Origin of the sequence: Ensifer sp. Root954, from assembly GCF_001429005.1 — a bacterium.
Taxonomy (GTDB): domain Bacteria; phylum Pseudomonadota; class Alphaproteobacteria; order Rhizobiales; family Rhizobiaceae; genus Ensifer; species Ensifer adhaerens.
The window spans coordinates 450-57452 of the sequence record NZ_LMJM01000020.1; the positions used below are offsets into that span (position 1 = coordinate 450).

The window sequence follows — 57003 nt, forward strand, 5'->3', positions numbered from 1 at the left end:
CGCCGGCACCCGCCATCTCGAACTCGACCTTGGCCGCAACCATCCGCATGTCGAGATCGAACTCTCGCCCGAACGCGCCGCTGCCGGCGACCACAGCCGCATCGCCTTCCGACCGACAAAGTGGAAGATCTTCAGGGAGGAGCAGCCGAATGCGGCCGCAACGCCGGAGCCGCCGGCCGAAGTGGAGACCGCCGAACCGTTTGAACTGGCACGCACCGGCAGCTGACCGGTCGCGTGCCTAGCGTGCAAGCGCGCCGGCAAACGACAGACTGAGCGTCGCCGTGCGGATATCGGTTTACTTTGGGATGCGCTAAGCAAGGATATCCGCTGCCGACAATGGCTGCGGAACCGGGAGAAGCGCATGACCATCGTCGACGACCTGAAACAAGCCCTCGGCGACATCGTGCTCACCGGCACGCAAATCGGCGAACGCCACCGCAGCGACGCCAGCCTGACCGGCCGGGAGCTGCCCAAAACCGTGATCCGCCCGACAAGCAGTGGCGAGATCGCCACGGCCCTCCGGCTCTGCAACGAGAACGGCCAAACGGTCGTCGTCCAGGGCGGCCTGACCGGGCTTGCTGGCGGCGCCAATGCCGGCAACGACGCGGTGGTGATCTCGCTCGAGCGTTTGAACGGTATCGAAGAGATCGACCCACAGGCAGGCACCATGACCGTGCGGGCCGGAACGCCGCTCGAAGTGGTGCAACGCGCCGCCGAAGACGCCGGTTTCCTGCTGCCGATCGATCTCGGCGCCCGCGGTTCCTGCCAGATCGGCGGCAACCTCGCCACCAATGCCGGCGGCATCCGGGTGCTTCGCTACGGCGTGACCCGCGACAACGTGCTCGGTCTCGAAGCGGTGCTCGCCGACGGCACGATCATCTCGTCGCTCAACAAGATGATCAAGAACAACACCGGCTACGACCTCCGGCAATTCTTCATCGGCTCCGAAGGAACGCTCGGCGTGATCACCCGCGCGGTCCTGCGCCTGCGACCCTTGCCCGCCGGCCGGCTGACGGCGCTCTGCGCTCTCGAAAGCTACGACGACGTGGTCGCCTTCCTCACGCGCTGCCAACGCCGCCTGCCCGGCCTCTCGGCCTTCGAGGCGATGTGGGAAAACTACTTCCGCTTCAACGCCGAGGCGGAGAAGCTGAAGTTCTTTGATGAAATCCCGCCCTTCGCGGTGATCGTTGAGCAGGATCTGCTCGGTGATGCCAGCGAGCGTGATGGCTTCGAGGCCTTTCTCGGTGAGGCGCTTGAAGATGGGATCATTGCCAATGCGCTGATCGCCCAGTCGGAGAAAGAAAGCCGTTCGTTCTGGAGCGTGCGCGAAGGCCACGCGATGGACAGCCAGCTGCCGGCGCTCGTCAACCTCGACGTCAGCCTGCCGATCGGCGATATCGGCCGCTTCGCCACGGAATGTGGTGCCGCCCTTTCCACCCGTTTCCCGGCCGCCCATGTCTCCTTCTTCGGCCACGTCGCCGACAGCAACCTGCATATCGCCTTTTCCGAGCCTGACAGCGACGCGGACACGCCGCATATCGTCGACGGCATCGTCTACGAAATCGTGCGGCGCTACAAAGGCTCGATCTCGGCCGAACATGGCATCGGCACGCTGAAGCGGGATTTCCTCGACCATTCGCGCAGCCCGGCCGAACTCGAACTCATGCACCGGATCAAACGGGCGCTCGACCCGAACGGCATCCTCAATCCGGGCAAGGTGATCTGAGGCAGCCTCATCGCCACGCAAACGGCTCAACTTCAGAGCCAGGACGCCGGCGTTTTCGGCAGGCGCCCTTCGGGATCGATAACCTTCAGTTCGGAACCCTCGCCCGCGTTCCAGTGCCACAGCGCGACGCAGGTGCCGCCGGGCGACATGAAGGACGGATAGATCAGGCCATCGAAGCCTCGGTCGCTCAACGCCAGTTGCAGCTGGTGCGTCTCCGGCACCAGACCACGATCGAGCGCATCGCGCCATTCGCATCGGTGGATTTCTTCGGTGAGACCAAGGTCGGAAAGGATCTCCGGCGCCGTCAGATCGGCAAGACGGGCAAAGCGGAGTTCAAGCTGGGCGATCAGCGCCGGGTGTTGGACGAAACCCTGATTGTATTCGGCCCAGGCGGTCGAGAGCTCGCGGGCGGCGTAAATCGTCGGCGTTCCAACGGGATTCCACCTCCCACCGTACCGCCCTGCCCCTTCGCCCGAGAGCGGCGCATGCGCCCAGCGCGGCACATAAGCGCGCCAGAGGCGCACCGGCTCACCAACCGCCATCAGGCGTAGACACCGGAACGCACGGCTTCGAGATAGGCGAGCACCTTGTCGGCCTTGCCCTCGCCGACGAGATCATAGGCGGTCTTGCCGGCCCAGCCGGGGATCGGCTGGTGCTTGAACCAGATGACGGCGCGGCTATCGTCGCCCGCCATTTCGCCGGCTATGGCAAGGATACGGACGACGCTGCTCAAGGCCGCATCGACCTTTCGGGCACTGGACTTCGCCGTCAGCGTGTTGCGCGCGACACCGATCAGCTTCGCGAGTTCGGCAAGCGTCACGCCAAGGCGTTCGGCGACCAGCCGAGCGGACAGGAAGGACGACTGGCTCTCGCCGTAGTGGGCGGTGGAGATGTTGAGACCGACAGCAGCCATGACAGGATCCGCACTTGTTTTGATCATCGTGTTATCAAAGTAAGATCAAAACATGCCCAAATCAAGGACGCCTATCGCCGCCAGGCGGGCTCGCGCTTGTCGAAGAACGCGCCGACACCCTCACGCGCCTCATCGGATTCCCAGCAATCGGCAAGCTGTTCGATGGTCGCGGCAATGGTCTTTTCGGTGATTGGAGCCCCAAGCGAGCGAGCCAGTCGCTTGGCCCGGCCGGTGGCCTCCGGCGCGACCGCCAGATAGGGCTCGATCTCCGCTTCGATCGCCGCATCCAGCGCGTCGGCGGTGACAACGGTGGTGGCGAGCCCCAAGGCGCGCGCCTCCTCCGCACCAAACAGACGGGCGGACATGAACAGCGGCCGCGCCTTACCCTCGCCGATGCGGGCGACGACATAGGGGCTGATGGTCGCCGGGATCAGGCCGAGACGTGTTTCGGTCAGGCCGAACTTGGCGTCGGTCGAGGCAACCGCCGCGTCACAGATGCTCATGAGGCCAACGCCGCCGCCAAAGGCATTGCCATGCAGGCGGCCGATCATGGGCTTCGAGATCTCGTTCAGCCCCTTGAACATCATCGCCAATCGCGTCGCCTCAGCAATGCGAGTCGCCCTGTCTGCATCGAACTGCTCGCGCATCCAGCCGAGGTCGCCGCCGGCGCAGAAGCTGCGGCCCTCGCCCTCAAGGATAACGACGCGGACAGAACGGTCGGCCGAAAGCTGCTCTGCCGCCTCGGTCAGTTCGCCGATCATCCGCGCCGAAAGCGCGTTGTGCTTCTGCGGCAGTGCCAAGGTCAGCCGCGCGACACCGCGTGCATCGGTTTCGATCCGGATCGTTTCGAAGGTCATGATCCCGTCCTTAAGGTCCGCGCGAAAGCGGCGGCCTGTTCGAGCTTCGCTACGTCGAGCCCCGTCGCAAAACCCTTGGCCGTTACGAAGGCGTTGACGGCGAGCGTGTCGACATTGCCGGCAGCACCCGGCGCATAGGGGCAGCCACCGAGACCACCGGCCGAACCGTCGAAGACCCTGAGGCCGCGGTCGAGCGAAACGGCAATGTTGTCGAGCGCGCGGCCGGAGGTGTCGTGGAAATGCCCGGCGAGCCTGTTGGCCGGAATGCGCTCCAGCACCGCGGCCAGCATCGCGTCCACCGCCTCCGGCGTGCCGCGGCCGATCGTGTCGCCGAGACTGATCTCGTAGCAACCGAGATCGTCGAGCAGGTCGGCGACGCGGGCGGGGCTCGCTGGGGCGATCGCACCCTCATAAGGGCATTCGACAACGCAACTCACATAGCCGCGCAGCAGAATTCCTTTTTCCCGGCACAGTTCGGCAACCGGTAGGAACCGCTCGATGCTCTCGGCGATCGAACAATTGATGTTCTTTTGCGAGAAGGTTTCGGAAGCCGACGCGAAGATCGCCACCTCGTCGGCGCCGGCTTCGAGCGCGGCTTCAAGACCGCGCATGTTGGGCGTCAGCACCGCGTAGCGCGTCCCGGGCCGCCTCCGGATGCCGGCCATCACTTCGGCGGCGTCGGCCATCTGCGGCACCCATTTCGGGCTGACGAAGCTCGTCACCTCGATCCGCTCGTAGCCGCAATCCGAGAGCATATCGACGAGACGTATCTTCTCAGTCGTTGGGACGAGCGCGCTTTCATTCTGCAGCCCGTCGCGCGGCGCCATCTCGACGATCGTCACATGCCCAGGCGCCGCTCCGCTCATTCCGCGCTCTCCGGCTGGAGCATCACCAGCACGGCGCCGGCTGTCACCTGCTCGCCTTCGCTGACCTGCACGCTCTCGACCACGCCGGCGCGCGAGGCCGACAAGGTGAGTTCCATCTTCATCGCTTCCATGACCGCAAGCGCCTGGCCCTTCTCGACCGCATCACCGGGGCGGACCCGGATGAGCTTGACGATGCCGGGCATCGGCGCCGAGACCGCGTCGTCGGCGACCTCGCTTGAGTGACCGGCACCAAGCGCGTCCGGCAAGCGAAGTCCGTAGGTCTCACCGTTCAGGAACAGCGTGATCTGCTCGCCTTCGCGCAGGAAACGGAACTCCTGCTGCGCGCCGGCGATTTCCGCCCGGGCGCCATCGGCAGAGCGATGGAGGATAACGACCGGCAGCGCCGCCGTCCCGGTGTGGACGGCGAACTGATCCCGGCCACGGGCCGCCAGCGCCACGGTCGTCCGTCCACCCAGGTGCTCGATCGCGATGTTGCGGTTTGCGTCACCCCAAATCTGCCAATGGCCGAGCGAAGACCAGGGATCGGCCGATCCGTCCGGCTGCAAGGCTCCGGTCGAAATGATGGCCGCAAGCGCGAGGGCCGCATCGTTCGGCACCGGCGACGCCGATAGCCGATCGATCGAACGATCGATCAGGCCGGTATCGGGGTGCCCGGCGCGAAAATCCGGTTCGGCCGCAAGGCGGGCCAGAAAATCGAGATTGGTGACCGTGCCACCGATGCGGCAGGCCCTGAGCGCGTTCTCGAGCCTGGCCAGCGCCGTCGACCGGTTGGACCCGTGCACGATCAGCTTGGCGATCAGCGGGTCATAGAACGGCGTGATCCTGTCTCCCTGCCGGACACCGGCATCGACACGGACGCCCTCCTCCGGAAAGCTCAAGGTCGTGAGATGCCCGGTCGCCGGCAGGAAGCCGCGCGACGGGTCTTCCGCATAGATGCGGGCCTCGAAGGCCCAGCCGTCGATGGCGATCTCGCTCTGGCGTTTCGGCAGCGCTTCACCGGCTGCAGCCCGCAGCTGCCACTCGACGAGATCGATGCCGGTGATCGCCTCGGTGACCGGATGCTCGACCTGCAGCCGGGTGTTCATTTCCATGAAATAGAACTGATCCGGCCAGAGTCCGTCGGTCACGTCGGCGATGAACTCGACAGTGCCCGCGCCGACATAGCCGATCGCCTGCGCCGCGCGAACGGCGGCTTCGCCCATGGCGCGCCGCACTTCCGCGGTCATGCCCGGCGCCGGCGCTTCCTCGATCACCTTCTGGTGGCGTCGTTGCAGCGAGCAGTCGCGCTCGTAAAGATGCAGGATGTTGCCGTGCCGGTCACCGAAGACCTGCACCTCGATATGCCGCGGCTTCGTCAGATATTTCTCGATCAGGACCGCGCCGTCGCCGAAGGCCGCTTCCGCCTCGCGGCGCGCCGCCTCCAGCGCAGCCGGAAAGTCGGCGGCGCTGTCGACCCGCCGCATGCCCTTGCCGCCGCCGCCGGCGCGCGCCTTGATCAGCACGGGATAGCCGATGTTCACCGCTTCCCCGGCAAGGAAGTCCGGCTCCTGTGTCTCGCCGTGATAGCCCGGAACCACCGGCACGCCGGATTGCTCCATCAGCGCCTTGGCGGCATCCTTCAGCCCCATGGCGCGAATGGCCGACGCCGACGGTCCGACGAAGGTGATGCCGGCCGCCTCGACAGCTTCGGCAAAGTCGGCATTCTCCGACAGGAAGCCGTAGCCGGGATGAATGGCGTCTGCGCCGACGGAGTGCGCCGCCGCGATGATGCGTTCGGCCACAAGGTAGCTGTCGAGCGCCGGCGCCGGGCCGATGCGGATCGCCTCGTCGGCCAGCGCCACATGCAGCGCGCCGACATCGGCATCGGAGTAGACGGCGACCGTGCGGATGCCGAGGCGCTTGGCTGTGCGGATCACCCGGCAGGCGATCTCACCGCGATTGGCAATCAGGAGTTTGGAAAACATCGGCATCTCCTGGCCCTATTGCGCTGCGATCACATCGATTTCGAGCAACCATCCGGCATCGAAGATGCCGGCGATCGCGACCGTCATGGCGGGTGCTAGCGCGCCGAGATATTCGGCGCGGGCCGCGCGGTTGGCCATGGCGTGTTGCCGATCGGCAAGCAGCACCGTCACCTTGACGATATCGACCTTGGTCATGCCCGCCGCGGTCAATTGCGCGTCGATGTTGGCCCAGACCTGGCGCGCCTGCGCCTCGAAACCCTTCGGCAGCGCGTCTTCAGGCGTCAGCGGCACCTGCCCGCTGACGAAGAGCAGACGCTCGAAGTTCTCCAGGCGAACGGCCTGCGAGTAGCCTCCACGCGGCTGCGGTGCGTTCGGGGCATTGATGTTTTCGCGTTTCATGGCGGTGTCCCTACATCCTGAAGAGGCCGAAGCGCGTGTCTTCGATCGGCGCATTGAGCGCCGCCGACAGCGACAGGCCGAGCACGTCGCGCGTCTTGCGCGGATCGACGACGCCGTCGTCCCAAAGTCTGGCCGAGGCATAGAGCGGATGGCTCTGGCGTTCGAAGAGATCAAGGATGGGCTGGCGGAAACGCGCCTCCTCCTCCTCGCTCCAGGGCGTTCCCGCCCGCTTCAGGGCCTCGCTGCGCACGGTCGTCAGGACGCCGGCCGCCTGCTCACCACCCATGACGGAGATGCGGCTGTTCGGCCAGGTCCACAGGAACCGCGGCGAAAACGCCCGACCGCACATGCCGTAGTTGCCAGCGCCGAAGGAACCGCCGACCAGCATCGTCACCTTCGGCACACGTGCCGTCGCCACCGCCGTCACCAGTTTGGCGCCGTGCTTGGCGATGCCTTCCGTCTCATATTTCCGCCCGACCATGAAGCCGGTGATGTTCTGCAGGAAGACGAGCGGGATCTTGCGCTGGGCGCAGAGCTCGACGAAATGCGCGCCCTTCAGGGCGGATTCCGAAAACAGCACGCCGTTGTTGGCGATGATGCCGACCGGGATGCCGTGCACATGGGCAAAGCCGCAGACGAGCGTGGTGCCGTAGCGCGCCTTGAATTCGTCGAAACGGGAACCGTCCACGGTGCGGGCGATGACCTCGCGGATGTCGTAGGGCGTGCGCAGATCCGAGGGCACGATGCCGGCGATCTCGTGCGGGTCGTAGAGCGGCGGCTCAGGCGTCACCAGCTCGACCGTCAACGGCTTCAGCCGATTGAGTGCCGAAACGGCCCGGCGGGCGAGCGCCAGTGCATGAGCGTCATCGCGCGCCAGATGGTCGGCCACGCCGGAGAGCCGCGTGTGCACATCGGCGCCGCCGAGATCCTCCGCCGAGACGACCTCGCCGGTCGCGGCGCGCACGAGCGGGGGGCCGGCGAGAAAGATCGTGCCCTGGCCTTCGACGATGATCGTCTCGTCGGACATGGCCGGCACATAGGCGCCACCCGCGGTGCAGGAACCCATCACCACGGCGATCTGCGGGATGCCGGCGGCCGACATATTGGCCTGGTTATAGAAGATCCGACCGAAGTGATCGCGGTCCGGAAAAACCTCGTCCTGGTTCGGCAGGTTGGCGCCGCCGGAATCGACCAGATAGATGCAGGACAGATTGTTTTCCGCGGCGATCTCCTGCGCGCGCAGGTGCTTCTTGACCGTCAGCGGATAGTAGGTGCCGCCTTTGACCGTCGGGTCGTTGCAAACGATCATGCACTCACGGCCAGACACCCGGCCGATGCCGGTGATCAGCCCGGCCGCCGGCGCATCGCCGTTGTACATGCCGTGCGCCGCCGTCATGCCGACTTCGAGGAAGGGTGTTGCCGGATCGATGAGGCTGGCCACCCGGTCGCGCGGCAAGAGTTTGCCGCGGCTGACATGGCGTTCGCGCGCGGTATCACCGCCGCCGGCGGCCGCCACCTTCACCGCGTCTTCGACAGTCGCGATCGCCTCCGCCATGGCCGCCTGGTTTGCCTTGAACGTATCGGAGGACGGAGAAATGTGAGATTTCAGAACGGTCATCAAGTCCTCTTTCGATCGAGTTCGGCCGTTTCAGTTGGCGGCGGCTACCGCGTCTCGGTGAACAGCTCCCGCCCGATCAGCATGCGGCGGATCTCGCTGGTGCCGGCGCCGATCTCGTAGAGCTTGGCGTCGCGCAGCAGGCGACCCGCCGGGTAGTCGTTGGTGTAGCCGTTACCTCCGAGCGCCTGGATCGCTTCGAGCGCCAGCGCCGTCGCCTTCTCCGCCGCATAGAGGATGCAACCGGCCGCATCCTTGCGCGTGGTCTCGCCGCGATCGCAGGCCGCCGCCACGGCATAGACATAGGCGCGCGCCGCATTCGCCGTTACATACATGTCGGCGAGCTTGCCCTGCATCAGCTGGAACTCGCCGATCGCCTGGCCGAACTGCTTGCGCTCATGCAGATAGGGGACGACCACATCGAGGCAGGCGGCCATGATGCCGAGCGGCCCGGCCGAAAGCACGACACGCTCATAGTCGAGCCCCGACATCAGCACGCGCACGCCACCGCCGATGGTGCCGAGCACGTTTTCTTCCGGCACTTCGCAGTCCTTGAAAATCAGCTCGCAGGTATTGGAGCCGCGCATGCCGAGCTTGTCGAGCTTCTGGCCGGTCGAAAAGCCGGCATAGCCCTTCTCGACGAGGAAGGCGGTGATGCCGCGCGGGCCGGCGGTCGGATCGGTCTTGGCATAGACGACGAGCACGTCGGCGTCCGGACCGTTGGTGATCCACATCTTGTTACCGTTGAGCACATAACGGTCGCCGCGCTTGTCGGCTCTGAGCGTCATCGAAACGACGTCGGAACCGGCGCCGGGCTCCGACATCGCCAGCGCACCGACATTCTCGCCGGAAATCAGCTTCGGCAGGTAACGCGCCTTCTGGTGGTGGTTGCCGTTGCGGTTGATCTGGTTGACGCAGAGATTGGAATGGGCGCCGTAGCTAAGGCCGATCGAGGCCGATGCGCGGCTGATCTCCTCCATCGCCACGCAATGGGCGAGATAGCCCATAGCGGCCCCGCCATGCTCCTCGCCGGCGGTAATCCCAAGCAGACCAAGCTCGCCCATCTCGCGCCAGAGCGGCATCGGAAATGCGTTGCTGCGATCGGTCTCGTCCGCCAAAGGCGCGATACGGTCCGTTGCGAAGCGCCGCACACTCTCGCGCAACGCGTCGATGTCCTCGCCAAGCGCGAAGCTCAATCCGCCCTGAAACATGTCTATCCTCCCATCGTGCCGGCCAGTGCGGTCTCCTCCCACAGCGGCCGGACGATAACGCTCCATCCTCTACGCGGATCGCAGCGAATGCAATGAGATCAACGCCGCGACATGGCCGGACGATAGCACCGCGTTTCGCTAATTTCCTTCCAAAGAGGGGCAAAGCCAAGCACGATATGCAAATCCGGAACCGCCTGCCGATTGCATCCTGTGCGCGAACGAGTTGGCGGGCCCTCGCGCCGAGTCCGGCGGCAGGCGTTCCACTCCTGGTACGGCAGCAGGTGTCGCCGTGACATCGCGGGATCGACGATCAGTTCTTGTTCGGCCAGATTTCCTGGCTGGCCTCGACGGCCGCAAGGCCCTGCATCGCGTCTCTATTGCCGGTGGCGGCAAGCGCCTCGAAGATGCGTCGCGCTTCCGCGTGGTACTTGAGGTTCATGTAGGCGTAGCCGCGCAGCACCATCAGGTCCTGGCGGCGGGTCGAGATCTGCCCGAGCTGATCGAGAAAAAGGATGGCCTCGCGGTAGCGATTGGCATTGAAGGCGGCAATGGCACGGTCGGCGAGGATCGCCGTCTGCAGCTCGTCGACCCGCCCCCGGCTCTGCGTCGACTTGGTCGCCGACACCGCGGCCTTGTTGGTGAGACCAGCGCGCAGGTAGGCCAGGCTCTGGCCATAGGCAGCGTCTTCGCGCATCTGCGACGCAGGCGCCTGCAAGGCCACCTCGAATGCTTCGGCGGCCTCCAGCGGCCGGTTGAGGTCCATCAGGCACCAGCCGCGCGCGAGCGCCGCCTGCGGCGCCATGCCGGCGGGATTGATGGTGGTTCGGCAGCCGGCCCCGCTGCGCACCGATTTCTGCACGACGCCGCCCGTGCGCGGCCTCTGAGCGGCAGGTTGCGCGACCACCTCTGTGACGACGGTGGTACGGGCCGTCGGCTGCGGTTGCGTCCGTTGCACCTCGGCCGTCGGAAGCGGCGCGCGGCTGACTTCGTCGAGCTTCTCCTTGACTTCGCCAAGCCGGGCGATGCGTTCGGAACGGCCCGACCACAAACGCTGGACTTCGACGACGCCATCCTTGTCGTTCAGCTGGTCACGGCTGAGCGCAAGGCCATAGGCCGACGGCTCGTCGTCCGACTTCCAGCGCAGCGCCGTTGCAAACCATTGTGCGGCGGTTGCCGGCTGGTTGAGGGCGCGCGCATACCAGCCGAACTGCTGGGCCGTGGCCGGTTCGCGGGCCTTGGTCGTTTCCTGAGCGATCCGCGCCAGCACGGCGGCATCGAGGGCGACCGGCGGATCGATTGCCAGCAGATTGGCAGTCGCCGCGAAATAGGTCGCAAGGGCATCGGGCGAGCTATCGCGCCACGGGTAGAGTACTGCCTCGGCCTCGAGCGGTGCCTTGCGCGCGATCAGCGTCAGCGCCAGCCCCTGCGCGGCGGAGGCGCTGTCTTCCTTGTCATGGGCACGGCGGAACCATTGCTCGGCGGCGCTCATGTTGTCGCGGCGCAGCTGATACCAGCCGAGCAGCAGAGCGTCGCTTGCCGTGCCACCGGTCTCGGCCAGTTTTTCGACGCGCTGGACGTACTTGGGATCAACCGCAAGCGCTTTGTCTCCGTCACCTTCGGCAACGAAGCGCCGGGCGAGATCGTCACGGATGCTTTCGAACTCCGGCACGCCCTCCGGCGTGGTGCGCTCGAGCGCGAGCAGATCCTGCAGCGTCGCGTAGGACAGCACAGCGGCAGCCTTCTGCACGGTGGCGAGCCGTTCCGGCGCATTGTCGCAGCTCTTCAGCACATAGAGATAGGCATCGCGGGCCCGGTCCGGCCGCTTGGTCTCGGCAAAGGCCTGCGCCACATGCCAGAGCACATCCACTTCCGAGCAGGTCAGAAGGCTCGGCGTGCTCGCAGCAATCGAAATCACGGTTTCATACTGCTTGAGCTCGGAGGCGTTCACCAGCCGGGCGCGAGCCTCGGCGACGTTGAGGCGCTCGAGCAGGTCCGATGGCGGCTGCCAGGCGGCTTCCTTCGCCTGACGCTCGGCGATCGCCTTGCGCACTTCGGCGTAGCGGCCTTCAGAGTAGAGCCGCCACATGGTTTCGAGCGCGACGTCGTTGTTGCGCGGCACAGCCAGCGGATCGGCGGGCGGGACCCAGTCGGGATAAAGCGAGCGCAGGCGCGAGATTTCCGCCTGCAGCCGTGCGGTATCGCCCTTGGCGGCAAAGTAGCGAAGCGCCGATTCGTCGACGACCGACTGCGGCTTGCTTGTGCTTTGTGCTTCCTCCGACGGCCTGTCGGCCTGGGCCACCTCGGTGAATTGCGGCGGCGCGCCGCGCGCGCCCTGGCCGGCGCTGCCGCCGACGGCGGGCGCCTCCTGGCTCTCACCAGTCAAGCTGCCGAGTTTCTTGTTGTCCTGGCGCAAGAAGCCGCCATCGGTCAGTCCGGCAACCCCGATCGCCGTAGTCATCACAGCGGCAATGGCAACGATTGAGGACTTCATAGACACTCCGGACGCTTCTCCCTCACGTAAGACAGCCCTAACAGGTGCAGCGTGGAAGGGTAATATTGCGTCGGGCTGAACACCTTGACGCTGTCGGGTATCGGAACCCTGTCCAAGACACAGGCCAGAATATGGTTAACAAATCGATAACCGGGGTCCGTGAGGCTGGTTTGAACGGCCCCCGTAGAGGCGTCGCTGAGGACCAATGCGTCGTTGTCGCCGGCCATTCCCGCCCGCAGCCGCGCCATCAGATCGCGGCCACCCATGTCCGCCCGGGCGAGGTAGAGCGGGATCCGCAAAGCGTTATAGCCGAACTCGGCGGGAAAGCCCTGGGCTGGCTTCGGCATCGCACGCAGGCTGACCCAGTCGGCCGGCAGTTTTCTCGGGCCTGATTGCAGGGCATTGATAAAGGCCAGGCCGTCATCCGAGAGCGCCTTCCAGCGCGGCGACGGCGCTACCCGATCAAGTGCGGGAAAAGCCTCGAAGATCCAGTAGGACGGATTGACCACCGGGCCATCCGGGCGATCGGTCGTGCCGAAGCCCGTAACGCCGGGCAACAGCAGCGTTCGCCCGCCATGATCGAGCAGGGTGTTGTCGAGGATGGCCTTGGCGATCCTCGATGCGGCCTGCAGGTAATCCTGCCGCTTCCAGCGTTCACCGGCGAGCACCAGCGCATAGGCGATCAGGATGTCGCCGTCGGTGGCATTGTTGATGTCGATAATGTGCGGCGTTTCGGTGGCACTCCACTTCCACGCCGCCAGCCCATCGTCGCGCAGCAGCAGCTCACGGCGCGTGAACGACCAGATCAGCGCGAAGTCGGCCGGGTTGTCGGCCAGCACGGCGAGAAGCAGGCCATAACCCTGTCCCTCGCTATGGCTGACATTGCCATTGGCGTCGTCGATGATCCGGCCACCGGAATCGAGGAACCGCGCCTTGTACTGGTCCCATTCCCCAGCCTTCACCGAGCCCGCCTGTTCGTCGGCTCCGGCCGCCATCGGCAAAAGGAGCGCAAGCAATCCGGCGAGAAGCGCGGTCCGCCACTTCATTGGCGCCGCCCCAGGCGAGTGAGCATCGAGGATGTTGCCAGCCCCAGAAGCACCGACAGCACGATCAGCAGCAGGGCATAGACCATGATGTTGCTGGACAGCCAGTTGGCAAAGATCAGGCGATAGTTGGTGAGCGACGGCGGCTGCGTCTGGACGAAATCGAATCCGGCGACCGGCGTCGCCTCGATCTTGTCTGTCGCCGGCTCATAGGCCGAGACCCGCCCGGCAAGCTGTTGCCAGCGCGTGACGTCGGCGATCGCCGCCGTGCCCTCACGCAGACGCTTTCCGGTTGGCGCCGTCAGCAGCGTCCAGGTCGCGTCGTCGCTCGGATTGGCGCCTTGCGCAATCACAAGCCCGGCACTTTCCGGCGGAATATAGGCGGCTTGCGCTTCGGGCAGGATACGCAGCGAGCTCAGCGAAATGTCGAACTCCTGCTTCACCCAGGTCTGAAACCCCGTGACCTGGTTGCGCCAGGCGCCGCCGCTCAGGCGCGTGCGCCATTCGTCGATGGCTTTCTGGGTGTCGTCAGGACGGCCGGTGTCCTCCGCATTGCCCCAGGACATCTGCCTGGCGGGGTCGATACCGACCTGTGTCAGCACCGTCTTCGGCAACTGCGGCATGGCGCCGATGAAGATCGCGTTGCGGCTGCCGGCTGCAAGCGGCGATGTGATCACCTCCACCAGCATCGGCCTGCCGCCGGCAACAGCCAGGCGGGCAAGGAAGGTCGCGGCCGCCGACAGCGTGTCCTCGTCGGCACGGTCGAGGAAAAGGGGAACGGCGGCGCTATCACTGCGATAGGGGGCAGCAGCACCGGAAATCGCAGCGATATTCGGCCGGCGACCGATGCGCGCGAAGTCCGGCATTCGCAGTTCGGACGTATCGAAGAGCGCGAAGCGCGGATCGTTGGAGGCCGGCGTTCCCGGCGCGCAGGCCTTGTCCGGCTCGGCGGAGAGCACCGCCTCGATCTCGATCAGGTTCGGACCGGGCTTGAAATGGCGCATCGTTACTTTGATCGGCAGGTGGCGCAGGATGTCGCCTGTGGCCGAGTTCAAAGGGATCGTCGATGCGATGTTGCCGTTGATATAGATGTCGATGTGGCTGCCTGGAAGCACGGCATCCGTATAGGCAGCGTCGAGCAGAAGCGTCGCGTCGCCATAGGCGTCGGCATAGAAATCCGACGGCACGGCTACGGAGAAACGCGTGCGAAAGCGCCGGCCGGTAAATTCGCTGGTCTCCACCCCGAGTTCGGAGAAGCGCAGGCGCGCATTCGTCACGACCAGCGGCGTCTCCGGCAACTGCCAACGCCCGGTGGCGATGACGTCGCGCGGCACGTTGCTCGGGCGGTCCATCGGCTGCGTGATCCCCTCGATCGCCTCCTGAACGGCGGACCAGTCTGGACCGCTGATCACCAGCACCGACGACTTCGTCTTGCCGTCGCGCACGAACATGGCGACAGGGCCGCTCGACGCACCTTCCGGCAGTCGCTCGAGGAACGGCGCCACTTCCTCCGCGGTGCCGACGAGCGCAGTCATCTGCCCGGGTTTCGCGAGTTCAGGCATGGTCTCGCTGAGGGCGAATTCCTGGGCGGGCATCTGGCCGCGCAACGCCATGCCTTGCGCAAGCCGCATCAGAGCTGCCGTTCGGCTCGGCTGCTGGAGGCCGGGTACGACCAGGTTGAACTGCGTCCGGCCGCGCGCATCGAGCCCGACTGCGCGTACGTCGTCGAGACTGGAAAGCGTCGCGCTGTCGCCGGAGGAAAACCGGATGAAGGCCGATTCCGGTGCGATCTCAGTCCACAGTTCATAGGTCGATTCGACCGTGCAGTCCGTGCGGTGGCGTTGGCGAACCTTGACGCGAATATCGTTGGATCCGGCGCGCAGCAACCCGGGCTTCAGGTCGTAGCTCAGCGGCGTGGCGGCCTCCGCCGAGCCGATCGGCTTCTCGCCGGCCAGTTCGCCATTGACGAAGATCGAAAGCGTCGACGCTTCCGGCGCAACGACGATCGCGTTCTGATAGGCGAAATTAAGCGAGGCGGCAGATTGCGCCTGCGCCGGCGTCAGATAGACGGACCAGGTGCGTTCATCGACCTCTCCGGTCAGCGACAGTGCGCTGAACGGGATGATGAAGCGCTTGAAGTCGTCCGGCGGCTTGAGCGTGACGATGGGCTCTGCCGGCCCGGCGTTGCTTCCGGTGTCTGCCGGCGGCTGCAGGATCGGAGCATCCGCCGGGCGCTCGCCGGACATGTCGAAAGGCGACGGCTGCGCCGACACGCCGGTTGCAAGGCTCGCAAGCAAGAGGGCTGGGAGAACGAGGCGCCTGAGCATCAAGCGCCCTCCTTCTGCGCCTCGGAGCCACGCAGGCTGCGAAGGAAGTAGATCATGCCGCGGCTCGTCTGATAGAGCGCCAGCCAGAGGAACCAGAACGTTCCGCGCACCAGTCCCGGATTACCGCGCCGGGCGCTTTGAAACTCGCTCCATTGCCGCGAATTGGCAAAGATCAGGTCGGCGACCAGGCTGTGATGGCGGGCGACCTGCGGCAGGTAGCGGCAGCCCATGATGGTGATATCGCCGGCAACCTCCTTGTTGCGGATCGCGACAGGCAGCGTCTCGGCCACGCCGCTGCCGCTATAGGGCTCGAAGCGGATCCCGCCCTCGGTGTCGGTCGGCAGCGTCGATGCGTCGATGCCGTAGACCTGGACGCGCGCGCCGTGCGCCGAGACATCCTCGATCGTTGCCGGATACCATTTGTCGGCGACCCCGAACTCGCAGCGGCGGCTGACCTTGACGCGCCGGGAGGCTGCCCGCTCGCCGCGCTCCGACACGACGCCGAGCACGCAGCCGGCCATGATCAGGTTCAAGAGGTTCCAGCCGCCGACGACGAGCGTCACGTCTGCCTTGTACGGCTCGGTGTAGACCCGGTAGACCGTCATGAGCAGGGCGACGAAAAGCACCGCGAAGATGACGAAGAACGGCCGGGCGATCTCGGAGAGCCGGCTTTCCAGGATCGATTCATCCTTTGCCGTCACCTTGAAGGTCGGCCGGCTCGGCCGCAGCAGCACAGAGATGACCGCCGGCAGCAGATGCACCGTCTGGGCGAACTCGTAGAGTTCAGAGATCCAGGGCCAGCGGAACGAGCCGTAGAGATAGTTCTGCATCATCAGGTTCACGACCATGTAGGCCAGCGTATAGGCGAGGAACTCGCCGCCAGACGCCGTGAAGATCTCAAGGTCGAAGAACAGATAGAAGAGCGGCGCAAAAAGGAAAATCGTCCGCGGGATCGGAAACAGCCAGAACAGCGTCGACGACATGTAGCAAAGCCGTTGCGGGATCGACAGTCCGCCCTTGAACAGCGGAAAGCGGAATATGAGGATCTGCATCATCCCTTGCGCCCAGCGGCTGCGCTGGCCGATGAAGCTGGCGAAGGTCGCCGGTTGCAGGCCGGCGATCAGCGGGCGGTCGACATAGATGCTGTTCCAGCCGCGTCCGTGCAGCGCCAATGCCGTTTCGCAATCCTCGGTGATGCTCATGCCGCTGAAGCCCTCGGTATCCTCCAGCGCCTTGCGGCGAAGAACGGCGGCCGAGCCGCAGAAGAAGGCGGCATTCCACTTGTCGAGACCGCGCTGGATGATGCCGTAGAACATCTCGTTCTCGCTCGGCATTTTCTCGAAAGTGCGCAGGTTGCGCTCAAGCGGATCCGGGTTGAGGAAGAAGTGCGGCGTCTGCACCAGGAACAGCTTCGGGTCCTGCTCGAAATAGCCGACGGTCTCCAAAAGGAAGTCGCGCGCCGGCGCGTGGTCGGCATCGAAGACCGCAATCAATTCGCCGTCGGAGTGCAGCATGCCGTTGTTGAGGTTGCCGGCTTTGGCGTGCTCGTTGCGCTCGCGCGTGAGGTAGCGCACGCCGAGATCGTCGCAAAGCGCCTGCAGTTCGGCATTGCGGGCGGATGCGCGCTGCGCTTCGACAAGGTTTGCCGAGTTGCGCTTCTGCAGGGTGCCGCCGTCGTCGAGCAGCCACACCGTCAGCTTGTCGGCCGGATAATCCATCGCCTTGGCGGCGGCAAGCGTATTGGCGAGCAGGCCTGCGTCCTCGTTGTAGGACGGCACGAAGACATCGACCTTCGGAAACTTGCCGGGAGAGATCGAACTCGCCTTTCGCGGCGGCAACGGCATCGCCACTACGAACAGGCTGAGCGACAACATCATCACGCTATACATTTCAGCGAGGTAGAGCAGGAAGCCCGGGATGAAGTTTTCAAGCTGGTTGAGCGGCGGCAGCGTGCTTGTAGTGCGCCAATAGACATAACGCAGCACGATCGCCGTACCGAAGGCGAGCGCGATCAGCCGCCAGCGGCCGCCGGCATTGGCAAGCTTGAGCACGGCCATGAAGGTTACGATGAGAACGCTGACGATGAGCTGCGTCTGGAGGTTCACCGGCAGCGTGATGACCGCCATCACACAAAGCGAGAAAAACGCCCAAGCGGCAACCGATCCGATCCTGCTCATACATTTGCCTTCCAGCGTTCGGCATCATGCCACTGGTATTGCCCGACCCATATTCGACCGAGTCTCCCCTACCGACACCAGCCCATAACAAAGGATGGTTAGCGGTCGATTAAGGGCAGGCTCCTCCGGTCTGCTGCCCTGCGCACGCAGGAGCCGGCACGATCACGTTCGGCAAGGTTTTCGCCGTGGTTTCCGCCTGCGCCTGCGGCATTGAGACGGTTCCGTCCGGCTGCGGAACCGGGATCGACGTCACCGCGGTGGGCGCAACGACCTGCTGTTCGACGCGTGCCGGAACGCTGCTGACTTCACGCCGTGCCACGGGCTGCACCTGGCGCCGCGGAACCACCACCGGAGCGCTCGTGGTCACCGCCTCTTCCTTGCGGTAGATCGGGCTGCCGGTTCGGCCGAGACCCGCCTCCAGCGGCGGCGGCGCGCCATAGGGGTTCCAGGCAGGATCGCCGAAGGTGCCGGTGATCGTGTAGCCGTAGACCGGGGCCAAAAGCTCGGTCTCGCTGGCGCCTGCCGCGCAATAGCGCAGCCTCACCTGGATCGTGCCGTAGCCCTTGAGCGGCGAGCGATGGTTCTCCGCCTGGCGGATCTGCTGCCAGGCAAAGATGCAGGCGTCGTTCGCCCGGCCCTGACCGAAGGCATAGCCGAACGGCCCGTAATTGTTCTGCAGGAAGTAAGGGTTGAGCGACAGCGAAACGCCGGGCAGCGCCCGGCGCGCCTCAGCCATCATTTTGTTGTCGCGCACAGCGACATAGTTCGAGCGGGACTGTTGGTCGAACTTGGCGTTCATCGGGCCGAAGAACTTGGCCCGCAGCAGGTTCTGACCTGGGGTCGCCGCCGACGTGTAAAGATAGATATCCTGCTCGATCGCGTTGGTGCTGCGCCGTTCGACGACGTTCAGAACCGCAGGCCCGCCGGGCGGCGGCAGGATCAACGCGTTTTCCGAGGGAACCATGATACTGCCGGTCGGCGTGCCGACGTCCTGGCGCGTGTTGCAGCCCGACAGCACGGTCGCGGCCACCAGCGACACCGCAGCCACGCGCCAGCCGTCCGCAGGGCGCAGCCGTCTCTCCGACGTGCCGAATCTCCGACTCAGATATCGTTGCATCATGGCTGAGCATTAGTTGATTCACCCCATTTCGCAAACCCGCGAAGAATGGGGGCAGAGATGCGACCGGGCGACGACGCACGGCTTTGTCCCCTCAAAATCGATTGTTTCAGGGCGGGCCGGCGCGCTTCCGCGGCGCCGCGACCAGTCGCCTCAAACCGCTTCTCTGGGACGGGCAAGATCGTTGACACCCTCGTCATCCGGGGCCTGCCCGTAGCTCATGCGGCGCATCTGCGCGATGACGCGCTCCATCTCGTCGTCGGGCAGAACCGGCGGCTCGCCAAGCGTCAGCGCCTGAACATACATGCGCGACAGGGTCTCGATCTCGATCGCCAGCCACAGGGCGGACTCGAGCGTCCTGCCGAGCGAGATCTGGCCGTGCTGGCCAAGCAGGCAGGCCGTACGGTCCTTGAGCGCCACAAGCGCATTGTCGGACAATGCCTGCGTGCCGAAGGTCGCATATTCTGCACAGCGGATCGTCGTGCCGCCGGCAATGCCGGTCATGTAGTGAAAACTCGGGATGGTCTTGTGGTGGCAGGCAAGCGTGGTCGCATAGACCGAATGGCAGTGCAGTACGACGTTGATATCCGTGCGTTCCCTCAGGATATCGCGGTGGAAACGCCATTCCGACGACGGACGAAGACCGACATAGGTACCGTCGAAATCCATCTCGACCAGATCCTCAGGCTGCATCGTCTCATAGGGCAGCGACGACGGCGTGATCAGGAAACCGGTCTCGGTGCGAACAGAAATGTTGCCCGCAGTCCCCTGGTTGATACCGTTCGAATTCATGCGGCGGCAGATGTCCACCATCTCGCGGCGGAGCGACAGAATGTCGGCCTTGGTCATCGATATGTCCTTTCGAAGTCGCGACTGAAACCATTGTTGTGCCCAGCCCGGGCGCGGGCTCGCCATTGCGACGCATAGACGGCGACAGCAGGCGAGAGGTAAGACACGTCGCCGGGATCGGCGAGCGAAAGCGGCGCCGGGCGCCGGCGCCGGCCCTCGCTTGCAAGCAGTGCGGCGCCGGAGGCCACGCCATAGGCATCGAGATTGAAACGCACACGCCGGTTCGGCATCAGTGCGGCGACGAGGCGGGCATAGAGCGGGTCGCGCAGGAAGCTTCCGTCGAGTACGACCAGCGGCCCCGGCCCCAGCGCCTCCACGCACTCCGCCGTTAGAAGCGCGCAATAGAGCAACGCCAGCGCCTTGCGTTCGATCGGCGTTTCCGGCGGTGGCCCGCTGATGCGACCGCGACCGGCACTTCCCGGAAAGAGGCCGTCATCGTCGCCGAACGACGGCAGCGCCATGCTGCGTCTGGCGATCAAGCCGAGAACGACGTCGTCAGGCACCGCGGCGTTCGGCGGTTCGCGGCCCGCCACATGGGAGAACTCGCGGCCACCCATCGTGAGCACGCCGCCGAGCGGGCGCCCGAAGACGTCGCTGTTCAGCGTCATGCCGCGGTGTTCGTCGAGCCGGTCGAGGGCCGTGCGGCCGGAAAAGGCGACGATCCAGGTTCCGGTCGAAACGACGATGAAATCGTTGAGCCCGCCGGCGTGATAACGATAGTGGTTGAGGCTGCTGTCGTGGCCGCCCGTAAGCACGCGCAAGCCTTCCGGCAACCCGTGGCGCCGGACAAGCTCGGGACGAGCGGAGCCGAGGACCTGCCAGGCATCGGCGAAATCCGGCATCAGGCTCCGCCAGCCGCGTGTCCCGACAATGGGCGCGAAGCGGCGTTCGGCGACATTCCAGAGATGCGATTGCGCGCCGAGCAGGCTCGCCTCGGATGCAGCAACGCCCGACAGCCGCCACGCCCAATATTGCGGCAGGCCGAGATACCAGCACGCGGCGGCGACGGCATCGGGCGCATGCTCCTGCATCCAGTAGAGCTGGCGCGCCTGATGGGTGGCGCTGTGCATCGTCGCGCTGCCGCGGTCGAAAAACGAGCCGGAGAGCGGCGCGTAGCCGAGCTGGATTTTCTCCGGCACCGGCTGCTCGTAATCGATCATCGGTAGAGCCGCGCCAGCGGCCATATCCGGGTCATCGCCGACGAGTACGCCGCCGGACCCGTGACCGGCGGCGACGAAGGTTTGCAGCGGATGGCGGCGACCAAGATCTGCGAGACTGGCGAAGATCCATTCGCCAAGGCTTTCGAGGTCGTGATGCCGCCAGGGCGGGCCCGGCAGCACTGGGTTGGCAACGCTCAGCGTTTCCAGGACGAAACCGTCTGATGTGACCGCGTTCAGCTTCACATTGGTCTTGCCGACGTCAAGGACGGCGACCGTCCCCGTGTCCGCATCCGCTGAAACTGCCATACCGAGCCCCTCCGTCCTGATAGAGGCGGCGCTTAAAGCGCGCGCACCTAGATCAATCCGTATTGCCGGGCCTTGTTCCTAAGGAACGGCAGGCCGTTGCCCATCACTTCCTCTTCGTCCCTGGCGACCGGCCGCCAGACCGCAAGGCCATAGGCCACTTCCGGCGGCATGTTGATGAAGCTTTCCATCGCCAGTCCACCCTTGAAACCGATCGCAGCCAGCGTCGCGAAGATCTCGTCCCAGGCGCAGTTGCCATAGCCGGGCGTGCCGCGGTCGCTTTCGGACAGGTGGATGTATTTGATGAAGTCGCGTGCATCGAGGATGCCGGTGCCGATGCCCTTTTCCTCGATGTTCATGTGGTAGGTATCAAGATGCACGAAGACGTTGTCGGCGCCCACCCGCTTGATCATGTCGACCGCTTGCCAACCGGTGTTGATCAGGTGGTTCTCGTAGCGGTTGACCGCCTCGACGCCAAGTTCGATGCCACGGGTTTTGGCGTGCTTGGCGGCGGCCTGCAGCACACGGGCGATGTTGTCGTACTCGGCTTCAGTCGGCGGCACGCCGGTGCGCTCGCCGATGCCGCCGTAGATGACGCCGGACAGCGCCTCGCCGCCGAGATCGGCCGTCTTGTCGATCGCCACCTTCAGATGCTCGATCGCGGCATCGGGTCGGACGGATGCCCAGGCGCGCTCCGGCAGGCCGAGCGAGCAGACCGCGCGCAGCTTGTTTTTCTCCAGCAGCGCCCTGGTATGGGCAGTATCAACCGCCGGCGGATTGAGCATCGGGATCTCGATGAAGTCGACGGCGTATTTCACCGCCGCCGCAACGGCGCGCTCCGCACCGGGGCGATCCCAATTCATGGTCCACATGCTCGTATGGACGCCAAAACCCTGCATGGTCATGTTTCCTTTCTGACAAATGAAATCTTGAATTTCGTCGCGACGAAGCGCAGCACCATGACGCCGGCGAGCAGCAAACCCCAGACGGCGGTCGCCAGATGCTGGTTGGCGCCGACGAGGTTGAGACCCGAAGAGAGAAGCTGCAGCACCACCAGCGCGACAAAGACAGGGATTACCCGACCGAAGCCGCCGAACGGATTGACGCCACCCAAGAAGCAGGCGAGCACCGTGATCAGCAGGTAGCTTTCACCGTGGCCGATGCGCACGGAATTGAAGCGCGCCAGCATGATGATGCCGGCAATCGCGCACATGGCGCCGGAGAGCGCATAGACGAGCACGATCACCTTGCGGGTGTTGATGCCGGAATAGCGGGTCGCCTCGAGGTTGGAGCCGATCATGTACGTGTTGAAGCCGAGCTTCGTGCGGGTCAGCAGCACGTTCCAGGCGAGCACGCAGACGATAAAGATGATGAGCGGGATCGGCACGCCGAGAAACGAGCCGTGACCGAGCGGACCGAGGAAGGCCGGAAAGCCGGATACGTCGCCGCCGCGCGTCAGGAACTCGCCGAGGCCGCGCAGGAAGATCATCATCGACAACGACACGAGGATCGGATGCGCGCGGGTAAAGGCAATCACCAGTCCCATGATCACGCCGCTCGCCGCCCCAACGAGAATGGCGAGCACCGAACCGAGCAGGAAAGCGCCGGGGCCGGCCTCCACCCCGCCATTGGCCTGCAACACCCAGGCGAGCGTCAGCCCGGCGATGTTGGCCGTGAAGGTGATCGCGAGATTGAGCCCGCCCGTCAGGATCGGCAGCAACATCGCGAGCGTCAGAAGGCCGAGCTCCGGCAGCTGGAAGGCGACCGAACCGAAGGTGGCCGCGCTGAGGAACTGCGGCGAGGCGATGCCGAACACCAACACCACGGCGAGAAACGCCAGCCCCGGCCCGGCCATTTCCGGACCGATGAGGGTCTTCACGCGTTCGACGATCGCACTCATCGTCCGGCTCCTTTCTGGCTGACGAAGGGCAGAAGTCTTTCGATGCGGGTGTTGGAGAGCGTGATCGCCCCGAGGATGATGGCGCCGATGATCATCTTGAAAGCGAAGGGCGAGACGCCCATCAGGTTGAGGCCGTTCTGGGTGATCGAGATCAGGAGCACGCCGAGCACGCAGCCGAGCACCGAGCCCTTGCCGCCGCCAAGCCGCGCGCCGCCAAGGACGACCGCCGCAAGCACGTCGAGTTCGCGACCATAGAGCGCGTTCGGCACCACCTCCTGCGCATAGTGCGCCTGGATGAGCCCACCGATGCCGGCCATCAGACCGAGCCAGCCGAAGGCGATGAACTGCATGGCGCCGATGTTGATGCCGAAGCGGCGCGCGCCTTCCGGATTGTCGCCGAACGCATAGAGCTGGCGGCCGGTCGTGGTGCGGGTGATCAGCACCCAGGTGGCGATGACGCAGAGCACCATCACCAGCACGGGAAGCGTGATCTCGATCCAGGTTCCGTCCGGCATCTCGTGTTCGAACAGGATGAGGCGGTCCGTCAGCCAATCCGGCAGGTCGTAGATCGACACGCCCTTGGTGAAAAACATCAGGAGGCCGAAGTAGATGTTGAAGGTCGAGATCGTCGCGACGATCGAGATGACGCGGAAACGGTGGATCAGGAAGGCGTTGATGGCGCCGAGCAGGATGCCGAGCGAGCCGGCAATCAAAAGGCCTGAGATCCAACCTCCCCCGCCAATCCAACCAAGAGCAATGGCCGTACCGTATTGCACGACAGAGGCGGCAACAGCGAAGGAGATATCGATGCCACCGGCGATCAGCACGGCGAGCAGCCCGACGGCGAAGATGATGTTGACCGAGCTGATGTTCAGCAGGTCAAAGGCGTTGCCGAGCGAGAAGAAGTTGGCGGTCGAGACCGACAGCACGGCGCTGATCGCGATGATGACGGCAAGCAGCGACACTTCCGTCGCGTGGGTGCGGACGAAGCTACGCATAGACCGCTCCTTCGATCTCGGCGAGCGAAGCGCTGCGCGGATCATAGCTGCCGACGATGCGGCCTTGTGCCATGTGCAGCACACGGTCGGCGTTGAAATAGACCTCCGGCACCTCATCGGAGATCAGAATGATCGCAAGGCCGGTCTCGGCAAGCCGCGCGACGATGTCGAAGATGCCAGCACGCGCACCAACGTCGACGCCGACAGTCGGGGCGTCGAGGATCAGGAGCTTCGGATCGGTCGCCAGCCACTTGGCGATCGCCACGCGCTGCTGGTTGCCGCCGGAAAGCGTGGAGATCGCATCCTGCTGCAGCCCGATCTTGACGCCGAGATCGGCGATCCAGCGCGCGACAAGGCTGCGCTTGCGATCCTCGGAAAGCAGTCCGCCTGAAAGGATCTTGTCGAGCGAACTGATGACAAGATTGTCGGCGATCGACTGCGGTTGGATGAGGCCAAGCGACAGCCGGTCCTCGGAGAGATAGGCGACGCCCGCCGCAATCGCATCGCGGTTGGACGAGAAGCGAGCCGGCTTGCCTTCAAGCGCAATGGTACCGGATGCCGGCTTCAGCATGCCGAAAAGCGTCAGCGCCAGTTCGGTGCGCCCGGCGCCGAGCAGGCCGGTAATCCCAAGTGTTTCGCCGCGCCTGACCGAGAGCGAGATATCCTCGAATTGCCCGGGGCGGGACAGGCCCTTCACATCGAGCACGACGGGCTGACCGTCGCGGAATTTCGCGCGCACCTGCTGGTCGAAGGTCTTGCCGGTCATCAGTTCGGTGATGCGCGACTGGGTCATGCCGGTGGCGGGGTAGACGCCCACCAGCGCACCATCGCGCAAGACCGTGATGCGGCTCGAAATCTCCAACACCTCGGCAAGCCGATGGCTGACGAAAACGACGGCGACGCCGGAGGCGGAGAGCCCGCGAACGATATCGAGCAGATGGTCGGTTTCCGATTGCGTCAGCGACGCGGTCGGCTCGTCCATGAAGACGAGCCTCGCTTCACCCACAAGCGCCCGGGCGATCGCCACGATCTGGCGCTGGGCAATCGCATATTCCTTGAGCGGCAGGTCGACGTCGAGCGTCACGCCAAGACGGGCGAGCGCATCGGTCGCGATCTGGCGCATTCGGCCATAATCGACCAGTTTCGGCCAGCGGCCGAGCACCGTCTGGAAGGCGATGTTTTCGGCGACGCTCATTTCGGGAAACAGCGCCAGGTCCTGCCAGATCACCTGGATGCCGCGATCCTGCGCGGTCACCGGTGACATGTGGGAATAGGTTTCGCCATCGAACTCGATCGAGGCGCCATCGGCGGGGCGGTAAACGCCGGTGATGATCTTGATCAGCGTGCTCTTGCCGCAGCCGTTTTCGCCGGCAAGGCAATGAACCTCGCCCGGTCGGACGTCGAAGCTCACATTCTTGAGCGCACGAACCCCACCAAACGTCATGTTGATATCGCGCAGGGCCAGAAGCGGCTTCTCGCCTCCTCCCGCGGTCGCAAGCTGGTGCATGGACTGCCCCTAAATCACGTTAAGTCCGAGCAAGATGCGGGCAGAAACCGCAAACACCTTTCCTCATCCGGCTCCGGTACGGTTGAGGGACTTGCCAGGCCGGCCGAAGCCGGCCCAGCAGCCGGGAGAACCCTTGAGGATCAGAGACCCATGGCCGCGAGATCCGCGACCGTGTCCTTGTTGATCGGCACGAGCTGATCGACGATGATGTTGCGGTTTTCGAAGTCCGGCTTGACCTTGCCGAGACCTTCGATCTCGTCACCGTCCTTGACCTCCTCGCCCTTCATCAGCTTGTCGGCAAGCGTGACGAAGACTTCGCCGGCCTGCTTCGGATTCCACATGAAGCCGCCGGAGATCGCGTCGGACTTCACCAGCTTCTGGCCTTGGCCGGGAGAGAAGGGACCGAGCACGAAGATCTCGCCGACCTTGCGGCGCTCTTCGACGGCGCGGCCGGCGCCGATCGGGCCCTGGCTGCCGAAGGCAAGGAAGCCTTTCAGGTTCGGATGGGCAGAGATCAGGTCGAGTGCAGTCGACCGGCTCTTGTCGACGTCTTCGGCAACACCGTAGCGATCGCCGACCAGCGTCATGTCCGGATGGTTCTTCTTGATGTAGGCGATTGCCGCATCGGCCCAGGCATTGTGCAGCGGCACGGTCAGCGAGCCGACGAAGACGGCATATTCGCCCTTGCCGCCCATCTTCTCGGCCAGCAGCTTGCCATGCGCCTCACCGAAACCGGTCGAGGATGCGAGCTCGAAGTCCCAGTCGGCACCCTTCTGGCCCGGGGATTCGTGGGTGATGACGATGATGCCCTTTTCCTTGGCCTTGGTCAGCACCGGCTCAAGCACCTTGGCGTCGTTCGGCACCACGCCGATGACCTTCACGCCTTGGGCGATGAGATCCTCGATGGCGCGCACCTGCAGCGCCGGGTCGGCGCTGGTCGGGCCGACCATGAAGGCGTCGATACCGAGCTTCTGGCCGCGTTCCTTGATGCCGGCTTCCATGGCGTTGAACCACGGAATGCCGCCGATCTTGACGACGACGCCGACCTTACCGGCATCCTGCGCAAAGGCGGCCGCCGAACTCGCAAGCGCCAGCGATGTCGCCAGGGCGGCGACGAGAATTTTCCTGATCATGTTCTCTCCTCCACTCGTTCCCATAGGGGGAACGCGCCCGGTCGTCTCAGCGCCGGCCTCCAGTTTCAAATCATCACTGGCGAAGTGTTCCTCGCCTCCCTGAAACGCCGCCTCCTCAGACGACACCATCAAATGTGCACAATCGATATTTCTTGTTTGCACAATCGATGGTGCAAGAACTATTGTGCAGACTTAATCTTTCGTCAAGGGGAAATCGGCACTAAAACCACCAGGGGGAGAAACCGATGGCCAGCAGCAGCAAGAAGAAAGCGACGATCTACGACCTGTCGGTGTTGTCAGGAAGCTCGCCTTCAACCGTAAGTGCGGTCCTGAACGGCACCTGGCAGAAGCGCCGGATCAAGGAGAGCACGGCGGAACTGATCCGCAACCTCGCCGAGACGCACCAATACACGGCCAACCGCCAGGCGCGCGGACTGCGCAGTTCGCGCTCCGGCCTGATCGGGCTGCTCCTGCCGATCCATGACAACCGCTACTTCTCGTCGATGGCGCAGACCTTCGAGGCGCATGTCCGAAGCAAGGGGCAATGCCCGATCGTCGTCAGTGCCAGCCGCGATCCGGAGGAAGAGCGCAAGACCGCCGAAACGCTGATCTCCTATTCGATCGACGAGCTGTTCATCTGCGGCGCGACCGACCCCGACGGCGTGCACGAGGTCTGCGAGGCGGCCGGCCTCAAACACATCAACATCGACCTGCCCGGCACCAAGGTGCCCTCCGTCATCAGCGACAATTACGAGGGCGGGCGAATGCTGACCGAGGCGATCATCCGCCACTTCCAGGCATCAGGTCCGCTTGCGCCGCACGATCTCTACCTTTTCGGCGGCCGCAACGACCATGCCAGCCGCGAGCGCATCCGCGGCTTCCGTGCCGTCAAAAGCGAACTGCTCGGCGCCGATCCGGACGAATGCATCCAGCCGACGGGTTATGCGCCGAACAATGCCCGCCTCGCCTTCGAGGCCTTCTACGAAAAGCACGGCAAGCTGCCGCGCGGCCTCTTCGTCAACTCGTCGATCAACTTCGAGGGGCTGCTGCGTTTCATGGCAGGGCATCCACACGAAAACTTCGCCGACCTCGTGGTCGGCTGCTACGATTACGATCCCTTCGCGTCCTTCCTGCCCTTCCCCGTCATCATGATCCGCCAGGACGTCGAGGGCATGATCACCAAGGCCTTCGACGTCATCGAGGAAGCCCGGCCGCAGCCGCGCATTCACCTGATCCAGCCCGAACTGGTGCAGCCGCGCACGGCACTGACCGGCCCGCTCGACGCCTTGAAAGACATCGAATAGCCCCGGCGACCAACGTTTCCGCGGAAACTGCGGTTTCATACAGAAAAATCATCTGTACATTCTATTAGAAGCAGCGTATTCATTGGAAATGGATGACGTTGACAGAAAAATCGTCGAAATTCTCGCTGACGATGCGAGGCGATCACTGACCGATATCGGTGCTGCGGTGGAGTTGTCGCCGTCGGCCGTCAACGAACGCATTCGCCGGCTCGTCGCCAATGGCGTGATCCGAAATTTCACCGTCGAGGTCGATCATCGCGCGCTCGGCCTCGACGTACTCGCCTTCGTCTGGGTCGGCCTTGCGCCGGACGCGGACGAGGAAGCGTTCCGCAGCTTCATGGCCGGTCACCCTGCCGTAGCGGAATGCCACCATGTCACCGGCGCCTGGTCCTATTGCGTCAAGGTCCGGATGCCATCGCTCGGCGACCTCGAGCCGTTCCTTGCCGAAATGAAGCAACGGCGGTTCCTGGCGCGAAGCGAAACGGTGATCGCGCTGTCGACCGTGCGGGAAAGCCTGGTAACGACCGTGCTGCGCGCCTGACCGGACGCGCAAACTGCTGCAACATTTTTTGTTTGCCGGGCATGCACCGTCCTCGAAGCGAACGGCGCAACCATGCCCCGGCCGGAGCCCTATGCCATGTCCACATTGTTGTTTGGAAAAAGCCTCCTCGTCGGCCTCGCGGTCGCAGCCCCTCTAGGCCCGATCGGGGCGCTCTGCATCAACCGCACGCTGGAGCGCGGCTTCTGGGCGGGCGTGGCCGGCGGCCTCGGAACAGCCGCCGCCGATGCCACCTATGCGGCACTGGCTGCGATCGGCTTCGCGGCCTTCGCAGCAGTCCTTGCCATCATCGCCACGCCGCTTAGCTTGGCCGGCGGACTGTTCATGATCTGGCTCGGCTGGAGCGGATTACGGCCAAGGGCGGTGACGGCAGCCGCCGATGTCGGCGGACGCGATCTCATTCGCACAACCATCGCCACCTTTTTCCTGACGATGACGAGCCCGGCGACGATCCTCTCCTTTGCCGCGATCTTCGCCGGCCTCGGCCTTGCCGAAGCGGGCGACGCGCTCAGCGCTGCCGTCGTGGTCATGGGCGTCTTCCTGGGATCGCTCGGCTGGTGGTTTTTCCTAAGCGGCGGTGTTGCGATCGCCCGGACGCGACTGCCCGACAGCTTCGTCGTCTGGGTATCGCGCATTTCGGGGCTGGTTCTGATCGCGTTCGGCATCATTGCCATCGGAGCCGCCGTGAAGGGGCTGCTCTAGCCCCTGTCGACGCAGCCTCTACCGGCTGCGTCAATCACTTTCGACCCCTGCTCGTCAGGTCGTGGGCTTCACCGCCTCCACGTGCCACCACTTGGGTCGGGCAGTGCGATAGCTGTGGCTCTTCGGGATCAGATCGATGGCACTCGTCTTGTCGAAGACGCCGAGCAGAAGGGCAACCACCGGCGCATCGTCGATCGCACCGAGACTGCTGCCGCAGGCCGGGCAGAAGGCGCGGCTGGAATAGTCCGAGGAGCGATAGACCGATGGCGCGCCGCCCGGTCCGGTCCAGGTTACGGCTTCGCTCGGGAATTCGACCCACGCCAGGGTCAAGGCGCCCGAATGGCGCTGGCACATCTTGCACGAACACGTATGCGGCTTTCCGGCCGTCCCCTGCGCCTCAAACCGGATTGCTCCGCAGAGGCATCCGCCCGTGTGCGGCTTAAGCCTCTTGGCAACGGCCCGCGTCATACTTACCTCCAGTTGTGGTTTCGAATCGGCGCCAGTATAAAGAACCGCGACAAAATTGGAGGCATCCATGCGTGCAATTCGGGTGATATCTGCCCTTGTGGTTGTCGACGGCATCGCAGGCGAGGCGATGGCTGAGGATGGTGTGCGCCCGTCTGCAGCCGGGCCAACGCCGAAGGGCCGGATCGTCTCCGGCGCCTTCGAGATGGACTTCACGAAGATCCCGTAATCGCGGCAGCTTACATGCCGGTACCGGCTCAGTAGAACCACGCGCCGATGTCGCGAAACGCGCGTTTGCTCTGATCGCGCCTGTTGCCGTCCCGCGCCGCCGGGTCGTCGCCGATCGGCAGACTGAAGCCGAAAGGCTCGGCCGGCACGCCGCCGCGATCGCACCAATAGGCATCGAGGTCGGCCCTCATCATGCGGCGCCGCTTCAAGCGGCGGCGGTTGATGACGTGCTTGTCGTTCGAGACCGCAAAGACGTGGCCCGCGTGGCCTTCCGTCACCAGGCCATTGAGGACGAGCAGCGCCGCATCCTTCGGCCGGAGCCCGCCGAGATCGCGAGTTGCCGTGATCAGGGATCGCTTGGCCTCTTCGCCCTTCGGCCCCTGCATCCCGCCGATGGCGAGACTATAGGTGTCGCCTGCGCAACGCACGAAGATGAAGCCGACAGTGCAGAGCGCATAGCCATCGCTCTGCCGGCGCAGCCGGATCGCGAATGCCCCCTCATGGCGGGCCCCGCCATGGTCGGCCAGTTGCAGCTGGATGCGATAGTTCTCGCTGCGGCCGGAAACCGTGCCCATTTCCAGCGTGCTGCCGCGCCAAAGGGCCATCAGTGAACGGCGCGACAGGACCTCGCTTGCGACATCGAAGTGATTGAGCAGCAGGTCGAGCCTTGCTGTCGACGACGCGCCGTGCAGGAAGAATGTCGGGATCGACTTGCGCACGAGATCATCGTGCGGCAGACCCAGCCGGTAGCGTTCGGCGAATTCGCCTAGAAAGCCGATCCAGCGCGATGTCAGGAACGGATGGCGCGCAAACCGCATGGAAAATACGACGGCGCGCTTCAAGCTCACCCTCAGGCCGAGTTTGAGCACATGGCTGGTGATCGACGTCTCTCCCGAGCCTTCACCGACGACGGGCGCAGAAACCGGCCGGCCCGAAGGCGTCAGCTGTTCGCCGACGAATGCCTTGCCATCGACCGGCAACCGCAGATCCGCGCTGTATTCCTGACTGAATTCCAGGGACATGGTGCTATCCTTGAGAGCAAACGCTGTTGGCCGAAGGACTCGGCCGAGCTCAGGTTTGCCCGGGCACTGTCAAGGATTTGCGGAGAACCGGTGGGCAATTGCACGCCGATTCTAAGCGGGCGCGAGGGCGGCGAAGCCGCCGATGTTCCGATCGGGAAAAGCGGAAAATTGCTTGGCGCAACGGCTGTTGCGCCAATCGCTCACAGGGCGATTTCCCGCGGCAGGACGAGCGTGATCACGGCGCCGCCGCCGGCACGCGCGGAAAATTCCAGCCGTCCGCCATGCGCCTTGGCGATCGCCTGGACGACGGAAAGCCCAAGGCCCGTGCCGCCCGTCGCGCGCGACCGCGAGGCGTCGCCGCGCCAGAACAGGTCGATCGAATGGATCGAAACGTCGTCCGGAAGACCGGGACCACGGTCCAGCATCCGGATAAAAGCCTCGTCGGCACCCCGCCGCCCGGTCTCGCAGCGCAGGACACGGCCGTCTGCGGCGTAGCGTGTAGCGTTTTCGATCAGCGCCAGCAGCGCCTGGCGCAGACGCTGCGAATCGCCGGAGACCCGCACCGGCTCAAGCGCGACCTCCACCGACATGCCAACAGAGCCAAGCAGGGTGTTTGACGTACCAAGCACCTGGGTCGCCTCCACGGCGAGGTCCACCGTCTGACGCTGGGTGACCAGCTTCTGGCCGGCGGCGAGCGAAAGCGTACGCAGATCTTCAACCAGGGCGGAAAGCCCCTCCACCTGCAGCAGCAACTGCCGCACCCTTTCCGGCTCGAGAGGAAAAACACCGTCGGCCATTCCCTGAAGGTTGCCCTGCAGGATCGTCAGCGGCGTACGCAGTTCGTGCGCCACCGCCATCGTATTGAAGCGCAGCCGGTTCTCCATGTTTTCCAGTTCGGCTGCCAACTCATCGAAGGTCTTCACGAGCGTCGCCACCTCCTTGGCACCCTTGCGAAACGATCCGACGCGCACCGCGAAGTCACCCGTCCTGAGGTCCTGCGTCGCCTGCGCCAGCACTTCCAGTGGCCGGCTGATCTTGCGCGCCAGCCAGTAGCCCACCAGCCCGCAGAAAGTGACTGCCGTCGCTCCGAAACCGAGGATGATCTTGTCCACCTCCCAGTTCGCCCAGTCTTCGAGTTCCGGCATCGTCGAAAGTAGCTTTTGCAGCGACTCCTGGCGCGGCAACTTGCCGGCATTGATGTCCTTGTAAGCCTGGGCCGCCTCCGCAGGCATCCGCTCCAGCAGTCTCGCCTCCAGCCGCGGCTCCATAAATTCGACGCCGGCATAGATGATGAACACGCTGATGATGAGCAGCGCGATCGTCACGAGCGCGGTGAGAATGCCGAGCGGCAGGCGCGAGAGACCGATCTTCATCTGGGCTCCACGAAACGGTAGCCGACGCCGCGCACGGCACTGAAGAAGCCGCAGGCACCGAGATCTTCCAGCTTGCGCCTGAGATTGGCGATATGGGTATCGACCGTGCGGGCGAGCGCATCGCTGTCCGGCAGGCAGGCGTCGAGGATATCGGCGCGATCGAAGGCATGCGTCGGGCGGCGGATCATGTGGGCAAGGATGCGGAATTCGCTGAGCGTCAGCGGCACCGACTGGCGATTGCCGGCCTTTTCGACGAAGGCGACATGGGCATCGAGATCGACCTCGACACTCTCGAAGCGAAGCACGGTGGCGCCGGCGCCGTTGCGGGTACGGCGCAGCACCGCGTTGACGCGCGCCACCACCTCCTGCGGGTTGAACGGCTTGATCACGTAGTCATCCGCGCCGAGCCTCAGCCCGGTCAGCCGGTCGAGATCTTCTGCCAGTGCCGTGACCATGATAACCGGCGTATTGCCCTCGCGGCGAAGGCGGGCGAGAACCTCGAACCCATCGAGCTTCGGCATGCGAACGTCCAGCAGCACCAGGTCCGGCGACAGCACCGCATGGTGGGTCAGCGCCGTCTCGCCGTCGGCGGCACGCACCGTCCGGAAACCGTCGCGCACGAGATAGGCATCTAGGATCTGCGCAATCTCCGGCTCGTCCTCCGCCAGAAGGATGAGACCCTTATCGACCATGAACTAACTCCCTGGGTCTGATGTTGTGATCAGCAGCTTATGTGACGAATAGGCCCGCGTTGCAATTCGTCCGCGCGGCCCGATGGTCGCTTGATCGGCCCTCCGGATAGAGCTCCGTACAAATCTTCGCCGTTTCTTGACAATTGGCGACGGACGCGCCGCACAACCGACAAACCGGGCCTCTCCCCGCGGCCGAAATGCGGGGCAGAGTGCCGGAGACCTCCGTCCCGCATGTCGGTCGCGCTCGACCAGAAGCTGTATCGGCCAACCATTCGGTCTTGCGCATCAAGCGCTCCCAGTTCCTCGACGCAGCCTTGACAGAGCGGCGCAAGTGTCCGGCCCACACACAGACAACTTGCGAGCGACCGCATGCCCAGCCTTTATTCATCCACGGCGACCTCTTCAGACAGCGGCCGATGGTCGCGCGCCAATCCTCGTCTCTGGCCGGGGCAGGCGCGCGCGCGCCTGGAACACCGGCCAATCGCGGCCGCCGGCGCACTGACCATTTGCGCGGCCTTCGTCTTCATGGCCTTTCCCGGCATCGATCTTGCCGTCTCGCGCTGGGCCGCCTTCGCCACCGGCGACTTTCCGCTCTCGCGGGAACCGGAGCTGCGGGCCCTTCGCGACTTCAACCGTATCTTGCCGGTTTTCATTCTGCCTTGCGTTCTGGCGCTTCTGGTTGCGCAGGCCATCGCACCCCGCCCATGGCTGCCCCGCCCGCACAAGGCACTGTTCTTCCTGACCTTCTTTGCGCTCGGACCTGGGCTCCTTATTCAGGCGCTGAAGCGGCTGATCGGACGGGCGCGCCCCCATGAGATCACCGATTTCGGCGGCAGCCTGCCGTTTACGCCGGCCTGGCAAGTGTCCGGCGCCTGCTCGCGCAGTTGCTCTTTTGCGTCGGGCGAATCCGCCACCGCGATCGCGCTCGTGGCGCTCGCACTGCTGTTACCGGTTCAATGGCGACGGGCGACAATCATCGCCCTCGTCCCCCTTGTCCTCGCCTTCTCGCTGAACCGGATCGTGTTCGGCGCGCATTATCTGTCCGATGTCGTTCTGGCGTGGTGCCTGATGCTGTGGCTGATGGCGTGGCTGTGGGCCGTATTTGCCGACAACGGCGAACGGATCGATGCCGCCGTTATGCGCCTTTCGCGCCGAAGCGCGCCATAGAGCGCCCGAGAAACCGGTATCGCTTCAGCGCGGAAAGACAAGTTCCACCGTCGTTCCGCGCCCAGGCTGCGAGAGAATGCGGGCATCGCCGCCGCTTTGCCGAACGAAGCCGTAGACGACGGCGAGGCCAAGTCCGGCACCGCCCTCCTGGTCACGGGTGGTGAAGTAGGGCTCGAACGCCTTGTCCACCGCCCCCGGCGACATGCCGATCCCCGCATCGGTCACCGAGACGACGACATCACTCTCGACGCAGCCGGCGCGGACGAGGATCGTGCCGCCGAGCGGCATCGCCGCGGCGGCATTGAGGCAAAGGTTGAGGATCGCCTGCTCGAAGAGCGCTGCATCGAGATTCACGTTGGGCAAGCCGTCCGCAATCTCGAAGGCGAGCCGGCATTTTTCGCCGACGGCGATTTCAAGCACGTCGGCCATGCCGCGCAGCACCGCGCCGATTTCGAGCGCGCCCGGCTGGAGTGGATGCTGGCTGCCGACAGACAACATGCTCGAGGCCAGCGAACGCCCTCGGTCGGCCGCCTTGCGAATGCGGGCGATATGGCGTTTCTGCCGGTCGCTGAAGCCTGTCTCGCGCTCCAGCAGCCCCAGGCTGCCGGTGATGATACCGATCATGTTGCCGACCTCATGGCTCACCTGGTGGGTCATCCTCATGATCCCGTCCAGCCGCTGCGCCTTCGCCGCCTCGGCCTCCTGCCGGTCGATCTCCGTCACGTCCCGCGCCAGCAGCACGATGCCCCGGTCCGGCTGCCGCGACAGGGAGACTTCGGTCACCCGGCCCATGTCGGAGCGATGGCGCAGCACCAACCGGTCGTCGAGCGATCCCGCGTCGCGATCGGCGGGCAAGAGGGTTGGATCGATCTCCGGCATTGGGCTCACGAACCGGCGCAGCGGCAGCTTCCGCGCCGAGCCTGGCCAGCCGACGAGCTCCATGACGCGACGATTCATCGTGATCGGTTTGCCGCCGGGATCGAAAAGCGCGATCCCTTCGTTCATGTTGCGGAAGGTCGAGCGAATGGTGCGCGCCGCCGCCTCGGCCGTCCGACGAAGCCGCGACACGCGCTCGACGCTTTCGCGGAAGGCGCTGAAGGCTTCAAGCAGCCGCAGGAACTCGGTCTCAGTCCCCTTGTAGCTCGGTGTATCGACGTCACGCCGCCCCTGGGCAAGCGCGTTCATGCCCTTGGAGAGCGACACGATCCCGCGCGACACCCGCATGACGGAGCGGATCGAGAAGATCGCCATGACGAGCACCAGCAGGGCGGAGACCGCGACGATGACGAGCAGTCGGCTCAGCGCATCAGAGGTCGAGGCGAGATCCTCGTTGAGCCCCCGGGCAACGGCCTCGCTTTGTGTTTCCGTGGCGTGCGAAAGATCGCGCGAGACCGTGTGCAGCCGCGCCACCGCGGCGCGGATGGCGAACATTTCCAGAAGATAGTGGGTCTGCGCCTCGAACACCCGTTCATAGGGCGTCAGCTCGGCTGCCGAAATCCGGCTATCCGGCCCGGCGGGCGCCAGCCGGGGCGTCGTTACGGCAACGTAGCGGCGGCGCAGTTCGCCAAGCTGGAACAGGCTGTCGGAATTGGATGCCGATTGCACGATCGCGTTGAGGCTCTGGCGAACCTCTGCGTCGGCTATGCCGTTGCCGGTGGCGATCTCTCCGAGCGCTGCTGCCGCATCGGCCTTGTACTGTTGGGCCGAATCCGCGTCGGCGGCGAGTGTCACAGTCTGTGTGCGGATCGCATCCAGCAACTCGACGATGTGCGCGCTGGCAAAGCCCTCGACCGCTGTCTTGCCGGTCTCCGGCGCCATGGTCTGAAGCAGGACGTCGACCTGCGCGACGACCGAGCGGCTTTCGCTCGACACCCGATAGGGCGAGGTTGCGTTCATCAGGAACGGCGCGCTGGACACGAGATCGGAAACCTGGCGCGAAACCAGTGAGGCCTTGGCAAGGCTCGAAAAGGCCTGCAGCCCGTAGGCCGCCATCTCGTCACGCGCCCGTTGCAGGCCGAACACGGCGACCGTTGCCAGGCTGAAAACGAGCACGCAGATGAAGACGATCGCAAACGGCAGGCGGAAGGCGATCGACGAAAGGAACGGGCGGCTGATCACGGCCGGGCCTCGTCGTCGTCGGTATCCAGCACATAACCCTTGCCGCGCCGCGTCTTGATGTGGCGCGGAAGGTCCGGATTGCGCTCGATCTTGCGCCGGAGCCGAAGCACGAGCACATCGACGTTGCGGTCGATATAGCGATCGCTTTCGGCGCCCAGCCGATCGAGGATATGGGCGCGGGTGACTGGCGTGTTCGGCGTTTCCGCGAGAATTTCCAGCAGAGCGAACTCGGCGCTGGTGAGCGAGCGGGTCGCATCGGAAAGGCAGACCGCGCGCCGGCTCTTGAGGTCGATCGACCAGTCGCCGAGTTTCAGCGCCGCGGGCTCGTGCTCGCGCTCGGTCTCCCGCTCCGGCTTCAGCGACGGGTAAGTCCGTCGAAGCACGGCCTTGATCCGGGCCGTCAGTTCGATCGGCTCGAACGGCTTGACGACATAATCGTCGGCGGCCGTCTCCAGTCCCAGCACCCGATCCGCGGCGCTGCCTGCCGCCGTTACCATGACGATGCCGATATTGGTGCGCGCCCGCAGCCGCTGGGCAAAGGTCCGGCCCGAGGCTCCAGGCAGGTTGTGGTCGACGAGCACCAGGTGCACCGTTTCCCGCTCGAGGACGACAGCGGCGGCCTCCGCCGATGGCGCCGTCAGCGGCATCCAGCCTTCGGCCTCCACCAGATCGGAAACAAGCTCCGCCATGTCCGGATCGTCTTCGACGATCAGAATCCGTATTCTCTCACTCAGCATGCACGTCCTCCCGCCGCCATCATAGGCGGGGCTGCCCCAATGATCAAAGCGGCTCGCGTTATCCGCATTGTCACATTTGTAATCTTTGTAATCTTGAAACGGCAAAGCCGCATCCGTGTTGTAAGAACGGTAACCATTCTGCGGGTTGCGACCCGCAGGGAATACCGACATCCTGATTGCGGAGATTGGGGCGGCAACGCTCCAAATGGGAGGACATCGTGAAAGGCATTACCGCTATCGGCGCGGGCGTGGCCCTATGGCTGTGCGCCGCCACGTCAGGCATGACGGCACCGGCGCTCACCGTGCTTTGCGGTGTCGACGAAGCGTGGTGCGCGACGATGAAGGCCGCTTTCGAGGCGAAGTCGGGCATCGAGGTCGCTATGACCCGAAAGAGCAACGGCGACATCCTCACCCAGATCCGGGCCGAAAAGGACACCCCTACCGTCGATGTGTGGTGGGGCGGGACAGGCGACACCCATCTGCAGGCGGGATCGGAGAACTTGCTCGAACCCTATCGGCCGGCGCATGAGCGCGACATGCTGCCCTGGGCGCAGAATTTCTTCGCCATCTCCGGCGGACGTTCGGCGGGCATTTATGCCGGAGCGCTTGGCTTTGCCTACAATGCCGACCTGCTGCATACGCTGAAATTGCCGGCCCCGACCTGCTGGAAGGATCTCGCCGACAACGCCTATCGCGGCCGTATCCGCAGCGGCAATCCGAACTCGTCGGGCACCGCCTTCACCACGCTTGCAACGCTGGTGCAGCTCTTCGGCGAGGATGAGGCCTTCCGGTTCATGGGCGCACTCAACCGCAACATAGACCAGTACACCACGGCCGGCTCGGCACCGGTCAAGGCGGCAGCACGCGGGGAAACCCTGATCGGCATCTCCTTCATGCATGACGCGGTCACGCAGAAGCAGGCGGGCTTCCCACTCGTCATCGTCGCGCCGTGCGAAGGGACCGGCTACGAAATCGGCGCCGTCAGCATCGTCAAGGGCGCGCGCCATCTCGAAAACGCGAAAAGCTTCGTCGATTTCGCGCTCACCCCGGAAGGCCAGGGTACGGGTGCAGCTGCCGGCCAGAACCAGGTCCCATCCAACGCCCGCGCGGAGTTGCCGCCTGGCGCACCGGACATATCGCTGATCAAGATGGTCGATTTCGACTTCGCCACCTTCGGCTCGCTGGAGGAACGAAGTCGATTGCTCAAACGGTTCGACGCGGAGATCGCCGCGACGAACTGAGCGCTTCGCAGAAGCGTAGCAAAATCCACAGCACCGAAATCGTGAACGTGCCGCCCGGCGGGCAGGCCGATGGCCGCGCCATGCCCGTTCGCGCCCAAGTTTCAAACAGGCAACAGGAGGATGCCCCAATGAAAACAACGACGCTTTCCCTCATGCTCTTTGCAGGCACGGCGCTTGCCGCCCTGCCCGCCCAGGCTGCCGGCAGCCTCAACCTCATCTGCTCCGCAGACGTGGTCATCTGCGAACAGATGACCGGCGACTTCCAGAAGGAAACCGGCATCAAGGTCAACATGGTTCGCCTGTCTTCGGGCGAAACCTACGCCAAGATCCGCGCCGAGGCGCGCAATCCGAAGACCGACATCTGGTGGGCAGGCACCGGCGACCCGCACCTGCAGGCAGCCTCTGACGGCCTGACGCTCGAATACAAGTCGCCGATGCTGGACCAGCTCCAGGACTGGGCGAAGAAGCAGGCTGAAGGCTCCGGCTATCGCACCGTCGGCGTTTATGCCGGCGCGCTCGGCTGGGGCTACAACACCGAGATCTTCCAGAAGAAGGGCCTGAAGGAGCCGAAGTGCTGGGCCGACCTGCTCGACGCCTCGCTGAAGGGCGAGATCCAGATGGCCAACCCGAACTCTTCCGGTACGGCCTATACCGCGCTTGCCTCACTGGTGCAGATCATGGGCGAGGACCAGGCATTCGACTATTTGAAGAAGCTCAACGGCAACATCGCGCAGTACACCAAGTCCGGCTCGGCACCGGTGAAGGCAGCCGCACGCGGCGAAGCCGGCCTCGGCATCGTTTTCATGCACGACGCCGTGGCACAGACTGCCGAAGGCTTCCCGATCAAGTCGATCGCGCCTTGCGAGGGCACCGGCTACGAGATCGGCTCGATGTCGATCATCCGCGGCGCCAAGAACCTGGACAATGCCAAGGCCTGGTACGACTGGGCGTTGAAGCCCGAGGTCCAGTCGCGCATGAAGGACGCCAAGTCCTTCCAGCTGCCGTCCAACAAGTCGGCCGAAGTGCCGAAGGAAGCACCGAAGTTCGAGGACATCAAGCTGATCGACTACGATTTCGCCACCTTCGGCGATGCCGAGAAACGCAAAGCCCTGCTCGAGCGCTGGGACCGCGAGGTCGGCGCGAGCGCCAACTGATCGCGGCCTGAACGGTTCGGCCGGGTGATTGATCCGGCCGGCACCGCCCAACGGTCCCAACCGTCGTTCATCGCTTCCGGCAGGCGCCGCGGCGATGCAATGTCACATCATCTTTCATTCCAAATTGCGCAAGGACCGTCATGGAACATCGCAACCGCAGGCTCGACCTCACGCTCGGGCTCGGACTGGCCGCCTTCTTGGCTGTCCCCTGGTATCGCATCGAAGGCGGCTTCTTCGGGCTCGGCTGGCTTGCCGATTTCCCCGGGGATTTAGCCGTTGCCCCCGGCCTGATGCAGATTTTCGCCCATGATAAGCCGTGGCTGATCGTGGCGCTGGCGCTGCTCGGCATCTGCGTCGCAGCGCGTTTCGTCCGCGATCCCGCGCGTCGAGGGCTTCTGCTTGCCGTCGCCGGCGCAGCGGGGGTTCTGTATCTCGCTCTCCAGGGGCTGGCGATCGGCTTTTCCGGCTGGACCTGGACGATCAGCGAGACCCTGTTCGGCACGCTTTCCGACGGTCAGCCGTCAATGGGCGCCGGCGCCGTGCTTATGGCACTCACCTTCGTTCTTCTGTTCGCCTTCGGGCTGGCCGAGCGCGGCGTGCTCAAGGGCGACGCCTTCATCGTCGCGGCGATTTCCCTGCTCGTGACCCTCGTCATCGTCTTCGTCTTCTATCCGGTCGGCAGCATGTTCGCGGCGTCGGTTCAGGATTTCGACGGCTCGTTCAAACCGGATGGTTTCATCCGCAATATCCAGGACGCCTCGATCTGGAGCCTGAGCTGTGTCGTCGGCGAAGGCCGCTGCGGCGTCGCCTGGCGCACCCTATGGCTGGCGCTGATGACGGCGTCCGGCTCGACGCTGCTTGGCCTTGCCTTCGCGCTTGTCGCCACCCGCACCCGCTTCCCCTTCAAGAAGGGCATGCGGCTCTTGACGGTGTTGCCGATCATCACGCCGCCCTTCGTCATCGGCCTGGCGTTGACGCTGCTCTTCGGCCGCGCCGGGGTCGTTACCGAATTTCTCTCGGATGCCTTCGGCGTCGAACCGGGGCGCTGGCTCTATGGCCTTACCGGCATCTGGATCGCGCAGGTCCTCTCCTTCACCCCGATTTCGTTCCTCGTGCTGATCGGCGTCGTCGAAGGGGTCAGCCCTTCGATGGAAGAGGCGTCGCAGACGTTGCGCGCCGATCGCTGGCGCACCTTCTGGACCGTCTCTCTGCCGCTGATGAAGCCGGGCCTGGCGAACGCCTTCCTCATCGGCTTCATCGAAAGCATGGCCGACTTCGGCAATCCGCTGGTGCTCGGCGGCAGCCATGGCGTGCTCTCGACCGAAATCTTCTTCGCCGTCGTCGGCGCGCAGAACGATCCGTCCCGTGCGGCCGTACTCGCCATCATCCTTCTCTGCTTCACGCTCACGGCCTTCGTGGCGCAACGCTACTGGCTCGCCGGCAAGAACTATTCGACCGTGACCGGCAAGGGCGATTCCGGTGCCCACAGTGCATTGCCACGCTCGATCTCGATCGGCGTTCACGCCATCGTCATTCCCTGGATGATCTTCACCGTCGTCGTTTACAGCATGATCCTCTTCGGCGGCTTCGTGAAGACCTGGGGTCTCGACAACTCGCTGACGCTCGACCACTACGCCAAGGCCTTCTCGATCTCGTTTGCCGACGGCGCAATCGCCTGGACGGGTGTTGCCTGGAACTCCTTCTGGACGACCATGGAGATCTCGCTGATCGCAGCACCACTGACGGCTATGGTCGGGTTGCTGACGGCCTATCTGATCGTGCGCCAGCGTTTCGCCGGCCGTGATGTCTTCGAGTTCGCGCTGATGCTGAGCTTTGCTATCCCCGGCACCGTCATCGGCATCAGCTACATCATCGCCTTCAACCTGCCGCCGCTCGAAATGACCGGCACGGCGCTGATCCTCGTCGCCTGCTTCGTCTTCCGCAACATGCCGGTCGGCGTGCGCGGCGGCATTGCGGCGATGAGCCAGCTCGACAAGAGCCTCGACGAGGCGTCGCTGACGCTTCGGGCAACGAGCTTCCGCACGTTGCGCAAGGTCATCCTGCCCTTGCTGCGTCCGGCGATCGTCGCGGCACTCGTCTATTCCTTCGTCCGGGCGATCACCTCGATCAGCGCCGTCGTCTTCCTCGTCAGCGCCGAGTACAACATGGCCACCGCCTACATCGTCGGCCTTGTCGAAAACGGCGAGTTCGGCGTGGCGATCGCCTACTCCTCGGCCCTCATCCTGGTGATGATCACCGTCATCACCGGCCTGCAACTCCTCGTCGGCGAACGCAAGCTGAGGCGCGAGAACCGCGTCCTCGGCGCCGCTCCGGTCCGTTCGTCCAACACCATCTCCCAGGAGAAAACCGCATGAGCACCTCCATGAGCACCCCGCGCACCGGCTCGGTCGTCTTCCAGAACGTGCGCAAGCAGTTCGGCAGCTTCACCGCCATCCACGACCTGTCGCTCACCATCGAGCCGGGCACGCTGGTGACCCTGCTTGGCCCCTCCGGCTGCGGCAAGACGACGACGCTGCGTATGCTGGCCGGCCTCGAACACCCTTCCGCCGGCCGGATCCTGATCGGCGGCAAGGACGTGACCATGCTGCCGGCCAACGAGCGCGACGTGTCGATGGTCTTCCAGTCCTATGCGCTCTTCCCGCACATGTCGGCGCTCGACAATGTCGCCTACGGCCTCGAATCCTCGGGAATCAAGAAGAAGGAAGCGCGTGAGCGCGCCGAAGAAGGCCTGCAGCTCGTCGGCCTCGGCGGCCTCGGCCAGCGGCTTCCGGCCGAACTTTCGGGCGGCCAGCAGCAACGCGTCGCCGTTGCCCGCGCGCTCGTGCTCGAACCGCAGGTGTTGCTGCTCGACGAACCGCTGTCCAACCTCGACGCGCGACTGCGCCGCAAGGTGCGCACAGAAATCCGCGAGTTGCAGCAGCGCCTCGGGTTCACCGCCGTCTACGTCACCCACGACCAGGACGAGGCGCTTGCCGTTTCCGACCGCATCATCGTCATGAAAGATGGCGCGATCGCGCAGCAAGGTGCGCCGCGCGACCTCTATGAAGCGCCGGCCTCCACCTTCATCGCCGACTTCATGGGCGAGGCCAATGTGCTGCCCTGCGAGGTGACCGCGACCGACGCCGGCCTGGCGACGATCCGCATCGGCGGATTTGAGCACCGCCTGCCCTCCAAGGGCACCCGGACGGGTCCGTCGAAACTCGCCGTACGGCCCAACGCGGTAACGCTGACGCCAGCCAAGGGTGCGGCCCTTTCAGGCACGATCAGCAGCGCCGCCTATCTCGGCGGCCACGTCGAATACGAGGTCGAAACGCCGGCGGGTCTCCTCTTTGTTGTCGATCAGGCGGTGGAGGAAATGCTATCTCCGGCAACGGAGGTCGCGATCGGTTTCCGCAGCCGCGGCCTCGCTTTGATTGACGCATGACTTTTCACACAGCTGGATACGAGAAGGACACTTGCATGACTGCTGAAATTGCCGGCCTCGATGCCCGGTTCGCGCTTGCCAAATCCATGGCCGAGGAGGCCGGCCAGCTCGCCTACGATTACTTCCTGAAGCGGGAAACGCTCGTCATCGAAACCAAGCGTGACGCCCACGACGTCGTGTCGATCGCCGACCGCAACGTCGAGACGTTGATCCGCGACAAGATCGCGGCCGCGTATCCGGACGATGGCGTGCTCGGAGAGGAGCATGGACTTCTCGACGGCACATCCGGCTTCACCTGGGTGCTCGATCCGATCGACGGCACCACGCCCTTCGTCAACGGCATGCCAAACTGGTGCGTCTCGATTGCGGTGGTCTATGCGGAGAAACCCGTTATCGGCGTGATCCACTCGCCCTGCCACCAGGAAATCTATGCCGCTGCAACCGGCCGGGGCGCGACGCTGAACGGCAAGCCGCTTCGTCTCGACGGCACGCGCACGATCCGCAACGCCGTCACCGGGCTTGGCGCCAACGATCAGGTGAAACCTGGCGAGATGGGTGCCATCGTCGAGCGCCTGCTCTCGAATGGCGGCAACTTCATGCGCAACGGTTCCGGCGCACTGATGATCGCCTATGTGGCGGCAGGTCGCCTCGTCGGTTATTACGAACCCTACATGCATGCCTGGGACTGCCTTGGCGGCTATTGCCTGGTGACCGAAGCCGGCGGCTGGACGCTGCCTTTCCCCGCGCGGGGCGAGGCGCTGACGCATTGGGCGCCGGTGTTGGCCGCAGCCCCGAGCGCCGTCGATGACCTGCTGAAGGTCGCCCAGCTTGACCGGGCAGCAGCTTGATCACTCTTGCGCCGAGCCGGTGGGTTTGTCGGGCTTGAACCCCAGCAGACCACCGAGTTCCATCGGGAATGGGAAGATCACGGTCGAGTTCTTCTCGCCGGCAATGACGTTCAAGGTGCTCAGATAGCGCAACTGCATGGCCTGAGGCTGCCGGGCGAGGATCTCGGCGGCCTCGAGCAGCTTGGCCGCGGCCTGCTGCTCACCCTCGGCATTGATCACCTTGGCGCGCCGCTCGCGTTCGGCCTCCGCCTGACGGGCAATCGCCCGAACCATGCTCTCGTTGATGTCGACATGCTTGATCTCGACGGTCGCCACCTTGATGCCCCAGGCATCCGTCTGGCTGTCGAGGATCTTCTGGATATCGTCGTTCAGCCGATCACGCTCGGCCAGCATCTCGTCGAGATCATGTTTGCCAAGCACGGACCGCAGGGTCGTCTGCGCCAGCTGGCTCGTCGCCATCATGAAGTCCTCGACCTGGATCGTCGATTTCTCGGCGTCGATCACCCGGAAATAGATCACGGCGCTGACCCGAACGGAAACGTTGTCATGAGAGATGACGTCCTGGCTCGGCACGTCCAGCACCCGGGTTCTGAGATCGACCCGCACCATCTGCTGCACATAGGGCACAAGCAGGATCAGCCCCGGCCCCTTGACGCCGGTGAACCGGCCGAGGGTGAAGATCACGCCCCGTTCATATTCACGCAGGATCCGGATCGAATAGGCGATGACGAGAATGACGAGCACCAGCAACGCAGCAAAAGGAGCAAGGCTCCCGAACATGTCCATGACCATTCCTCCATTCCGGGCGCCTTCACCGCGCCCTCACCCGATCCGCGGGCGCTATGTCTTTGGTCCGTCGCGGATCACTTCGAGCGTCAGTCCGTTCCGCCCGATGACCTTCACGTTCTCGCCCCTCGACAGCGTCTCCGTGCTGACGGCCTGCCAGCGCTCGCCATGGGCGATGACGTAACCGGCCGCGCCGGTCCAATTTTCGACCGTGCCGGCAAGGCCGATCATCTGTTCGCTGCCGGTCACCACCGCGTGGCGGCTCGAACTGAAGGCGAGCCGAGCGACCAGAAGGCTAAAACCGAGGCTTGCAACCGCAAGCGCCGCCAGCACGGACCAGGAAACCCCAAAACCCGGCGTATCCGTATCGAAGAGAATGGCCGCGCCCAGAACCAGTGCAAAACTGCCGCCGGCGCCGAGCACGCCGAAGGATGGCGAATGCGCCTCGGCGACCATCAATCCGATCCCGAGCATGATCAGCCCTATGCCGGCATAACTGACGGGCAGCACCGAAAGCGCATAGAGCCCGAGCAACAGGCAGATGCCGCCGATCGTTCCCGGCGCCACCGACCCCGGCGACAGGAACTCGAAGATCAAGCCGTAGATGCCGATCATCATCAGGATGACCGCGATATTGGGATCAGTGACCACTGAAAGCAGCCGGGTGCGCCAGTCGGGCACGAAGTCCTCGGTCGTAAGACCTGCGGTATCGAGCACGATCTCTCGCTGCCCCACGCGCACCGTCCGCCCGTTCGCCTGCTTCAGGAGATCGGTAACGTCGGTCGCGGTGAAATCGACGGCCTTTTCCCGGACGGCGGCCTCGGCCGAGAGGCTTGCAGCCTCGCGCACCGCCTTTTCGCCCCAGTCGGCATTGCGCCCGCGCAACTCCGCCAGCCCGCGGATATAGGCCACGGCATCGTCGACCATTTTTGCCTCGCCCGGGCTCTGCGCCGCCGGCTGTTTGTCGCCGTCCTTACCCTCACCGAACATGTCGCCACCGATCGCAATCGGCGTCGCGGCGCCGAGGTTCGTTCCCGGCGCCATCGCCGCAATGTGGCTGGCATAAAGGATGTAAGTGCCGGCGCTCGCCGCCCGCGCGCCGCTCGGCGCAACGTAGGTTGCGACGGGTATGGGCGAGCCAAGGATCGCGCGGATAATCTCGCGCATCGAGGTGTCGAGGCCGCCGGGCGTATCCACCTGCAGGACCACCAGCGGCAGGCGGCGCTCTTCCGCCTTCGTCAGGCCACGCCTGACATATTCGGCGGTCGCCGGACCGATGGCGCCGTTGACATGCAGCACCAAGGCGACCCGATCGTTTTCGGCCCGCGACGAAGCTGGAAACGCGAAGGACAAGATCAACAAAAACAACAGCGTGAGGGTTCGCAACATCCGTCGTCAGAACCTCGCATGCTCGACACCTGCGAAGAGGGCCACTCGCCGCATGATAGCACAACACAAGGTTAGCACGAAGCGAAGGCCTCTACTGCGCCGGCGGGTCCGCACGTCAGAGCACAGGACGCCGGCGGCCTCTCGGCTGCGACGGGATGACAACGGCGGCGATCGGCGGTATCTGCTAGATGTTCATTTGAGCGGCAACGCTTCGCCGCCAATTCGAGGCTGCCTTCGTGGCGCCTTCCGGTTTCAGCAGAACAGGATTTTTGGGTTTGGAGACGACCCTCTACCAACCGATCAAGAGCTTCCTCGAAACCCGCGGCTACAGCGTCAAGGGCGAGATCGGCGGCTGCGATATCGTCGCGCTCAGCGACGACGAACCGCCGCTGGTGGTCGTGTGCGAACTGAAGCTGAGCTTCAACCTCGAATTGATCCTGCAGGCGGTCGATCGCGCCACCGCGGGCGACGAGGTGTGGGTCGCCGCCCGTGTTTCGGCCAAGGGCAAGGGGCGGGAGAGTGACCGGCGTTTCCGCGATCTCTGCCGCCGGCTCGGCTTCGGGATGCTGGCGGTCGCCGACAATGGCATGGTCGATGTTATTCTCGCGGCTTCCGCGGTGATGCCGCGCAAGAACAACAGGAAAAGAGCGCGCCTGATCAGCGAGCATCGCCGCCGCAAGGGCGATCCGACCGCGGGTGGCGCCACGCGCACACCGATCATGACCGCGTATCGGCAGCAGGCGCTCGCCTGCGCTGCCGCCCTGCAAGTCGGCCAGCAGCGCCCGCGCGATCTGCGCCCGGTAGCACCCGATGCCGCCAAAATCCTGCTCAGCAACGTCTATGGCTGGTTCGAGCGGGTCGACCGCGGCATCTACGCGCTGTCGGAACAGGGCGCCGAAGCACTTCGCCGCTGGCCTCCGCTCGAGACCGCAACGGTCGTGATCGCCGAGGCATCCGAAGCATGACACAGCCTGGAGCCCTCCGGTGAACCCCGCGCTTCGCCTTCTCTATCTTTGCCTCGCATGGCTGATGGTCGGTCTCGGCGTCATCGGCGCCTTTCTTCCGATCCTGCCGACGACGCCGTTCCTGTTGCTGGCAGCCGGGCTCTTTGCCCGCGCCTCGCCCCGGCTGGAGCAATGGCTGCTCAACCACCGGGTCTTCGGGACCTCGCTTCGGCTGTGGCGCGAAAAGGGGGCGATATCCCGGCGGGCCAAGACCGGTGCGGTCAGCCTGATGGCCGCCAGCTTCGGCCTCTTCCTTTTCTTCGGCAATCCGAGCCTCTCGCTCGCCGCTATCGTCGCAGCCGCAATGGCGCTTCCCGCGCTTTTCATCCTGACGCGTCCAGCGGAGTAGCCGGTCGGCACGGCCAACGAACCAGGCCGGTGCAAACGGGAAACGATACTTTTCCTCTCAAGAAATACTTGATTGCGCGCGAAAAGGTCGAAATATACTCCGGGCGCACACGCTATAAGCGTATACATCCATACTTAGTGTTTTTGTAAATCAAAATATACTTCGAACAACTCAAGAACAAAGTTGTACAAATGTGCAATTTCCGCGGCCGCGCAGCGGCTCGCTCTCTTGCTCGACCGTTGTTCCGCATCCACGCAATGCACGATCGCGTGGATTTATGCATCGCGAACGGCCGTGGAAACGTTTCATCGGCTCACATAGGCACCTGCTGAACGCAGATAGACCCCCAAAACTGACGATTGGCGATTGACAAGCCGGTCCGGTTGGCTCCATCTATTGCATTACAAAGGCAGCAATTCCTTAATAAAGGAATATGTGGAGGAGCATATGCCTGACATGCTGGTGAGCTTGTATTCGCCGATCCTCGGTGAACTCAAGCGCAGAACAAAAACTGACAAGGTGACGATCCGTCCCGCATTGCCGCCGGAAATGGGCCTGGTCGTCGGCTGGGTTCGGGAGAATTTCAGCGAGAACTGGGCGAGCGAGGTGACTGTCGCCTTCACGCGCAGGCCCGTCGCCTGTCTTATCGCGGTCGACGACGGCAAGCTCGTCGGCTTCGCCTGCTACGACACGACCGCTCCCGGCTTCTTCGGCCCGACTGGCGTCGATCCCGTCGCCCGCGGCAAGGGCATCGGCGTCGCCCTGCTTTCCGATTGCCTCGACACCATGAAGACGCTTGGCCACGCCTATGCCTTCATCGGCGACGCCGGCCCGGTCGATTTCTACGCAAAGACCGTAGGCGCCGTGCCGATCCCCGCCCCCGACAAGGGGATCTACCAGGGCATGCTGCGCCGCCCCTCCAAATAATTCCAATCTCGGAGCCTCTGAATGTCCTCGACACCCCTCGCCCTTTTTGTCGGTCTTCCGAACCCTACGCTTTCGGACGACGAGTTCGCCCTGTTTCGCGAAACGAACCCGCTCGGTCTCTTCGTTGGCCGCCGTAACCTGCGTGATCCGCAGCAGGCAAAGGCTCTGATCGAACGCTTCCGCGAAGCCGTCGGCCGCGAAGACGCTCCCGTCTTCACCGACCAGGAAGGCGGACGCGTTCAGCATCTCGACGCCGGCCCCTGGCCGCTGTTCCGCTCCTTCGGCGAATTCGCCGAACTCGCCCGCCGTGACTATGCCCTCGGCAAGAAGGCCCTGCGCCTGTCAAGCCAGGCCATGGGCACGATGATGACCGATCTTGGCCTGACGAGCGGCTGCTCGCCGGTGCTCGACCTCGTCTTCTCGACGACGAGCTCCGTCATTGGCGCCCGCGCCTTCGGCGCCGACCCGGACTTCATCGCCGCACTCGGCCGCGAAGTGGTCGACGGCCTGCTCGAGACCGGCAACATGCCGATCATGAAGCACATTCCCGGCCATGGCCGCGCGACGCTCGATTCGCACAAGGAGCGCCCGGTCGTCGACGCCTCGCGTGAATTGCTGACGTCCACCGATTTCAAGCCCTTCGTCGCCCTGCGTGACACGCCCTGGGCCATGGTCGCCCACGTCGTTTACTCGGCCTTCGACAAGGAACTGCCGGCGTCCATCTCGCCGATCATGCACGACGTCATCCGCAACAACATGGGCTATGACGGCGTCCTCATCTCCGACTGCATCTTCATGGAATCGCTGCGCGGCACCCTGCCGGAGCGTGTTCGCCAGGTGCTCGATGCCGGCTTCGACATCGCGCTCCACAGCCATGGTGATCTCGCCGAAAGCGAAGCGGCAGCCAAGGCGGCAAGCCCGCTGACCGCCGCCGCGCAGAAACGCATCGACGCCGCCAACGCCCGGCTCGGCACGCTCAAGGTCGACGTGCGCGCCGTGCATGCGGAAGTCGAGGACATGTTCAACAGCGCCCTCGTTGCCTGACCGAAACAAGAAATCCTAGCGATCTAAAAGGGGAACTACCGTGAAAAAATCGCTTCTCGGCGCAGCCACCGCGCTCGCCCTCATCGCCGGCCCGGCGGCGGCACAAACGGTGCTGACGGCCAATATCGAGCCGGCGACCACCTGGGTTCGCAACTTCAACCCGTTCAACCAGACCTCGGCGCGCCAGAGCACGCTCGACTTCATCTACGAGCCGCTGGTCGTCTTCAACCGCTTCGACGGCAACAAGCCGGTCTTCCGGCTGGCCGAAAGCTTCAAGCTCTCGGACGACCTGAAGTCGATCGAGTTCAAGCTTCGTCCAAACCTCAAGTGGTCCGACGGCAAGCCGCTGACGGCGACCGACGTCAAGTTCACCTACGACTACCTGAAGAAGTTCCCGGCGCTCGACTTCGTCAGCATCTGGACCTTCATCACCGGTGTCGAGGCCGTGGACGCTGAGACCGTGCGCTTCACGCTCGCCAATCCGAGCTCGCTTGCAGCCGAACAGCTGGCGCAGCTGCCGATCGTGCCCGAGCACGTCTGGAAGGACATTGCCGAGCCGGTCACCTACGCCAACGAGGCGCCCGTCGGCAGCGGTCCGCTGACCGAAATCCCGCGCTTCACCGGCCAGACCTACGACCAGTGCCGCAACCCGCACTACTGGGACGCAGCAACGCTCAAGGTCGACTGCGTGCGCTTCCCGCAGCTTGCCGACAATAACCAGATCCTGACGGCGACCGCGTCGGGCACGCTCGACTGGGGCGTCTCCTTCATCCCGGATATCGAGAACGTCTATGTCGCCAAGGATCCGGAACACTTCCACTTCTGGTATTCGCCAAGCAGCATGGTCGCCTTCCTGTTCAACCAGGAAACGGCGAACGAAAACAACCGCAAGGCCTTCAACGACGTGAAGTTCCGCCGTGCCGCCTCGATGGCGCTTGACCGCGGCACCATGGTCGACGTCGCCGGCTACGGCTACCCGACGCTCAACGAAGACCCGGCAGGAATGGGCGAGCTCTACAAGAGCTGGGCCGATCCGTCAGTCGCGGCCGATTTCGGCAAGTACGGCAAGTACGATGCGGATGCCGCCAAGGCGCTGCTCGACGAGGCCGGCTACGCCGACAAGGACGGCGACGGCTTCCGCGACAACCCGGATGGCAGCAAGATCTCGTTCTCGATCATCGTTCCGAGCTCCTGGACCGACTGGATCGACACGGTGACGATCGCCGTCGAGGGCCTGCAGGCCGTCGGCCTCGACGCCAAGATCGAGACGCCCGAGGAAGCGGTCTGGACCGGCAACCTCATCAACGGCACCTTCGATGCGGCGATCAACAGCCTGCCGGCATCGGCCTCGCCCTACTACCCCTACAAGCGCGCCTTCAGCGCGTCGGACAAGGGCAAGACCCGCTTTACCTCGCAACGCTGGTTCAATCCGGATGTCGAAGCGCTTCTGACCGAGTTCACCCAGACCGCCGACCCGGCCAAGCAGAAGGAAGCGATGAACAAGGCACAGCGCATCGTCGCCGAAAACATGCCGATGATCCCGGTGTTCAACAACCCGAACTGGTACCAGTACAACACCAAGCGCTTCAAGGGCTGGGCGACGGCGGAAAACCCCTTCGTCAACCCGTCGATCACCCGCAACAACCCGGCGCGTCTTCTGCACCTGCTGGCGCTTGAACCGGTGAAGTGATCCCTGATCGAAGGCGCGGCGCCCTTTCGGACGACGATCCGGGAGGGCGCCGCATCTCGATCGGCAACGGTGGCGGGCGCTTTTCGTCCGCCACGCAATCGTCCTTGGGGTCAGTCTCCACGGGCGGTTCGACAAGAAGACAGCCCTGCCGCCTGACGCGCTCTTGCGGCAGCCGCAGTCGATGGAGTTCCCGATGGCCTTTTTGCTTCGCCGCCTCTGCTTCTATCTGGCGGCCTTCGTCGCAGCGGCGACGATCAACTTTTTCCTGCCGCGGCTGATGCCCGGTGATCCGGTGCAGATCATGTTTTCGAGCGCCGGCGCTGAACTGCCGCCCGAAAGCCTGCAGGCCCTGAAACTCACCTTCGGCTTCGTCGATGGCCCCCTTTGGCAGCAGTACCTCACCTATCTCGGCAGCATCTTAAGCGGCGACCTCGGCCGTTCCATCAAGTATTTCCCGCTGCCGGTGACCACCGTGCTCGGCAACGCACTCGTCTGGACCGTCGGTCTGATGGGAACTGCCACCATCGTCAGTTTCGCGCTCGGCACCTTCCTCGGCATTCTCGCGGCCTGGCGCCGTGGCAGCCTGTTCGACGTCATCGTTTCCGTCGGCGCGATCTTCGCGACCTCGGTTCCCGCCGTCGTCACCTCGCTGATCGTCGTCTTCACCTTCGGCTTCACGCTTGGCTGGTTCCCGACCGGCTATGCCGCCGATCCGGCGCTCGATCCCGCCTTCACGTTCGAATATATCGGCAGCATCCTCTACCACGGCATCCTGCCGATGCTGACGCTTTGCGCGGTTCTGACCGGCGGCTTCGCCGTGACCATGCGCAACAACATGATCAACCTGCTCGGCGAAGACTACATCGTCATGGCCCGCGCGAAGGGGCTCTCCGACACCCGCGTGATGATCTGGTATGCGGCGCGCAACGCCCTGCTGCCGACCGTCTCGAGCCTTGCCATCGCCATCGGCACTGTGCTCGGCGGCTCGCTGGTGACCGAGGTGGTGTTCAACTATCCGGGCCTCGGCAACATTCTCTACCAGGCGATCCTCGCCCGCGATTACCCCGTCATCCAGGGACAGCTCTTGATCATGACCGCCACCATGCTCATTGCCAATTTCATCGTCGACGTCAGCTACGTGCTGCTCGACCCGCGACTGAAGAGGGCGTGATATGAAAACCTCCTCCTTTCCGCTCATCCACAACCGCAAGGCCATGGTCGGCGCGCTGATCGTCGCCTTCATCCTGGCTGTCGCGATCGCAGCCCCCTTGCTGACCTCCTATGACCCGGGCGCGCGCGTCGGACGGCCGCATCAGTCACCGTCGCTCGAGCACTGGCTCGGTACCACCCGTATCGGCCAGGACGTCTTCGCCCGCCTCATCTACGGCGCACGCACGTCGCTCGCCGTCGGCTTCGGCGCCGGGCTTCTGATCACCATTGTTGGCACAGCACTCGGCATCATCGCCGGCTATCGCGGCGGCAAGATCGACGAGGTCATCAGCTTCTTCACCAACATGGTGCTGGTCGTGCCGAACCTGCCGCTGCTGCTCGTGCTCGCCGCCTTCATCGGCCAGGCAAGTCCGTGGGTCATCGCGCTCATTCTCGGCTGCACGTCCTGGGCCTGGGGTGCCCGTGTCACCCGCGCAGAGACGCTGTCGGTCAAACAGAAGGACTATGTGAAATCCGGCGAGATGATGGGCGAGCCACGCTGGCGCATCATGACCTTCGAAATCTTCCCCAACCTCATCTCGATCGTCGGCATCAACTTCATCGGCAGTGTGATTTTCGCGATCATCACCCAGGCGACGCTCGAGTTCCTGGGCCTCGGCGATCCCAAGGTCGTTTCCTGGGGCACGATGCTCTATGCGGCGCAGAAGGCCTCCGCCCTTTCGGTCGGCGCCTGGTGGGACATCCTGACGCCCTGCTTCGCGCTCGCCTTCCTCGGCATTGGCCTGTCGCTGCTCAACTTCGCCGTCGACGAAATCGCCAATCCGCGGCTTCGCACCGGCAACCGGCTCGGCCGCTGGTCCGCGCTCATCCGTTCCGGGGAGGGCCGCCTGTGACCGCACCTTTGCTTTCGGTCAAGAACCTGACCATCGATTACATTGGCGAGACCAACGATTTCCGCGCCGTCGACAATGTCAGCTTCGACGTTGCCCCCGGTGAGGTCTTCGGCCTTGCCGGCGAATCCGGCTGCGGCAAGAGCACGATCGCCTTTGCCATCAGCCGGCTGCACAAGCCGCCGGCGCTGATCCGCAAGGAAAGCGCCATCCTGCTCGACGGCCGCGACGTGCTCGACCTCGACCAGAAGGATCTCGCCGACTTCCGCTGGCGCGAAGTGGCGATGGTGTTCCAGAGCGCAATGAACTCACTGAACCCGGTGCTGCGCATCGAACAGCAGTTCTACGACGTCTTGAAGACGCACAAGCGCATCACCCGCGCACAGGCGCGTGATCGCACCGCCGAGATGCTCAAGCTCGTCGATATCTCGCCGGACCGGATGCGCGATTATCCGCACCAGTTTTCCGGCGGCATGCGCCAGCGCATCGTCATCGCCATCTGCCTTGCGCTCGATCCGCGGCTGATCGTCATGGACGAGCCGACGACGGCGCTCGACGTGGTGGTGCAGCGCGAAATCCTGCAGCGGATCAACGAACTCCGGCGCAAGCTCGGTTTTGCCGTGCTCTTCATTACCCACGACCTCGGGCTGATGGTGCAGTTCTGCGACCGCATCGGCATCATGCTCGGCGGCAAGCTGGTCGAACAGGGCACCGCCGACGCCATCTACCGGACACCGGAGCACGACTATACCAAGAAGCTCTGGGCCTCCTTCCCCTCGCTGCACGGAGGCGTTCTTCGATGACCGGCATGTCCGCACCCATTCTTACCCTGGACAAGGTCAGCAAGACCTTCGGCAATGGCCCCGCCGCCGTGCCCGCGGCGAGGGCTATCTCGTTCTCATTGCATGCGGGCCGGGCGCTTGCCGTCGTTGGCGAATCCGGCAGCGGCAAGACCACCTGCGCCCGCATCGCCATGCGCGAATACGAGCCGAGCGAAGGACGGCTGCTCTATAAGGGCAAGCCCGTCGACGCGGCCGGATCCAAGGAAATCGCCGACTATCGCCGCTCGGTGCAGATGATCTTCCAGGATCCCTTCGCTTCGCTCAATCCGGCCCACACCATCGCCTACCACCTGAAGCGGCCGCTGATGCTGCATCGTGCTGACATCAGGGGTGCGGCGGTCGACGAAGAGATCAAGGCCCTGCTTCGGCAGGTGAAGCTCGATCCTGAGATCGTCGCGCCGAAGTACCCCCACGAACTTTCCGGTGGCCAGCGCCAGCGCGTCAACATCGCCCGGGCGCTCGCGGCCAAGCCCGAAGTCATCGTCGCCGACGAGCCGACCTCGATGCTCGACGTTTCCGTGCGGCTCGGCGTGCTCAATCTCTTGAGCGAAATGAAGCGCGAGATGAATCTCGGCCTGCTTTACATCACCCACGACATCGCGACGGCCCGCTACGTCGCCGAGGATATCGCGGTGATGTATGCAGGCCAGATCGTCGAATGGGGCAACACCGGCAAGGTCATCGACAACCCGGCCCATCCCTATACCAAGCTGCTGCTCTCGGCTGTGCCGGATCCGGACATCCGCTTCGACGATCCGAACGCGCAGGTGAGCTCAGCCGAAGCCGATGAAACGCGCCGGCGTTCGGCGGCGACCCAGGAGACAATCCGCGAGGTCGAGCCCGATCATTTCGTGCGCGCGGCCTGAGCCGCCCACCGACTGGCTAAAACAAAAACGCCCCGCTTACCGCGGGGCGTTTTTGTTTGGTCGCGAAAAGCGCAACCCCGTCGATTTTTGGCCCGGCGCCCTCGTGCGCCGGGCCATAAAATCAGGCGGCTTCGCGCTTTTCGACGTCGGTCGGAACGGTGGAGATCGTCTTCAGGATCTGCGAAGCGATCTGGTAGGGGTCGCCCTTGGAGTTCGGGCGGCGATCTTCGAGATAGCCCTTGTAGTCGTTGTTGACGAAGCTGTGCGGAACGCGGATCGACGCACCACGGTCAGCAACACCGTAGCTGAACTGGTGGATCGAAGCGGTTTCGTGCTTGCCGGTCAGGCGCATGTGGTTGTCCGGGCCGTAGACGGCGATGTGGTCGGCACGAGCTTCGGCGAAAGCAGCCATCAGCTCTTCGAAGTATTCCTTGCCACCGACTTCGCGCATGTAGGCGGTCGAGAAGTTGGCGTGCATGCCCGAGCCGTTCCAGTCGGTGTCGCCGAGCGGCTTGCAGTGGTATTCGACGTCGATGCCGTACTTTTCGGTCAGGCGCTGCAGCAGGTAGCGGGCAAGCCAGATTTCGTCGGCAGCCTTGCGCGAGCCCTTGCCGAACACCTGGAATTCCCACTGGCCCTTGGCGACTTCCGCATTGATGCCTTCATGGTTGATACCGGCAGCCAGGCAGATGTCGAGATGCTCTTCGACGATCTTGCGGGCCACGTCACCAACGTTGCTGAAGCCGACGCCGCAGTAGTAGGGGCCCTGCGGCGCGGGGTAACCGGCATCCGGGAAGCCGAGCGGGCGGCCGTTCTGATAGAAGAAGTATTCCTGCTCGAAACCGAACCAGGCGCCGTCGTCATCCAGAACCGTAGCGCGGGTGTTGGACGGATGCGGCGTCTTGGCATCCGGCATCATGACTTCGCAAAGGACGAGAACGCCGTTCTTGCGCTCCGGATCCGGATAGACGGCGACCGGCTTCAGCACGCAGTCCGAGCTGCTGCCTTCGGCCTGCATCGTCGACGAACCGTCGAAGCCCCAGAAGGGCAGCTGTTCCAGCGTCGGGAAAGCATCGAATTCCTTGATCAGGGTCTTGCCGCGCAGGTTCGGGGTGGGCTTGTAACCGTCGAGCCAGATGTATTCGAGCTTAAACTTTGTCATTTCGTTCTCTCACATGACGCCAGGAATGGCTTGGTTCCGAAGCGGTTGGGCAATCCAGACTGGCTGCCCGACGACCGATGAGCGTTAAGAAGCATTAATCGTGCCAACTCGAATTAAGCGTCGAGAATCCAGAAAAAAGGGTCACTAGGGGCAGGTGCGAGCGCGGCCGAACCGATGGCACAGCGCAAGGAAGCAGCGATTCGCACAAAAAATAGGCAAAACCTGCCCGACTCCGCGGCAAAGCAGGGCGGCAAGTCTGCGGTCAAAGATCCAGCGTCAGTAGATGCCGGCGATTGCCTGCAAAACGTGCAGTGGCGCAATGAACCGGACAGGTCAACTTCAGCGCCCGACGACGCATTGGCGCATGATCGCGGGCAGGACCTTGAACAGCCGCGCGTCCTCGCACTGGGAAACATTGAAGCGCATGAAGCCGTTGGCGGTTCCGGCGTGAGAAAAGACGTTGCCGGGCGCCAGCACGATTTCCTGCTGCAGTGATTTCTGCGCCACCTCGGCCGCGTCGATGCCATCGGGCAAACGGCACCAGAGAAACATGCCGGCCTGCGGCTCGATCCATGGCGTGATGCCGATCTCCCCGAGCCGCGCCGCCGTCTCGTTCATCGACCGTGCCAGGCGCTCGCGCAGTGCCTCCATGTGCTTGCGGTAGCTGCCGTCCTTGAGCATCGCAAAAACCAGCTCCGCCGCAAGGCTCGGCCCACCGAACGTGGTGGCGATCTTCAGGTCGACCAGCCCCTCGATCCACCCCCGCGGCGCGGCGATGAAGCCGCAGCGGATGGAGGCCGAGAGAGTCTTGGAGAAGCTGCCGATCTGCACGACACGCTCGAGCCCGTCGAAGGCGGCAAGCCGCGGCGCCGGCGTATGCTCGAAATCGGCGAAGATATCGTCCTCGACGATCGTCAGCCCGGCCTGTTCGGCGAGCTTCAGCAGACGATGGGCAACGACCGGCGAGAGCGTGGCGCTTGTCGGATTGTGAAGCCCGGAATTGGTGATGTAGAGCCGCGGCCGGTGGGTTGCGAGAACCTCAGCGAATTTCTCGAGATCGGGCCCCGAAGGCGTATAGGGCACGCTTACGACCTCTGCCCGATGGGCGCGCAGCAGAGCATGGAAATTGAAATAGCAGGGGTCGTCGACCACGACCGTATCGCCTGGCTCAATCAGGAAGCGGCAGAGCAGATCGATCGCCTGCGTCCCGGATTCCGTCAGGATGATCTGGTCGGGCGATGCCTCGACACCG

The 57003-nt window shown here is 64.3% G+C and carries 50 protein-coding genes and 1 pseudogene (1 of these 51 cut by a window edge); 21 read left to right on the forward strand and 30 right to left on the reverse strand.

Annotated elements, in window-relative coordinates:
• Window positions 1–226: pseudogene (locus tag ASE71_RS36895) on the forward strand (sulfate ABC transporter ATP-binding protein); the annotation flags it as partial.
• A gap of 135 nt (window positions 227–361) precedes the next feature.
• A complete protein-coding gene (locus tag ASE71_RS10720; RefSeq protein WP_060519894.1) occupies window positions 362–1726 on the forward strand; it encodes an FAD-binding oxidoreductase in 1365 nt (454 codons plus the stop codon).
• Between the two features lie 32 nt (window positions 1727–1758).
• Here ASE71_RS10720 and ASE71_RS10725 read toward each other — a convergent pair whose 3' ends face one another.
• The 20 genes from ASE71_RS10725 to ASE71_RS10820 form a co-directional block, all read right to left on the reverse strand.
• Window positions 1759–2268: an RES family NAD+ phosphorylase gene (locus tag ASE71_RS10725; protein WP_034789933.1), complete on the reverse strand. Its 510-nt coding sequence runs from the start codon at window positions 2266–2268 to the stop codon at window positions 1759–1761.
• The gene (locus ASE71_RS10730; protein ID WP_034790287.1) at window positions 2268–2639 is read right to left on the reverse strand and encodes an antitoxin Xre/MbcA/ParS toxin-binding domain-containing protein; all 372 of its coding nucleotides are present in this window, start codon (window positions 2637–2639) and stop codon (window positions 2268–2270) included. The genes ASE71_RS10725 and ASE71_RS10730 overlap by 1 nt, the downstream gene beginning before the upstream one ends.
• A gap of 71 nt (window positions 2640–2710) precedes the next feature.
• Window positions 2711–3496 carry a crotonase/enoyl-CoA hydratase family protein gene (locus ASE71_RS10735; RefSeq protein WP_034789934.1) on the reverse strand — a complete coding sequence of 262 codons (786 nt, stop codon included), beginning with the start codon at window positions 3494–3496 and terminating at the stop codon, window positions 2711–2713.
• Window positions 3493–4362, reverse strand: a complete 870-nt coding sequence (locus tag ASE71_RS10740) for a hydroxymethylglutaryl-CoA lyase (protein ID WP_034789935.1) — start codon at window positions 4360–4362, stop codon at window positions 3493–3495. Before ASE71_RS10740 ends, ASE71_RS10735 begins: the two co-directional genes overlap by 4 nt.
• Window positions 4359–6347, reverse strand: coding sequence for an acetyl/propionyl/methylcrotonyl-CoA carboxylase subunit alpha (locus ASE71_RS10745; protein ID WP_034789937.1), 1989 nt, complete (start codon window positions 6345–6347; stop codon window positions 4359–4361). Before ASE71_RS10745 ends, ASE71_RS10740 begins: the two co-directional genes overlap by 4 nt.
• 15 nt (window positions 6348–6362) lie before the next feature.
• Window positions 6363–6746: a RidA family protein gene (locus ASE71_RS10750; RefSeq protein ID WP_034789939.1), complete on the reverse strand. Its 384-nt coding sequence runs from the start codon at window positions 6744–6746 to the stop codon at window positions 6363–6365.
• A gap of 10 nt (window positions 6747–6756) precedes the next feature.
• Window positions 6757–8364: a carboxyl transferase domain-containing protein gene (locus ASE71_RS10755; protein ID WP_060519896.1), complete on the reverse strand. Its 1608-nt coding sequence runs from the start codon at window positions 8362–8364 to the stop codon at window positions 6757–6759.
• A 44-nt stretch (window positions 8365–8408) separates the two neighbouring features.
• Window positions 8409–9572, reverse strand: a complete 1164-nt coding sequence (locus ASE71_RS10760) for an isovaleryl-CoA dehydrogenase (protein ID WP_034789942.1) — start codon at window positions 9570–9572, stop codon at window positions 8409–8411.
• A 310-nt stretch (window positions 9573–9882) separates the two neighbouring features.
• Window positions 9883–12063: a cellulose synthase gene (locus ASE71_RS10765; protein WP_034789945.1), complete on the reverse strand. Its 2181-nt coding sequence runs from the start codon at window positions 12061–12063 to the stop codon at window positions 9883–9885.
• Window positions 12060–13109, reverse strand: coding sequence for a glycosyl hydrolase family 8 (locus ASE71_RS10770; RefSeq protein WP_034789947.1), 1050 nt, complete (start codon window positions 13107–13109; stop codon window positions 12060–12062). Before ASE71_RS10770 ends, ASE71_RS10765 begins: the two co-directional genes overlap by 4 nt.
• Complete coding sequence (locus ASE71_RS10775; RefSeq protein WP_034789952.1) at window positions 13106–15433, reverse strand: cellulose biosynthesis cyclic di-GMP-binding regulatory protein BcsB; 2328 nt, start codon at window positions 15431–15433, stop codon at window positions 13106–13108. The genes ASE71_RS10770 and ASE71_RS10775 overlap by 4 nt, the downstream gene beginning before the upstream one ends.
• Entirely contained in the window at window positions 15433–17610 is a 2178-nt protein-coding gene (gene bcsA, locus ASE71_RS10780) for a UDP-forming cellulose synthase catalytic subunit (protein ID WP_034789955.1), read from the reverse strand. Before bcsA ends, ASE71_RS10775 begins: the two co-directional genes overlap by 1 nt.
• 109 nt (window positions 17611–17719) lie before the next feature.
• Window positions 17720–18658 carry a cellulose biosynthesis protein BcsN gene (bcsN, locus tag ASE71_RS10785; RefSeq protein WP_034789958.1) on the reverse strand — a complete coding sequence of 313 codons (939 nt, stop codon included), beginning with the start codon at window positions 18656–18658 and terminating at the stop codon, window positions 17720–17722.
• A 222-nt stretch (window positions 18659–18880) separates the two neighbouring features.
• Window positions 18881–19576, reverse strand: a complete 696-nt coding sequence (locus ASE71_RS10790; protein WP_034789970.1) for a class II aldolase/adducin family protein — start codon at window positions 19574–19576, stop codon at window positions 18881–18883.
• Entirely contained in the window at window positions 19573–21042 is a 1470-nt protein-coding gene (locus ASE71_RS10795) for an FGGY family carbohydrate kinase (protein WP_060519898.1), read from the reverse strand. Before ASE71_RS10795 ends, ASE71_RS10790 begins: the two co-directional genes overlap by 4 nt.
• Before the next feature lie 47 nt (window positions 21043–21089).
• Entirely contained in the window at window positions 21090–21938 is an 849-nt protein-coding gene (locus ASE71_RS10800) for a sugar phosphate isomerase/epimerase family protein (RefSeq protein ID WP_060519900.1), read from the reverse strand.
• A 2-nt stretch (window positions 21939–21940) separates the two neighbouring features.
• Window positions 21941–22939: an ABC transporter permease gene (locus tag ASE71_RS10805; protein WP_060519902.1), complete on the reverse strand. Its 999-nt coding sequence runs from the start codon at window positions 22937–22939 to the stop codon at window positions 21941–21943.
• Window positions 22936–23937: an ABC transporter permease gene (locus tag ASE71_RS10810; protein WP_060519904.1), complete on the reverse strand. Its 1002-nt coding sequence runs from the start codon at window positions 23935–23937 to the stop codon at window positions 22936–22938. Before ASE71_RS10810 ends, ASE71_RS10805 begins: the two co-directional genes overlap by 4 nt.
• A complete protein-coding gene (locus tag ASE71_RS10815; RefSeq protein WP_060519907.1) occupies window positions 23930–25444 on the reverse strand; it encodes a sugar ABC transporter ATP-binding protein in 1515 nt (504 codons plus the stop codon). Before ASE71_RS10815 ends, ASE71_RS10810 begins: the two co-directional genes overlap by 8 nt.
• A gap of 140 nt (window positions 25445–25584) precedes the next feature.
• Entirely contained in the window at window positions 25585–26577 is a 993-nt protein-coding gene (locus ASE71_RS10820; RefSeq protein WP_089043683.1) for an autoinducer 2 ABC transporter substrate-binding protein, read from the reverse strand.
• 245 nt (window positions 26578–26822) lie between these two features.
• Between ASE71_RS10820 and ASE71_RS10825 the strand changes: the two genes are divergently transcribed.
• The 3 genes from ASE71_RS10825 to ASE71_RS10835 all read left to right on the forward strand — a co-directional run bounded on the left by ASE71_RS10825 (window position 26823) and on the right by ASE71_RS10835 (window position 29142).
• Window positions 26823–27881 (forward strand): LacI family DNA-binding transcriptional regulator, encoded by a 1059-nt coding sequence (locus ASE71_RS10825; RefSeq protein WP_034789995.1) that lies wholly within the window; start codon window positions 26823–26825, stop codon window positions 27879–27881.
• An 88-nt stretch (window positions 27882–27969) separates the two neighbouring features.
• On the forward strand, window positions 27970–28422 hold the full coding sequence (locus ASE71_RS10830) for an Lrp/AsnC family transcriptional regulator (RefSeq protein ID WP_034790005.1): 453 nt from the start codon (window positions 27970–27972) through the stop codon (window positions 28420–28422).
• 96 nt (window positions 28423–28518) lie between these two features.
• The gene (locus ASE71_RS10835; protein ID WP_034790024.1) at window positions 28519–29142 is read left to right on the forward strand and encodes a LysE family translocator; all 624 of its coding nucleotides are present in this window, start codon (window positions 28519–28521) and stop codon (window positions 29140–29142) included.
• Between the two features lie 54 nt (window positions 29143–29196).
• Here the strand turns inward: ASE71_RS10835 and ASE71_RS10840 are convergent, their stop codons facing one another.
• Entirely contained in the window at window positions 29197–29724 is a 528-nt protein-coding gene (locus ASE71_RS10840; RefSeq protein WP_413814634.1) for a GFA family protein, read from the reverse strand.
• Between ASE71_RS10840 and ASE71_RS35730 the strand changes: the two genes are divergently transcribed.
• Complete coding sequence (locus ASE71_RS35730) at window positions 29678–29836, forward strand: hypothetical protein (protein WP_156400770.1); 159 nt, start codon at window positions 29678–29680, stop codon at window positions 29834–29836. The genes ASE71_RS10840 and ASE71_RS35730 overlap by 47 nt on opposite strands.
• 28 nt (window positions 29837–29864) lie before the next feature.
• Here the strand turns inward: ASE71_RS35730 and ASE71_RS10845 are convergent, their stop codons facing one another.
• The 3 genes from ASE71_RS10845 to ASE71_RS10855 all read right to left on the reverse strand — a co-directional run bounded on the left by ASE71_RS10845 (window position 29865) and on the right by ASE71_RS10855 (window position 32922).
• The gene (locus ASE71_RS10845) at window positions 29865–30857 is read right to left on the reverse strand and encodes a DUF535 family protein (protein ID WP_051659181.1); all 993 of its coding nucleotides are present in this window, start codon (window positions 30855–30857) and stop codon (window positions 29865–29867) included.
• Window positions 30858–31057: 200 nt separating this feature from the next.
• The gene (locus ASE71_RS10850) at window positions 31058–32230 is read right to left on the reverse strand and encodes an ATP-binding protein (RefSeq protein WP_060519909.1); all 1173 of its coding nucleotides are present in this window, start codon (window positions 32228–32230) and stop codon (window positions 31058–31060) included.
• Window positions 32227–32922: a response regulator gene (locus ASE71_RS10855; RefSeq protein ID WP_034790028.1), complete on the reverse strand. Its 696-nt coding sequence runs from the start codon at window positions 32920–32922 to the stop codon at window positions 32227–32229. Before ASE71_RS10855 ends, ASE71_RS10850 begins: the two co-directional genes overlap by 4 nt.
• Window positions 32923–33291: 369 nt before the next feature.
• Here ASE71_RS10855 and ASE71_RS10860 point away from each other — a divergent pair, with 369 nt between their 5' ends.
• Window positions 33292–34089 carry a phosphatase PAP2 family protein gene (locus ASE71_RS10860; protein WP_051659182.1) on the forward strand — a complete coding sequence of 266 codons (798 nt, stop codon included), beginning with the start codon at window positions 33292–33294 and terminating at the stop codon, window positions 34087–34089.
• A 24-nt stretch (window positions 34090–34113) separates the two neighbouring features.
• Here the strand turns inward: ASE71_RS10860 and ASE71_RS10865 are convergent, their stop codons facing one another.
• Together ASE71_RS10865 and ASE71_RS10870 are read right to left on the reverse strand one after the other, a co-directional pair.
• Window positions 34114–36207: a two-component system sensor histidine kinase NtrB gene (locus tag ASE71_RS10865; RefSeq protein ID WP_060519911.1), complete on the reverse strand. Its 2094-nt coding sequence runs from the start codon at window positions 36205–36207 to the stop codon at window positions 34114–34116.
• Entirely contained in the window at window positions 36204–36944 is a 741-nt protein-coding gene (locus ASE71_RS10870; protein WP_034790032.1) for a response regulator, read from the reverse strand. The genes ASE71_RS10865 and ASE71_RS10870 overlap by 4 nt, the downstream gene beginning before the upstream one ends.
• A gap of 218 nt (window positions 36945–37162) precedes the next feature.
• Between ASE71_RS10870 and ASE71_RS10875 the strand changes: the two genes are divergently transcribed.
• The 5 genes from ASE71_RS10875 to ASE71_RS10895 all read left to right on the forward strand — a co-directional run bounded on the left by ASE71_RS10875 (window position 37163) and on the right by ASE71_RS10895 (window position 43632).
• Complete coding sequence (locus tag ASE71_RS10875; protein WP_244496962.1) at window positions 37163–38185, forward strand: ABC transporter substrate-binding protein; 1023 nt, start codon at window positions 37163–37165, stop codon at window positions 38183–38185.
• 128 nt (window positions 38186–38313) lie between these two features.
• The gene (locus ASE71_RS10880; RefSeq protein ID WP_034790034.1) at window positions 38314–39339 is read left to right on the forward strand and encodes an ABC transporter substrate-binding protein; all 1026 of its coding nucleotides are present in this window, start codon (window positions 38314–38316) and stop codon (window positions 39337–39339) included.
• A 140-nt stretch (window positions 39340–39479) separates the two neighbouring features.
• Window positions 39480–41714, forward strand: a complete 2235-nt coding sequence (locus tag ASE71_RS10885; RefSeq protein ID WP_034790035.1) for an ABC transporter permease — start codon at window positions 39480–39482, stop codon at window positions 41712–41714.
• Between the two features lie 8 nt (window positions 41715–41722).
• Window positions 41723–42784 carry an ABC transporter ATP-binding protein gene (locus ASE71_RS10890; protein ID WP_034790301.1) on the forward strand — a complete coding sequence of 354 codons (1062 nt, stop codon included), beginning with the start codon at window positions 41723–41725 and terminating at the stop codon, window positions 42782–42784.
• Window positions 42785–42819: 35 nt separating this feature from the next.
• The gene (locus ASE71_RS10895; RefSeq protein ID WP_060519913.1) at window positions 42820–43632 is read left to right on the forward strand and encodes an inositol monophosphatase family protein; all 813 of its coding nucleotides are present in this window, start codon (window positions 42820–42822) and stop codon (window positions 43630–43632) included.
• Here the strand turns inward: ASE71_RS10895 and ASE71_RS10900 are convergent, their stop codons facing one another.
• Window positions 43633–44418 carry a slipin family protein gene (locus ASE71_RS10900; RefSeq protein WP_060519915.1) on the reverse strand — a complete coding sequence of 262 codons (786 nt, stop codon included), beginning with the start codon at window positions 44416–44418 and terminating at the stop codon, window positions 43633–43635.
• A 54-nt stretch (window positions 44419–44472) separates the two neighbouring features.
• The gene (locus ASE71_RS10905; RefSeq protein WP_060519917.1) at window positions 44473–45807 is read right to left on the reverse strand and encodes an NfeD family protein; all 1335 of its coding nucleotides are present in this window, start codon (window positions 45805–45807) and stop codon (window positions 44473–44475) included.
• A gap of 275 nt (window positions 45808–46082) precedes the next feature.
• Between ASE71_RS10905 and ASE71_RS10910 the strand changes: the two genes are divergently transcribed.
• The 9 genes from ASE71_RS10910 (at window position 46083) to ASE71_RS10950 (ending at window position 54589) form a co-directional block, all read left to right on the forward strand.
• Complete coding sequence (locus tag ASE71_RS10910; RefSeq protein WP_060519920.1) at window positions 46083–46772, forward strand: DUF2161 domain-containing phosphodiesterase; 690 nt, start codon at window positions 46083–46085, stop codon at window positions 46770–46772.
• A gap of 19 nt (window positions 46773–46791) precedes the next feature.
• The gene (locus tag ASE71_RS10915) at window positions 46792–47160 is read left to right on the forward strand and encodes a YbaN family protein (RefSeq protein ID WP_082566561.1); all 369 of its coding nucleotides are present in this window, start codon (window positions 46792–46794) and stop codon (window positions 47158–47160) included.
• A gap of 447 nt (window positions 47161–47607) precedes the next feature.
• Window positions 47608–48087: a GNAT family N-acetyltransferase gene (locus ASE71_RS10920; protein WP_034790046.1), complete on the forward strand. Its 480-nt coding sequence runs from the start codon at window positions 47608–47610 to the stop codon at window positions 48085–48087.
• Between the two features lie 21 nt (window positions 48088–48108).
• Window positions 48109–49131, forward strand: a complete 1023-nt coding sequence (locus tag ASE71_RS10925; RefSeq protein WP_034790067.1) for a glycoside hydrolase family 3 N-terminal domain-containing protein — start codon at window positions 48109–48111, stop codon at window positions 49129–49131.
• A gap of 40 nt (window positions 49132–49171) precedes the next feature.
• A complete protein-coding gene (locus tag ASE71_RS10930; RefSeq protein ID WP_060519922.1) occupies window positions 49172–50821 on the forward strand; it encodes an ABC transporter substrate-binding protein in 1650 nt (549 codons plus the stop codon).
• Window positions 50822–51014: 193 nt separating this feature from the next.
• Window positions 51015–51992: an ABC transporter permease gene (locus ASE71_RS10935; protein WP_060519924.1), complete on the forward strand. Its 978-nt coding sequence runs from the start codon at window positions 51015–51017 to the stop codon at window positions 51990–51992.
• A 1-nt stretch (window position 51993) separates the two neighbouring features.
• Window positions 51994–52884 (forward strand): ABC transporter permease, encoded by an 891-nt coding sequence (locus ASE71_RS10940; protein ID WP_060519926.1) that lies wholly within the window; start codon window positions 51994–51996, stop codon window positions 52882–52884.
• Entirely contained in the window at window positions 52881–53684 is an 804-nt protein-coding gene (locus ASE71_RS10945; protein WP_034790084.1) for an ABC transporter ATP-binding protein, read from the forward strand. Before ASE71_RS10940 ends, ASE71_RS10945 begins: the two co-directional genes overlap by 4 nt.
• A gap of 5 nt (window positions 53685–53689) precedes the next feature.
• Window positions 53690–54589, forward strand: coding sequence for an ABC transporter ATP-binding protein (locus ASE71_RS10950; RefSeq protein ID WP_060520020.1), 900 nt, complete (start codon window positions 53690–53692; stop codon window positions 54587–54589).
• A gap of 121 nt (window positions 54590–54710) precedes the next feature.
• Here ASE71_RS10950 and ASE71_RS10955 read toward each other — a convergent pair whose 3' ends face one another.
• Both ASE71_RS10955 and ASE71_RS10960 read right to left on the reverse strand, forming a co-directional pair.
• Window positions 54711–55751 carry a glutamine synthetase beta-grasp domain-containing protein gene (locus tag ASE71_RS10955; RefSeq protein WP_034790086.1) on the reverse strand — a complete coding sequence of 347 codons (1041 nt, stop codon included), beginning with the start codon at window positions 55749–55751 and terminating at the stop codon, window positions 54711–54713.
• A gap of 339 nt (window positions 55752–56090) precedes the next feature.
• Window positions 56091–57003: the 3' portion of a PLP-dependent aminotransferase family protein gene (locus tag ASE71_RS10960; RefSeq protein WP_060519928.1), read on the reverse strand. It continues 503 nt past the right edge of the window; only the last 913 of its 1416 coding nucleotides appear in the window; the start codon falls outside the window, past its right edge; the stop codon is at window positions 56091–56093.

What these genes read in the sequence shown, in the direction of transcription:
- ASE71_RS10720 (WP_060519894.1), top strand. Translation starts at nt 362, where the DNA reads ATGACCATCGTCGACGACCTGAAACAAGCCCTCGGCGACATCGTGCTC.
- ASE71_RS10725 (WP_034789933.1), bottom strand. Translation starts at nt 2,268, where the DNA reads ATGGCGGTTGGTGAGCCGGTGCGCCTCTGGCGCGCTTATGTGCCGCGC.
- ASE71_RS10730 (WP_034790287.1), bottom strand. Translation starts at nt 2,639, where the DNA reads ATGGCTGCTGTCGGTCTCAACATCTCCACCGCCCACTACGGCGAGAGC.
- ASE71_RS10735 (WP_034789934.1), bottom strand. Translation starts at nt 3,496, where the DNA reads ATGACCTTCGAAACGATCCGGATCGAAACCGATGCACGCGGTGTCGCG.
- ASE71_RS10740 (WP_034789935.1), bottom strand. Translation starts at nt 4,362, where the DNA reads ATGAGCGGAGCGGCGCCTGGGCATGTGACGATCGTCGAGATGGCGCCG.
- ASE71_RS10745 (WP_034789937.1), bottom strand. Translation starts at nt 6,347, where the DNA reads ATGTTTTCCAAACTCCTGATTGCCAATCGCGGTGAGATCGCCTGCCGG.
- ASE71_RS10750 (WP_034789939.1), bottom strand. Translation starts at nt 6,746, where the DNA reads ATGAAACGCGAAAACATCAATGCCCCGAACGCACCGCAGCCGCGTGGA.
- ASE71_RS10755 (WP_060519896.1), bottom strand. Translation starts at nt 8,364, where the DNA reads ATGACCGTTCTGAAATCTCACATTTCTCCGTCCTCCGATACGTTCAAG.
- ASE71_RS10760 (WP_034789942.1), bottom strand. Translation starts at nt 9,572, where the DNA reads ATGTTTCAGGGCGGATTGAGCTTCGCGCTTGGCGAGGACATCGACGCG.
- ASE71_RS10765 (WP_034789945.1), bottom strand. Translation starts at nt 12,063, where the DNA reads ATGAAGTCCTCAATCGTTGCCATTGCCGCTGTGATGACTACGGCGATC.
- ASE71_RS10770 (WP_034789947.1), bottom strand. Translation starts at nt 13,109, where the DNA reads ATGAAGTGGCGGACCGCGCTTCTCGCCGGATTGCTTGCGCTCCTTTTG.
- ASE71_RS10775 (WP_034789952.1), bottom strand. Translation starts at nt 15,433, where the DNA reads ATGCTCAGGCGCCTCGTTCTCCCAGCCCTCTTGCTTGCGAGCCTTGCA.
- bcsA (WP_034789955.1), bottom strand. Translation starts at nt 17,610, where the DNA reads ATGAGCAGGATCGGATCGGTTGCCGCTTGGGCGTTTTTCTCGCTTTGT.
- ASE71_RS10790 (WP_034789970.1), bottom strand. Translation starts at nt 19,576, where the DNA reads ATGACCAAGGCCGACATTCTGTCGCTCCGCCGCGAGATGGTGGACATC.
- ASE71_RS10795 (WP_060519898.1), bottom strand. Translation starts at nt 21,042, where the DNA reads ATGGCAGTTTCAGCGGATGCGGACACGGGGACGGTCGCCGTCCTTGAC.
- ASE71_RS10800 (WP_060519900.1), bottom strand. Translation starts at nt 21,938, where the DNA reads ATGCAGGGTTTTGGCGTCCATACGAGCATGTGGACCATGAATTGGGAT.
- ASE71_RS10805 (WP_060519902.1), bottom strand. Translation starts at nt 22,939, where the DNA reads ATGAGTGCGATCGTCGAACGCGTGAAGACCCTCATCGGTCCGGAAATG.
- ASE71_RS10810 (WP_060519904.1), bottom strand. Translation starts at nt 23,937, where the DNA reads ATGCGTAGCTTCGTCCGCACCCACGCGACGGAAGTGTCGCTGCTTGCC.
- ASE71_RS10815 (WP_060519907.1), bottom strand. Translation starts at nt 25,444, where the DNA reads ATGCACCAGCTTGCGACCGCGGGAGGAGGCGAGAAGCCGCTTCTGGCC.
- ASE71_RS10820 (WP_089043683.1), bottom strand. Translation starts at nt 26,577, where the DNA reads ATGATCAGGAAAATTCTCGTCGCCGCCCTGGCGACATCGCTGGCGCTT.
- ASE71_RS10825 (WP_034789995.1), top strand. Translation starts at nt 26,823, where the DNA reads ATGGCCAGCAGCAGCAAGAAGAAAGCGACGATCTACGACCTGTCGGTG.
- ASE71_RS10830 (WP_034790005.1), top strand. Translation starts at nt 27,970, where the DNA reads ATGGATGACGTTGACAGAAAAATCGTCGAAATTCTCGCTGACGATGCG.
- ASE71_RS10835 (WP_034790024.1), top strand. Translation starts at nt 28,519, where the DNA reads ATGTCCACATTGTTGTTTGGAAAAAGCCTCCTCGTCGGCCTCGCGGTC.
- ASE71_RS35730 (WP_156400770.1), top strand. Translation starts at nt 29,678, where the DNA reads ATGCGTGCAATTCGGGTGATATCTGCCCTTGTGGTTGTCGACGGCATC.
- ASE71_RS10840 (WP_413814634.1), bottom strand. Translation starts at nt 29,724, where the DNA reads ATGCCGTCGACAACCACAAGGGCAGATATCACCCGAATTGCACGCATG.
- ASE71_RS10845 (WP_051659181.1), bottom strand. Translation starts at nt 30,857, where the DNA reads ATGTCCCTGGAATTCAGTCAGGAATACAGCGCGGATCTGCGGTTGCCG.
- ASE71_RS10850 (WP_060519909.1), bottom strand. Translation starts at nt 32,230, where the DNA reads ATGAAGATCGGTCTCTCGCGCCTGCCGCTCGGCATTCTCACCGCGCTC.
- ASE71_RS10855 (WP_034790028.1), bottom strand. Translation starts at nt 32,922, where the DNA reads ATGGTCGATAAGGGTCTCATCCTTCTGGCGGAGGACGAGCCGGAGATT.
- ASE71_RS10860 (WP_051659182.1), top strand. Translation starts at nt 33,292, where the DNA reads ATGCCCAGCCTTTATTCATCCACGGCGACCTCTTCAGACAGCGGCCGA.
- ASE71_RS10870 (WP_034790032.1), bottom strand. Translation starts at nt 36,944, where the DNA reads ATGCTGAGTGAGAGAATACGGATTCTGATCGTCGAAGACGATCCGGAC.
- ASE71_RS10880 (WP_034790034.1), top strand. Translation starts at nt 38,314, where the DNA reads ATGAAAACAACGACGCTTTCCCTCATGCTCTTTGCAGGCACGGCGCTT.
- ASE71_RS10885 (WP_034790035.1), top strand. Translation starts at nt 39,480, where the DNA reads ATGGAACATCGCAACCGCAGGCTCGACCTCACGCTCGGGCTCGGACTG.
- ASE71_RS10890 (WP_034790301.1), top strand. Translation starts at nt 41,723, where the DNA reads ATGAGCACCCCGCGCACCGGCTCGGTCGTCTTCCAGAACGTGCGCAAG.
- ASE71_RS10895 (WP_060519913.1), top strand. Translation starts at nt 42,820, where the DNA reads ATGACTGCTGAAATTGCCGGCCTCGATGCCCGGTTCGCGCTTGCCAAA.
- ASE71_RS10900 (WP_060519915.1), bottom strand. Translation starts at nt 44,418, where the DNA reads ATGGACATGTTCGGGAGCCTTGCTCCTTTTGCTGCGTTGCTGGTGCTC.
- ASE71_RS10905 (WP_060519917.1), bottom strand. Translation starts at nt 45,807, where the DNA reads ATGTTGCGAACCCTCACGCTGTTGTTTTTGTTGATCTTGTCCTTCGCG.
- ASE71_RS10920 (WP_034790046.1), top strand. Translation starts at nt 47,608, where the DNA reads ATGCCTGACATGCTGGTGAGCTTGTATTCGCCGATCCTCGGTGAACTC.
- ASE71_RS10925 (WP_034790067.1), top strand. Translation starts at nt 48,109, where the DNA reads ATGTCCTCGACACCCCTCGCCCTTTTTGTCGGTCTTCCGAACCCTACG.
- ASE71_RS10935 (WP_060519924.1), top strand. Translation starts at nt 51,015, where the DNA reads ATGGCCTTTTTGCTTCGCCGCCTCTGCTTCTATCTGGCGGCCTTCGTC.
- ASE71_RS10940 (WP_060519926.1), top strand. Translation starts at nt 51,994, where the DNA reads ATGAAAACCTCCTCCTTTCCGCTCATCCACAACCGCAAGGCCATGGTC.
- ASE71_RS10950 (WP_060520020.1), top strand. Translation starts at nt 53,690, where the DNA reads ATGTCCGCACCCATTCTTACCCTGGACAAGGTCAGCAAGACCTTCGGC.
- ASE71_RS10955 (WP_034790086.1), bottom strand. Translation starts at nt 55,751, where the DNA reads ATGACAAAGTTTAAGCTCGAATACATCTGGCTCGACGGTTACAAGCCC.